The sequence below is a fragment of the Streptomyces sp. NBC_01465 genome, from assembly GCF_036227325.1.
Classification (GTDB): Bacteria; Actinomycetota; Actinomycetes; order Streptomycetales; family Streptomycetaceae; genus Streptomyces.
This window is the reverse complement of the sequence record NZ_CP109467.1, coordinates 4699190-4754006: the sequence shown is the minus strand read 5'-3', so window position 1 is coordinate 4754006 and position 54817 is coordinate 4699190. Positions and strand designations below refer to the sequence as shown.

Below are 54817 nucleotides of genomic sequence, written 5' to 3'. Positions count from 1 at the left end.
GCGGCCAGAAGGCCTTCGGCCTGAAGCCCGAATTCGCCCGCGACACCAAGGCGCTCGCCGCCAACCAGGGCCTCTACAACGGCTTCCTGGCCGCCGGCCTCATCTGGTCGCTCATCGCCTCGGACCCGGTCCGCTTCCAGACCCAGGTCTTCTTCCTGGCCTGCGTGATCGTCGCCGGACTGTACGGAGCCGCCACGGCCGGCAGGAAGATCCTCTACGTGCAGTTCCTGCCCGCCGCGGCCGCCCTCGCCCTGGTCCTGGCCGCACATTGACCCCGCCCTCGGCCACCGACCCCCGCGGCCTCCGCACCCGCGCCCGCCTGCGCGAGACCCTGCTCACCGCCTGCGAGGACCAGCCGCTGGAACAGGTGAGCGTCTCGGAAGTCGTACGGCGGGCGGGCGTCGGCCGGGCCACCTTCTACCTCCACTACGAGGACCTCCACGCCCTCGCCGTGGACGCCTGCGCCACGCTCGTACGGGACGCGATCGAAGCCCTGCACGCCTGGAAGACCCTGCCGGGCCCGGACCACCCGCCCGCCGAACTGACCTCCCTCTTCGCCTCCGTACGGAAGCGAGCCGGCATCTACCGCAGCCTGCTGCGCCCGGGCGGCGGCGGACCACTCGGCGAACTCCTGCACACCGAGCTGATGGAACGCAGCCTCCACGAACGCCGCACCAGACTCCCCGGCGGAACCGCCGACGAGGCCATCGCCTGCGCCGTCGCAGGAGCCTTCACCGGGGTCCTCGCGGCCTGGGTGCACGGCCAGGTCCCGGGCGAACCACCCCAACTGGCCGCACAGACATGGCGGTTGCTGGTCTCGCTCCACGCGGCCGGCTAACCCCCGAGCGCCCGCGCCAGATCCACGGCGGCCGCGATCCGCACCGCCACGCTCTCCGCGTACACCGCATCGGGCCGCTCGAAGGCGGCCCGCGACGACCCGCGCAGGAACGACACCGCACCCAACGTCAGCCCCCGACTGCGCAGCACCACACTCAACGCATGCACGGTCCCGGCCGGCCACAACCGATCAGCAGCCCAATCAGCATCCCCAGGCGCACAACTGGCCCGGACCGCCCCGATACGCTCCACGGCCTGCAGCGCCGGGTGCCCGGCCGCGTACCGCAGCGGAACCCCCGAGACGTTCGGAAGGGTCGGCCCGGGCTCCGGGGCCGGCGTCGCGGCCGCCCGTACGAGCTTCGTGCTCCCCACCGGAATCAGATCGATCAGCGCATGGTCGGCGAACCCGGCGAGCGCGTAATCCAGATACGAGGCCGCAGCCTCCATGGGGTCCTCGCACTCGGCGGCCGCATGCGAGGCCCGGTGCAACTGATTGGCCCGGAACCGCAGCCGGGCCGCCTCCTGCGCGGCCTCCTTGGACTCGGTGACGTCCTGAAAAAGCCACCCGACCCCCAGCGGCACAGGCTCCTCCGCCAACGGCGAGGCCAGCCGCAGAAACCCGCACCGCCAGCACCGCCGCCGCACCCCCTCGGCAGTCCGCAGCGTCACCCAGATCTCGGCGGGAGCAGGCAGAGCGCCCTCCGCCAGCACGTGATGAAGAGCCCCCTCCAGCTCATCCACGCCCTGCACGATCAACTCACCGAGCGGCCGCCCGAGCAGAGTGGACCGCCCGGCCGAAAGAGCGCGCGCAGCATGGGCGTTGACGACGGTGGGCCGCAGATCCACATCAACAAGCACGACACCCCAGGACGCGTCCTCGAACAACGCCTCGCTCAACGCGATGGCCCGCTCCAGATCGATCTGGGCATGCACCTCACTGAACGCGCAGTAGACCCCGGCCGGTTTCCCGTCGGCAGCACGCACCCCGGCGGACTGCATCCGTACGAGAACCCGCCCCCCGTCCTTCCGCAACAACGCGAACTCATGCACCTGCCGCCCCGGCAGCCCCATCACGGCCATGAGCCGCCCCTGCACCTCGTCGGCATCGGCGGTACGCACGGCCCACCCCGCGAACCCCCTTTGCCCGACGGCCTCTTCGGGCGACCAGCCGAGAATGCGCTCGGCCTCACGGTTCCAGTGGGTGATGACGCCATCGGCGTCGAAGGCGCAGAGCGCCGCGTCCATGCCGTCGAGCAGCGCGGCGAGAAGATCGCTGGTGGGCTGCTCGTGTTCGTGCTCGGGCTGCTCGATCCGGGAAGCACTCATCCTGACCCCCTGTGCAGGACGTGTCCGTCTACCCGATCATTCAACGCGAACGTGACCCAGCCCACATCGCCCTTTGCCAAATTAATTGGTTGTGGGACGGAGGAGGCGTGCCTAGTGTGGGCGTCACGTTCGAAAGGAGGTGATCCGAGAAGTGATTTCTTATCGGACCAGCGAGGTGGCTGCGGGCTGACGGCCCGTCGCGCACCACTGCACTTCGGTGCAGCGCCGACAACAGACCGTCGGCCGTAATACCACGCAGTCACCGACCCGCGGGTTCGCCGGTATCGTCCGTCCGGCTCCTCTTCCCGGGAAGAGGAAAAGAACCCGCGGGTTTCTGCATGTCCGGGGGCTGTTCAGGGGCAGAGACGCTCGACGCGCCACCCTTCGCCCTCGCTCACGTACCGCAGACGGTCGTGCAGGCGGTTCTCGTGGCCCTGCCAGAACTCCACCGCTTCGGGTACGACCCGGAAGCCGCCCCAGCCGTCCGGGACCGGGACCTCGCTGCCCTCGGGGTATTGGGCTTCCAACTCCTCGTAGCGTGACGTCAGTTCCTCGCGCGAACCGATCACCGTCGACTGCGCGCTCGCCCACGCCCCCAGCTGCGACCCGTGCGGCCTGCTGTGGAAGTACGCGGCCGTTTCCTCGCGCGGGATGCGCGATGCCGTGCCGGTGACGATGACCTGGCGGGCGATCTGGTGCCAGGGGAAGAGGAGGGAGAGGTGGGGGTTGGCGGTCAGTTCGCGGCCTTTGCGGGACGCGTAGTTGGTGAAGAAGACGAAGCCGGCCTCGTCGTACTTCTTCAGGAGGACCGTGCGGGAGGACGGGCGGCCGTCCGGCGTCGCCGTCGCGACGACCATCGCATTCGGTTCGTGGAGGCCGGCCGCGACCGACTCCTTGAACCAGCGCGCGAACTGGTCCATGGGGGTCCGGGACAGGTCCGTCTCCGCGAGGACGGTGGTGCGGTACTGCTCGCGCATGGCGGCGGGATCGAGATCGTTCGGCACGGGGTCATCCTGCCGCAGTCCCGTCAAAACCCGGCGTGTGCCGGATGTCACGCTTCCCCGCACCCGTCCGGAACCGCCAAACTCTGCGTCGGGCCACTGTGGCCTTCTGACGAAAGCGGTGGGGTGACCACCCGCCGCACGGGGCATGACCGGGGTGACCCCACACCCCGTACACCCCTTCCCATCTGTCTGTCGCACGCATCATGAGGAGCCGCCTGATGTCCGACTTCGTACCTGGCCTTGAAGGCGTCGTCGCCTTCGAGACGGAGATCGCCGAGCCCGACAAGGAGGGTGGCGCGCTCCGTTATCGGGGCGTCGACATCGAGGACCTGGTCGGTCACGTCTCCTTCGGCAATGTCTGGGGGCTGCTGGTCGACGGCGCGTTCAACCCCGGCCTGCCGCCCGCCGAGCCCTTCCCCATCCCCGTCCACTCCGGTGACATCCGCGTCGACGTGCAGTCCGCGCTCGCCATGCTCGCGCCCGTCTGGGGGCTGAAACCGCTCCTCGACATCGACGAGAAGACGGCCCGCGACAATCTGGCGCGGGCCGCTGTCATGGCTCTCTCGTACGTCGCCCAGTCGGCCCGCGGTCAGGGCCACCCGATGGTCCCGCAGCGCGAGATCGACAAGGCGCAGTCCGTCGTCGAGCGGTTCATGATCCGGTGGCGCGGCGAGCCCGACCCCAAGCACGTGCAGGCCGTCGACGCGTACTGGACGTCCGCCGCCGAGCACGGCATGAACGCCTCCACCTTCACCGCGCGCGTCATCGCCTCGACGGGTGCGGATGTGTCCGCCGCCCTGTCCGGTGCCGTCGGCGCCATGTCCGGCCCGCTGCACGGCGGTGCGCCCTCCCGCGTCCTCGGCATGATCGAGGAGATCGAGCGGACCGGGGACGCGACCGCGTACGTGAAGCAGGCCCTCGACAAGGGCGAGCGGCTCATGGGCTTCGGGCACCGTGTGTACCGCGCCGAAGACCCGCGGGCGCGCGTTCTCCGTCGTACGGCCAAGGAACTCGGCGCCCCGCGCTTCGAGGTCGCCGAGGCCCTGGAGAAGGCGGCGCTGGACGAGCTGCACGCGCGCCGGCCCGACCGGGTGCTGGCCACGAACGTGGAGTTCTGGGCGGCGATCGTGCTCGACTTCGCCGAGGTCCCGGCGCACATGTTCACGTCCATGTTCACGTGTGCGCGTACAGCTGGGTGGTCGGCGCACATCCTGGAGCAGAAGCGCACCGGGCGGCTCGTGCGGCCGTCCGCGCGGTACATCGGCCCGGGGTCGCGGGACCCGCGCGACATCGAGGGGTACGGCGACATCGCACACTAGAAGGGCTGGCCTTGACGTCGGCGTCAAGGTCTACGTTCGTACGTGACGACACAGAAGGGCGGGCACGGACCATGCGTATCGGAGAACTGGCCGACCGTGCGGGCATGACGACCCGCACGCTGCGCTACTACGAGTCGCGCGGTCTGCTGCCCGCCCGCCGTGGCACCAACGGTTACCGCGACTACGACGAGGAGGATCTGGCGCTGCTGGCCCAGATCCGTACCCTCCAGGACTTCGGTTTCGACCTGGAGGAGACCCGTCCGTTCGTCGAATGCCTGCGCTCGGGCCATCCCGAGGGCGACTCCTGCCCGGCCTCCCTGGAGGTCTACCGCAAGAAGCTCGCCGAGCTGGACGGGGTCATCGCCCGGCTGCAGGAGGTACGCGACCAGGTCGGCGCCCAACTGGTACGGGCGGAGGCCGCGGTCGCGCCGGAGCCCCGGTGCGAACTCGCCTCGTCGTCATCGCTCTCGTCCTCGTACGACGCCTGAAGGAGACGGCCCCATGCCGCAGACCACCTCGCAGCACTCTGTCCTGACGATCACCGACGCCGAATTCGACGCGGAGGTGCTGGCCTCCGACGTACCCGTCCTGGTCGACTTCACTGCCGCCTGGTGCGGTCCGTGCCGGATGATCGCGCCGGTGCTGGACCGGATCGCCGAGGAAGCGGGCGGCCGGCTGAAGATCGTGAAGCTGGACGTGGACACCAGCCCGGCGACTCCGGCCGCGTACGGGGTCCTCTCGATGCCGACCCTGATGGTCTTCCAGGGCGGCGAGCCGGTGAAGTCGCTGGTGGGGGCGCGTCCGCAGCGCAAGCTGGTCGAGGAGCTGTCGGACGTCGTCGAGCTCTGAGCGGAGCTCGGCTCAGCTCTCGTCCGGTTCCTTGAACACCACGGGCACCTTGTTGTCGACGACGACCCTGCCGAGCAGTTCGGCCAGCTTGTCGCGGTCGTCGTCGGCGAGCCCGGCGGACAACAGCTCGATGCGCCGGCAGGTGTCGGCGTAGAACTTCTCCGCCAGCACGGCGCCCTCGTCGGTGAGCGCGACCCGGACCGCGCGCCGGTCCTGGGGGTCGGGTTCGCGGCGGACGAGGCCGTGTTTGGCGGTGCGGTCGACGAGTCCGGTGAGGCTGGACTTGGCGAGGCCCAGCATGGTGCCGAGCTCGGTCATTCCGTACGGCTGCGGCATCAGGACGCAGAGCAACTGGCCCTGCTGGGGCGTGAGTCCGAAGCGCCGGCCCGATTCCGCGTACACGGCGTTCACCAGGAAAGAGGCGCGCACCAGTGCGGTGACGACGCCCATCCGCTCGCTCACGTTTTTCCCCATTCCGTCAGCGTACGGCAGAAGGTTTCGTACTACGAACTACTGCGCAGGGACTCCTCGACGAGGTGCGCCCACTGGGCGACGACCCGGTCGCGGCGGGCGGTGTCGTCGGTGAGGAGGTTGGCGAGGCCGAGGCCGCGGGCCATGTCGAGGAGGCCCTGGACGGTTTCGCGTACGCCGGGCGTCGACTCGTCCGCGTGGAGGAGTTCGACCGCGATGCGATGGGATTCGCGGCCGACCCTTGCTTCCAATTCGGTGACACGGGCGTGGAGTTGGGGTTCGTTCGACGCCGCGACCCAGAGGTGGAGTGCGGCGCGGAAGAGGGGGCCCGTGTAGAGGTCGACTATCGCCGCGACCACGGTGCGGCTGTCCTGGGAGGGCAGGGCGCGCAGGGCGGTGGAGCGCTCCTCGGCGACGTACTCGACCGCCGCGGTGAAGAGGTCCTCGCGGGTCGGGAAGTGGTGCTGGGCCGCGCCCCGGGAGACGCCCGCACGTTCCGCCACGACCGTCACCGTGGACCCCGACCAGCCGTGTTCGGCCAGGCAGGAGACCGCCGCCTCCAGGAGGCGGCGGCGGGTGGCGCGGCTGCGGTCCTGCTTCGGGGAGGTCACAACACCCATGCGGGGTCCCGTCGTTCGAGGAAGGCCGTCACGCCCTCGTGGGCGTCGGGTGAGGCGAAGAGGGACGCGGAGAGGGCGGTGAGGGCTTCGGTGTGGCGGTCGAAGTTCTCCAGGATGGTAGCCGTGACCAGGGATTTTGATGCGGTCAGGCCCTGGGGGGAGGCTCGGCGGAGGCCGGTGAGGACGGGTTCCAGGGCTGCGTCGACGTCGGGGGCCGATGTGGTGATGAGCCCGGTGCGGGCTGCTTCGTCGGCGTCGAAGCGTTCGCCGGTGAGGTAGTAGCGGGCGGCCGCGCGGGGGTCCATGCGCGGGAGGACGGGGAGGGAGATCACGGCGGGGGCGAGGCCGAGGCGGGACTCGGTGAAGGCGAAGGAGGCTTCGGGGCCCGCGACGGAGATGTCGCAGGCCGCGAGGAGGCCGAGGCCGCCGGCGCGGACGTGGCCGGTGACGCGGGCGACGACGGGCTTGGGGTGCTCGACGATCGTACGGAGGACACCGACGAAGGCCTCCGGGTCGAGGAGCGACTTGAGGTCGGCGCCCGCGCAGAAGGTGGTGCCGGTGTGGGTGAGGACGACGGCTCGGGTGTCGTCGTCCCCTTCCGCGGCCTTGAGCGCCTGGGTCAGTTCGGCGACCAGGGTGGTGGAGAGCGCGTTGCGGTTCTGCGGGGAGTCGAGCGTGAGGCGGGTGACCCCGCGCTCGGTTCCCGTACGTACAACTGTCATGCCTTGTCCCTGAGTTGGCGGCGGAGGATCTTGCCGGAGGCGGCGCGCGGGACGCCCCCGATGAACTCGACGCGGCGGATCTTCTTGTACGGGGCGACGCGTTCGGCCGTGTACGTCATCACGTCGTCGGCGGTGAGGTGCGCGCCGGGCTGGAGGACGACGTACGCCTTGGGGAGCTCGGTGCCCTCGTCGTCGTACACGCCGATGACCGCCGCGTCCGCGATCAGGGGGTGGGTGAGGAGGAGCGCTTCGAGTTCGGCGGGGGCGACTTGGTAGCCCTTGTACTTGATGAGTTCCTTGACGCGGTCGACGACGAACAGCCAGCCGTCGCCGTCGACGCGGCCGACGTCGCCCGTGTGGACCCACCCGTCGGCGTCGATCATGTCGGCGGTCTCGGAGGGCCGGTTGAGGTAGCCCTTCATGACCTGGGGGCCGCGGATCGCGACCTCGCCCTCCTCGCCGGGGGCGGCGTCCTTCGACGGGTCGTCGAGGGACAGGATGCGCATCTCGGTGGAGGGGACGAGTTTGCCGACGGCGCCGGGGGGCGGGTTCTGCGCGTCGAGCGGCACGATGTGCGTGCCGGGTGACAGTTCCGTCATTCCGTACGCCTGGCGGACCGGCGGGAGGTTCAGTCGCTGCGAACAGGCCGCTGCGAGCGCCGAGTCGAGGGGGGCTGCGGCGCTCACGATGTAGTCGAGCGAGGAGAGGTCGTACTGGGTGACGGCCGGGTGCTTGGCGAGGGCGAGGACGATCGGGGGCGCCACGTAGAGGCCGGTGATGCGGTGGCGCTCGATGGTGGCGAGGAACTGCTCCAGGTCGAAGCGCGGGAGGACGACGACGGTCGCGCCGCAGCGGAGGGGCGCGTTCATGAGGGCGGTGAGGCCGTAGATGTGGAAGAAGGGGAGGACGGCGAGGATGCGGTCGCCCGGGTTCATGGGGGCGAGGGGGCGCATCTGCTCCAGGTTGGTGGCGATGGAGGTGTGGGTGAGCATGACGCCCTTGGGGGTGCCCGTGGTGCCGGAGGAGTACGGGAGGGCGGCGATGTCGTTGGCCGGGTCGATCAGGACGTCGGGGACGGGGCCGTCGGAGGAGAGGTCCTCGGGGCGGTCGCAGACGAAGATCTCCTCGATGCCGCCGACCAACTCGGCTGCCCTGCGGGCTATTTCGAGGAGCGGCGAGATCGTCACGATCCAGCGGGCGGAGGAGTCGGCGAGCTGTTTCGCGAACTCCTCCGCCGTGGCGAGGGGATGGACCGTGGTGACCGAGGCGCCGGCGCGGGAGGCGGCGTAGAAGACGACGGGGTAGGCGATGGTGTTGGGGCTGTGCAGAGCCAGGACGTCGCCCTTGCGGACGCCCGCCTCGGCGAGGGCTGCGGCGGTGCGGCGGTGGGTGGCGTCGAGTTCGGCGTAGGTGAGGGTGATGCCGGTCGCGGCGTCGATGAGGGCGGGGGTGTCGCCGTACTCGTGGGCGCGGCCGAGGACCGCCTCGTGGATGGGCGCGTGGACGGGCGGGACATCTGCGTACTCGCTGCGGAACACCATGACAGCCCCTTTGCGCGGTGTGGGTGAGTAAGCGTCAGGATCGCGTCTGTCAGTACGACTTGGGGAGACCCAGGGACTGGTGGGAGATGAAGTTGAGGATCATCTCGCGGCTGACGGGGGCTATGCGGGCCACACGGGCGGCTGTGATGAGGGAGGCGAGCCCGTACTCGCGGGTGAGGCCGTTGCCGCCGAGGGTGTGGACGGACTGGTCGACGGCTTTGACGCAGGCTTCAGCGGCGGCGTACTTGGCCATGTTGGCGGCTTCGCCGGCGCCGAGGTCGTCGCCCGCGTCGTAGAGGGCGGCGGCCTTCTGCATCATCAGGCGGGCGAGTTCGAGCTCGATGTGGGCCTGGGCGAGGGGATGGGCGATGGCCTGGTGGGAGCCGATGGGCTCCTTCCAGACTTGGCGGGTCTGTGCGTAGGAGATGGCTTTGGTGAGGGCGTAGCGGCCCATGCCGATCGCGAAGGCGGCGGTCATGATGCGCTCGGGGTTGAGTCCGGCGAAGAGCTGGAGGAGGCCGGCGTCCTCGTCGCCGACGAGGGCTTCGGCGGGGAGGCGTACGTCGTCGAGGGTGAGCTCGAACTGCTTCTCGTGGGCGGCGAGTTCCATGTCGATTTGGGAGCGCTGGAATCCGGGGGCGTCGCGGGGGACGATGAAGAGGCAGGGCTTGAGGCGGCCGGTGCGGGAGTCTTCGGTGCGGCCGACGATGAGGGTGGCGTCGGCGATGTCGACGCCGGAGATGAAGACTTTGCGGCCGGTGAGGAGCCAGTCACCTGTTGAGGGGTCGCGGCGGGCTGTGGTGGTGATGCGGTGGGAGTTGGAGCCGGCGTCGGGTTCGGTGATGCCGAAGGCCATGGTGAGGGTGCCGTCGGCGAGGCCGGGGAGCCACTGCTGCTTCTGGTCGTCGGTGCCGAAGCGGGCGATGACGGTGCCGCAGATGGCGGGGGACACGACCATCATGAGGAGGGGGCAGCCTGCGGCGCCCAACTCTTCGAGGACGAGGGAGAGTTCGGCTATGCCACCGCCTCCGCCGCCGTACTCGGTGGGGAGGTTGACGCCGAGGTAGCCGAGCTTGGCGGCTTCGGACCAGAGGCCGGCGCGGTCGTAGTCGCGGGGAGTGCCGGAGCCGGCGTGGCGCTTGCCGAGGGCGGAGACGGCGGCGCGGAGGGCGGTGAGTTCGGGGGTTTCGAGGACGGTGCTCATGACTTCGGTTCCTCCTGTGCTTCCTGGGCTTCCTGTACGACGGCGAGCAGGGTGCCGACCTCGACCTGGAGGCCGGGGGTGGCGTGGAGCGCGGTGAGGGTGCCGGAGGCGGGGGCGGTGATCTTGTGCTCCATCTTCATGGCCTCCAGCCAGAGAAGCGGCTGACCTGCGGTGACGTGGTCTCCGACGGCGATGTCAATGGTGCGTACTACGGTTCCTGGCATGGGGGCGAGCAGGGACCCGGGGGCCTGCTGGGAGGCGGGGTCGGGGAAGCGGGAGAGGGGGGTGAGGGTGGTGGCGTTGACGTAGACGCGGTCGCTGCCGGGGTGGGTGGTGACGGTGAACGGGCGCTGGACGCCGTCGACTTCGAGGACGACGAGGGTGGGGGTGGCGCGTATGACCCGTACACCGTCGGCGGTGAGTCCGTCGCGGGTGTGGCGGTAGCGGACTTCGTGTTCGGTGCCGTCGGGCTCGGTGCGGTAGCGCTTGGTCTGCGGCTGGGAGTGCAGGTTGCGCCAGCCGCCGTGGGGGGAACGGCTGGTGCCGGCGTCGGCGAGGGCGGCGGCGAGGGGTGCGCAGGGATCGGGGACGGGGGTGGTGAGCGCGTGAAGGTGACGATCGAAGAAGCCGGTGTCGGGGGTGCCTGCCACGAACTCCGGGTGGCGCAGGGAGCGTACGAGCAGGTCGCGGTTGGTGACGGGCCCGTGGAGCGTGGCGCGTTCCAGGGCGGCGGCGAGCTTGCGGACGGCCTCGGCGCGGGTCGGGGCGTGGGCGACGACCTTGGCGAGCATGGTGTCGTAGTGGACGGAGACGGTGTCGCCGTCGGCGAATCCGGTGTCCAGGCGGATGCCGTCACCAGGTACGGCGATGCGGTGGAGGGTGCCGGTCTGGGGGGTCCAGGCGCGGGCGGGGTCCTCGGCGTAGAGGCGGGCCTCGACGGCGTGACCGTGGGGGGCGGGTGGGGTGTCGTCGAGCCAGTGGCCCTCGGCGATGCGGATCTGGAGGGCGACGAGGTCAAGGCCGAACACGGCCTCGGTGACGGGGTGTTCGACCTGGAGGCGGGTGTTCATCTCCAGGAAATGGGCGCGACCGTCGGAGGTGACGAGGAACTCGACGGTGCCCGCGCCGAGGTAGCCGGTGGCGCTGGCGGCCTGTACGGCCAGGGCGTGGAGGTCGTCGAGAAGGTTGTCCGGGAGCCCGGGGGCGGGGGCCTCCTCGATAACTTTCTGGTGGCGGCGCTGGAGGGAGCAGTCGCGGGTGCCGAGCGCCCAGACGGTGCCGTACGCGTCGGCCATGATCTGGACTTCGACGTGACGGCCGCCTTCGATGAAGGGCTCGACAAAGACTTCCCCGTCGCCGAAGGCGGAAGCGGCTTCGGCACGGGCGGCCTCCAACTCCTCCTTCAGCCGCCCGAGTTCCCGCACGACGCGCATGCCGCGCCCGCCGCCGCCGGCGGCGGCCTTGACGAGGACGGGCAGGTCGTCGGCGGTGACGTCGGTGAGGGGTTCGATCCCCATGAGCTGCTTGGCGCGGGTCTTGGAGGCCATGGCTTCGATGGCTGCGGGTGGCGGCCCGATCCATATCAGTCCGGCGTCGGTGACGGCGCGGGCGAAGTCGGCGTTCTCGGAGAGGAAGCCGTAGCCGGGGTGGACGGCGTCCGCGCCGGCGGCGAGGGCGGCTTTCACGACGAGGTCGGCGCGGAGATAGGTGTCGGCGGGGGTGGCGCCCGGGAGCCGTACGGCGGTGTCGGCGGTCCGGGTGTGGAGGGCGTCGGCGTCCGGGTCGGAGTGGACGGCGACGGTGGTGATGCCGAGGTCGCGGCAGGTGCGGGCGATACGGCAGGCGATCTCGCCGCGGTTGGCGATGAGCAGGGAGTTGATCACGTGGAGGCTCCTCACATCCGGAAGACGCCGAAGCCGCCGCGGGCGCCCTCGACCGGTGCGGTGTGGATGGCGGACAGGCACAGGCCGAGGACGGTGCGGGTGTCGCGGGGGTCGATGACTCCGTCGTCGTACAGCCGCCCGGAAAGGAACATGGGGAGGGACTCGGACTCGATCTGCTGCTCGACCATGGCGCGGAGGGCGGCGTCGGCCTCGTCGTCGTAGGGCTGCCCCTTGGCGATGGCGGAGGCGCGGGCGACGATCGAGAGGACTCCGGCGAGTTGCTGGGGCCCCATGACGGCGGACTTGGCGCTGGGCCAGGCGAAGAGGAAGCGGGGGTCGTAGGCGCGGCCGCACATGCCGTAGTGCCCGGCGCCGTAGGACGCGCCGAGGAGGACGGAGAGGTGCGGGACGCGGGAGTTGGAGACGGCGTTGATCATCATGGCGCCGTGTTTGATGATGCCGCCCTGCTCGTACTCCTTGCCGACCATGTAGCCGGTGGTGTTGTGGAGGAAGAGGAGGGGGATGTCGCGCTGGTTGGCGAGCTGGATGAACTGGGCGGCCTTCTGCGACTCGGCGGAGAAGAGGACGCCCTGGGCGTTGGCGAGGATGCCGACGGGATAGCCGTGGAGCTCGGCCCAGCCGGTGACGAGGCTGGTGCCGTAGAGGGGCTTGAACTCGTCGAAGTCGGAGGCGTCGACGATACGGGCGATGACCTCGCGGGGGTCGAAGGGGGTGCGGAGGTCGGAGGGGACGATGCCGAGGAGTTCGTCCTGGTCGTGCTTGGGAGGTGCGGGTATGACGTCCGGAGCGGGGTGCGCCTTGCGGTGGTTGAGGCGGGCGACGATGCGGCGGGCCTGGCGGACTGCGTCGTACTCGTCGAGGGCGAAGTAGTCGGCGAGCCCTGAGGTACGGGCGTGCATCTCGGCACCGCCGAGGGACTCGTCGTCGCTCTCCTCGCCGGTGGCCATCTTCACGAGGGGCGGGCCGCCGAGGAAGACCTTCGACTGCTCCTTGATCATGACGACGTGGTCGGACATGCCGGGGACGTAGGCGCCGCCGGCGGTGGAGTTGCCGAAGACGACGGCGACGGTGGGGATGCCGGCGGCGGAGAGCCGGGTGATGTCGCGGAAGAGAGCGCCGCCGGGGATGAAGATCTCCTTCTGGGAGGGGAGATCGGCGCCGCCGGACTCGACGAGGCTGATGGAGGGGAGGCGATTGGCGAGGGCGATCTCATGGGCCCGGAAGGCTTTTTTGAGGGTCCAGGGGTTGGAGGCGCCGCCGCGGACGGTGGGGTCGTTGGCGGTGATCATGCACTCGACGCCTTCGACGGTACCGATGCCGGTGACCATGGCGGCTCCGACGGCGTACTCGCTGCCCCAGGCGGCGAGCGGGGAGAGTTCGAGGAAGGGGGTGTCGGGGTCGAGGAGGAGCTCGATGCGCTCGCGGGCGAGGAGTTTGCCGCGGTCGTGGTGGCGGGTGGTGTATTTCTCGCCGCCGCCGGCGAGGGCTTTGGCGTGCTCGGCGTCGAGCTCGGTGAGCTTGGTGAGCATGGCGGCGCGGGCGGAGGTGTAGTCGGGGGAGGTGGGGTCGAGGGTGGTGGGGAGGGTGGTCATGGGGTGCGGTCTCCTCTGGGGAAAATCAGCCCGTCCGGGTTCTCGCCGCCCGGGCATTTCCAGCCCGTCCGGCGTTTGAGGACACGCGGCCGAAGGTCGCGTGCGGGGGCGCAGGGGGCGAAGCCCCCGCAAGCGGGGTCCGGGGCGCGCAGCCCCCGTTCGCCCCACCCGGGCATTTCCAGCCCGTCCGGCGATTGAGGACAAGCGGCCGAAGGTCGCTTACGGGGGGGCAGGGGCGAAGCCCCGCAAAGCGGGGCCCGGGGTGCGCAGCCCCCGTTCGCCCCACCCCTGGCAAGGGGGTCTGGGGGCGAAGCCCACAGTTTCGGGAAGGGGCGGGATCGGGGAACTGCCCCGCGCAGCGGCGGCGCAGACTCACCCCGCCCCCACCAGCGCAACCGGCACCTCAACGACCCGCGACCGCAACCACTCCCCCATCCCCTTCCCCTGAGGATCGAACCGCGCCTGCGAAGCGACCCCCTCCCCCAACAACCCCTCCACCACAAAGTTCAAGGCCCGCAGATTGGGCAGCACATGCCGCACAACCTTCAACCCGCCCACCTCCGGCAGCAGCTCACAGAACCGCTCCACGGTCAGCGAATGCACCAGCCACCCCCACTCCGCATCCCCCCGCACCCACACCCCCACATTCACGTCCCCGCCCTTGTCCCCGCTCCGAGCCCCGACGACAGTCCCGAGCGGCACCCGCCGGGTGGGCCCGTCCCCCACCCACTCCGGCAGCGCAGGCTCCTCAACGCCCTCCAGCCCCCGAGTCCGTACACCATCGGAGGGCACCAACACCCGCTCGCCATCAGGCAGTACGGCAACAGAAGCCACATCACCCCGCTCAACCCCCACCGCCGAGAAGACCCCGTAAGGAGCCCCCTTCCCCGGCGGAGCCGTCACATGGAACCCGGGGTAACTCCCCAGCGCGAGCTCGATCGCAGCCCCGCTCACCACCCGCCCCACGGCCTCCGCATCGGCATCCCGCACCACCAGCCGCAGCAGCGCACTGGCGCACTCCTCACTGTCGGCGTCGGCCCGATCGGTCCGTACGAGCTCCCACTTCACGTCCGCAGGCCCCTTGGAGCCGAAGGCGTCCTCGACCTGCGCCCGCACCAACTCCGCCTTGCGCTCCACCTCAAGCCCGGTCAGCACGAACACAACCTCGTTGCGCCACCCCCCGATCCGGGTGATCCCCGCCTTCAACTGAGGCGGCGGCGCCTCACCGCGCACCCCGGATATCCGGACCCGGTCGACCCCGTCGGCCTCCAGCCGCACGGTGTCGAGCCGAGCGGTCACGTCGGGCCCGGCGTACCGCGCGCCCCCGGTCTCGTACAGAAGCTGAGCGGTAACGGTCCCCACATCAACAACACCCCCCGTGCCGGGATGCTTGGTAATGACGCAAGAGCCGTCCCCATGCACCTCAGCCAGAGGAAACCCGGGCCGCCGCACGTCATGCCCAGCGAAGAACGAGTAATTCCCCCCAGTGGCCTGGGTCCCGCACTCCAGCACGTGCCCGGCGACAACAGCCCCCGCCAGCTGATCAAAATCCTCAGGTCCCCACCCGAAGTGCCAGGCAGCAGGCCCGCTCACCAGAGCCGCATCGGTCACACGCCCGGTGACGACCACCTCGGCGCCGCCCCGCAGACACGCAGCAATGCCGCCCCCGCCGAGATACGCGTTGGCGGTCAACGCCCCGTCCGGCAGTGCAAACTCATCGCCCTCAACCCACCCGACCCGCACAGGAACCCCGACCCGAGCACTCAACTCCCGTACCGCATCGGCGAGTCCAGTCGGATTGAGCCCGCCCGCGTTGGCGACGATCCGCACGCCCCGTTCCTGCGCGAGCCCGAGCCCTTCCTCCATCTGCCGCAGAAAGGTCTTGGCGTACCCGGTCCGGGGATCCTTCAGCCGGTCACGCCCCAGAATCAGCATGGTCAGCTCGGCGAGATAGTCCCCGGTGAGCACATCCAACGGCCCCCCGGTGAGCATCTCCTGCATGGCGTCGAAGCGATCCCCGTAGAACCCGGACGCGTTCCCGATCCGCAGCACCACAGCCCTACGCCCCCTGGGTCTTGGGCGCGCGCCCGGCCCCCGCGGGCCCGGCGAAGGCCTGCGCGATGTCGAGCCACTGGTCGGCGTCGGCGCCCTCGGCGCGCAGCGCCAGGTCATGGCGATGCGCGCGCTGGGTCACCAGCAGACAGAAATCAAGGGCGGGCCCACTCACCCGCTGGCCGGCCCCCTCAGGCCCGTAGGCCCACAACTCCCCGCCGGGCCCGACCAGTTCAACGCGAAACTCCTCCCCCGGCGCACTCAACCCCCGCACCCCAAAGGCAAAGTCCCGAGCCCGCACCCCGATCCGCGCCACATGCCGCAGCCGGGCGGTCGGCTCCCTCGGCACACCCACCGCATCGGCGATGTCCTGCCCGTGGGCCCAGGTCTCCATGAGCCGCCCGGTGGCCATGGAGGCGACACTCATCGGCGGCCCGTACCAGGGAAACCTCACCCCAACAGGAGCCTCTCGCAAGGCGACTTGAAGCTGCTCCCGCCCGTCACGCCACCATGACAGCAACTCACCGACCGGCAGCAGGGCCCCTGCCTCGGCCCCCTCGTCCACGAAGGACTCAGGCGCGGCAAGCGCCTTCTCGACCTCCCCCGCAAAGGCATCGGCGTCGGTCGCGGCCAGCAGCGAGGCGGCGTCGGTCCAGGCGAGATGGGCGATCTGGTGAGAGATGGTCCACCCGGCGGCAGGCGTGTCCAACGCCCAGTCCCGCTCGGTCAACCCGGCGACCAGCAGGTCGAGTTCGACCCCTTCGTCCCTCAGGTCATCAAGTACGGATACGGCTGCTGCATCGGACACGGTGCGCTCCCTCCGGCGGGCACGACGGCGTGCCCCGGAGCATGGCAGCGCCCACCAAAACAAGCAAGCGTGCTTGCATTATTTTTGAACGCACTGCCCCATCAGTCCAGAACGTCAGGCTCACGCTCACGCACGAGATCCCCAAGGATCTGGAAGTTATGACGCGCCATGTTCGCGTTCCCGAACTGCCGATGAGCCAGCCCGGCCTCCTCGTCGCTCATCCGCCGCGGACTCCCCGCCGCCTCGGCCAGCAACTGCATCTGGCATGCCCGGTCCATGGTCACGAACCACCACGCCGCCTCCGCCACGGACCGCCCCACGGTGAGCAGCCCGTGGTGGCGCAGGATGGCGCCCCGCCGGCTGCCCAGTCGATCCGCAATCCGTACGCCCTCCCCCTCCTCGACCACCAGCCCGCGGTACTCGTCGAACAGCACATGATCGTCGTAGAAGGCACAGGACTCCTGGACGATCGGCGCGAGGAGCTGGTCGAGCGAGGCGAAGGCCCGCCCGTGGATCGTGTGGGCGTGGGCCACGGCGACGACGTCGGGCCGGGCGCGGTGGATCGCGGAGTGGATCCAGAAGGCGGCCTTGTTCGTACGCCGCTCCCCCTCCACCACGTGGCCCGCCTCATCGATCAGCAGCAGATCGCTGACCCGGATGCGGGAGAAGTGGACGGCGTACGGATTCACCCAGAACCGCTCCGGGAACTCCGGGTCCCTGGCCGTCACATGCCCGGCGATGCCCTCGTCGTAGCCGTAGCGCCCGAAGATCCGCAGGGCGAGCGCGAGCTGACGCTTGCGCTCCAGGCGCTCGGCCTCGAACGAGCCTGCAGCGATGGGCAGTTCAGGAAGATCGAGCCCGACCTCATCGGCCTCCGGCGTCACAGCCACGGTGATCGAGCCCCCTCTGCGTACGGCGACCAGCGCCCCCACACTCGGCCCGCCGCACACCCGCGGCAAGGCCCCCGAGCCGGTACGCGACCGCTTCAGGACCAGCCCTCGAGCCGGGCGGCGGTACGACGCGAGACCGACCCCCTACCCCTCACCCGTAATGCGCGATCCACACCAATTCGGGTGAAAAGCTCCCCGGAACCGCATGCCCTCCCCCGAAGCCAGCCAGGTTTCCCTTCGGACCGCAGATCGCGGGCCACACCCAACGAAAGGACGCGCCAGTGCATTTGAGACGTCTCGGAACGGTCCTGGGCGCAGCCGCGCTCGCCCTGCTGACGCTCCCCGCCGACGCGCACGCCGCAGGAATCGCCTGCGGCGGAAGCACGTCGACCGGCCGCCTGGCCCTCAGCGGCTGCATCAGCGCCCAGCGGGGAAGCCTCGGCCCCTTCCCCACGCGGGACATTTCGGCGTACATCCAGCTGCACAACACCGGCCCCAGGGCTTTCAACGTCAATTACGAGGCGTACGCGAGCGCCGACAAGGGCCGCAGCTGGACCCGAGTGGGCATGGGCCGCACCCTGGTAGCGGCGCACCAGACGCTCGGCCCCATCGAAGTGGGTTCAACGACGCGGGTGTGCGCGCCCCACAGGGTCGATATCCGCGTACACGCCCAGGTCGTCGGAGGCCCCTGGAGCAACTGGTCGTCGGCGGCCACGAGCCAGTGCCAGACCTGATCCGGCCCTGAACGGCGGGCGGGGGACGCCGGCCCCTTCACGGCCCGGCGTCCCTCGCCAACGCCAGCCCGTCGATCGCGGCCGGCGAGAGCATGGAGCTCCGCAGGCCGGCCATGTCCATCCACGCAACAGCCGAAGTGGAATCGTCAGCCTTGACGACGGCGGGCGCCCCGGCCCTGAGCCGAACCCGGTAGAAGAGCCCGACCAACTGCCAGCTGACACCGAGCCGATGAGCGGAGTACGCCCGCGACTCCACGAGCCGGGCCTCCTCCACCTCGAGCCCGGTCTCCTCCATCAGCTCCCGCTCCAGCGCCTCGTACGGCTGCTCGCCGGGGTCGATGCCACCGCCGGGCAGATGCCAGAGCCCGGGCTCGAACACCGGTGAGCTGTCCGCGAGTCGGGTGAGCAGGATCTGCTCACCCACTACGGCAACGGCGTACGCCGACACGCGCAACCGCATGCTCAGAGCATGGTGATCGGTCGCATGGCCAGGCCTTCGGTACCGGCCCATCCGTTCACGCGTGCCGCCTTGTCGTACGAGACGGACTTGAGCTTGCCGGGCAGGTCGAAGATGAGGGTGCCGCCCCACTCGGTGCCGTCGTGGGCGACCAGAGTCGCGGTGAACCGGTCCGACTGGTCGTACTCCGCCTCGCCACCTTCGTCGTTGCCGAAGATGTACAGACCGGCGTACGCCTTGCCGCCTCCTTCGACGATGACGGGTTCGGAGTCCGGCTCTCCGAGCGTCTCGACGATGTCAGCGGTGTTGCCGGCCCCGAGCCGCAGGATCGGCGCATCGTTGAGGGCGCACCGCGTCCGCAGGCCGTTGGTGACGGTGAGCAGGAAGTGCCGGGGAGTCTCGCCCGCCGCGTCCTGGAGCTCGACGTCGGTGGTGAGGTCGATGGACCTGCAGTCCGGGGTGCCGGAGCCGGTGCCGCTGCCCGTAGGGCCGCCGTCCTGACCGGAACCGGTGCTGGAGTCGCCAGAGGGCTCGGCGCTCTTCGACGGCTTCGCGGCGGACGACGCGGACTTGGAGGGCGCGGCGGCCGCGCTGTCCCCGTCGGAAGGATCGCAAGCGGTGGCTGCCAGCAGGGCTGCCACCACGGCCGCTCCCGTGAAGGTGGCGCGGAGGCCTCGACGTACTGGACCGACCCTGACTGTCTGCGTGTTCATGGTGTGCTCTCTCCCCCGAAGCCGGTCCTCACGGACCGGACACTGTTCACGACACGGTTATTCTGACCGTACTGATCAGTAAGTTCACACGTGATCCAGGTCTGTTACCCGACGCGCATGAACCGTCTACCGTCGCGTGACCAGAGCAAATCCACCCGGACCGGGCGCGGGGCTGCCGCTACTTCGACGGCAGGTGCTCCAGGGGCGGGCGACGGGGTCGCGCGGTCTCCCTGACTACAGCGGGCTGTACGACGGCGAGCAGGAGGCCGGCGAGGGCCATCGCGGTCCACAGGGCGCCGGGGCCGGCCCGTTCGAGGAGTTGCGTGCCTACGAGCGGGGCGGCGATCCCGGCGAGGCCCCAACTGGTGCCGAAAACGGCGAGATAGCGGCCAGTGCCGCCGGGCGGCGCGAGGGCGGCGACGACGGCGTAGGCGCGGCCGACGAGGAGGAGGTCGCCCGCGCTCCAGACCACCGTGGACGCGAGGAAGGCGGGCAGGGTGTGCGCGAGGGCGTATCCGGAGAGGCCCAGCGCGAGCAGGAGGTAGCCGGCGGCGAGGGCGATCGGGGCGGGGAGCGCGGAGAGCCGCTGCCAGCGCATCAGAGGCTGACCGGCGGTGATGGTGAGCGCGGACGCGGTGAAGAGGATCCCGGCGTCGGTGGGACGGAGGCCTCGGGCGCCCAGGGTGAGGGGGAGCGTGATCATGATCTGGAGGTAGACGACGGCGAACAGGGTGCCAGCGGCGAGCATGCGGAGCAGGGCGGGGTCGCGCCACGGGGCGAGGCGGACGGCCTCGCGATCGATGCCCACCGCTGCACCCCGGTGATCGGCGGGAAGCACGAGCTGCACGGTGAGGGCGCAGAGCAGACACGTAACGGCGTCGGCGACGAACAACCAGCGCAGATCCCAGCGCCCCAGCCCACTCGCAAGAAGCCCCGCACCCATCCCGGCTACGGCGAGCGCGGCGTTCAACAGGCTGTAGGCGCGGACCTGTTGGTCCGGGGCGACGACGTCGGCGATCATTGCCTGGCTAGGAGGCTCATAAATCTCGAAGACAAGCCCGAGCAGAACGGCCCACCCAACGACTGCCGCAAGACTCCCCGCGGCGGCGAGCCCAGCCTGGGCCACGGCGCACCCGACCAGCCCCACCACGATGGTGCGACGCCGCCCGATCCGGTCGGCCAGCCGCCCTCCGGCAAGGCGGGAGGGAATCGTAGCGAGCCCGAAGCCGGCACTGACGCCTCCCGCAACAGCGGGACTGGCCCCGAACCGCGTCGTGATGAGCACGGCGAGGAACGAAATCGAGAACGCCCCCAGCCGATTCACGGCCCGCGCCACGACGAGCAGCCGCACGGCACGCGGCAGTCCCCTATCCACACATCCCCCTCAACGTCACCGACGAATCGAGTATCGTCGGTGACGGAGGAACGCTAGAAGACAAGGGAGTGACCAGTCAAGTGATGTTCGATGGTCACGTAGTGGCGCTGCTGAATGCATCGGTCTCACTCGTGAACGCCCTGACCGACGGCGCCCGACAGGGCCGCCCGTACACCGCGCCCCAGGGCGACGAGCTCCCCGCAGCGGTACACGACGCACTGCCGCCGACCCCGGCCCGCACGAAGGTCGAGCCGCACCACGCGACCTACCTCGCACACACGGCACAGCAGATGAGGTCGGTGTTCGACGCGGCCGACAGCGGCCGCACGGACAAGGCCGCCGAGTTCGTCAACGCCCTGCTGCGCACGACGGGAGCCCGCCCCCAACTGGACCAAGTCGAGGGCGAACCCTGGCAGGTCCACTTCCACGGCTCCGAAGACACGCTCTCCGTAGGCTGGAGCGCAGGCTGCGCCACGGCCCTCGCCCTGGCGATCGGCAGCAATCTCGCGGGCCGCCTGGGGGTGTGCACGGCACCGCAGTGCGACCGCGTCTACGTGGACAACTCCCGCAACGCGGTACGCCACTTCTGCTCGGACGCGTGCCGCAGCCGGGTCAAGGCGGCGGCTTTCCGCGCCCGCAAGGCGGCAGAGTCCTGAGCGCTGGTCCGACGCTTACTGTTCGCCGAGCTCGATCGTGAAGTCCACGACGGTGGTGTCGCCCCGCCGGACGATGGGGTGGGCGACCTCGACGACACGGCCGGTGTCGGCCAAGTGGCGTCGGGTGTAGCGCAGTACGGGAACTCCCGTGCCGATCCTGAGCGTGGCAGCCTCGGCGTCCGTAGGCATGGCGCAGGTGAACGACTCGGTGATGCGGGTGACGTTGATCCCGAGGCTCGCCATCTGAGCACGGGTTCCGCCCGGCCAGGGCTCGTGGATCGGATCGGCCACAGGGGTTCCGGCAACGTCGGACCAACGGACGTAGCTCGTGCTCATCTGGGTCGGTTCGTCGTTGTCGTAGAACACGAAGTGCCTGGCCAGGAGCCGCTCGCCGATCTCGCTCTCGAAGAGGGCGGCCAGTTCCGCATCGGCACGGACCTTCTCGAAGCGCTTGTCGAGCCGGTACTCGGACCAGCCGATGTCCTGATCCCGCGTGTACGGCGTGGACTTGGAGCCCGGAGCGGCGCGGTAACGATCCGCCGCCATGCGGTGCACGGGAGGCCTCGCGCGCACTCGGGTGCCCGCGCGCGCCCTCGTCTCGATCATCCCCTCGTTGCGCAGCAGCCGGAGCGCGTTGCGGATGGTGGCTTCGGAGACCCGGTACTCCTCGCACAGCGCGGGGAGGATCGGGAGCTGATCGCCCGGCGCGAACTCGCCTGAGGTGATGCGACGCCGCAGGTCAGCAGCGATTCGCAGGTATTCGGGCTGAGCCACCGGTGCACCACCGTTCTGTTCGATCGCCTCAATCTGACTACACATACTCTCCCTCTCGGCTTGACGTGCGCCAACTCCATCACCATTCTGAATACAGAAATCGAGAATCTGACGTCAGATATCTCACGGCTGGGGACGGCATGCTCGAGACGGGGCACACGTGGCACAGGTGTTTCAAGGGAGCGCCCGAAGAAGCGCGCAACCTCAGGCGGTGGGTCGGCGAGCGGCTCAGACACACCGACGCCCAGACCGTCGCCCACGAGCTGTTCGTCGCTGTACTCGGATCCAAGCCAGTAGCCATCGACGCGACGCTCTCCACGTCGGGCGATCGCGTCCGCATCTCAGTCGGCGGGGAATCGGAGCTGTCCCCGCTCCAGACACACGGGCCAGGCGCCGTGATCGTGCGGGCCCTCAGCACCGCAACGGGCATCCGGACGGACGGCTGTGCCCTATGGGCCGAAATGCGATGCCACCCGAACAGTCAGGGACAGAAAGCGAGTTGAAGTGATGCTGGCCTTCCTCATCCGCGTGCTCGACAACATCTGCACCTTCGTGTCCCCGCGCGGCCGTCATCGGGCAGGCGACTGGTGGCCCTTGCCAGACACGGCCCACCTGGCCCCGACCTCTCTCGCGGACCGCAGCCCGTACGCCACCGACTCGCCGCTCGACGGACGCGCCACCGCAATGGTCCGCCCTTACACCCTTTCCCGAGAACAGCGCGAACGACGAAGGGAGTTGTGGCTCGCCACGTACGGCATCGACGTCGGCCCCCGCCGCATCCACGGCAAGCAGGTGACCGCATGACACCGGCACGCGCACGCCGCCTGCCCTGGACGGGCCCCGAGGGGAAGCCCTGCTACGTCGTCGGCGACGGGACAGGTCCGCTCTCCCACGTCGCCGACCAGATCGAAGCCGTACAGCTAGGTCTCGCACGCCATCTGCTCACTCACGCTCTGGAGACCCTCGACGACCCCAAGGCCGAATACGCAGACCTACGGACCCTGGCCACCCAGCTCGCGGAAGCCCTCCACGACGCACTGCTCGTCGCCGACAGCCGCGGCACCCGCCTGTACCCCTGAACCCTCGCGACCGGCACTCCGGCCACAACTACGCTGGCTGACGCCCGAGGAGGACATGGTGAACACAATCACGGAACGCCCCAACGAAGAACTGATCCCCCGCCCCGACCGCACCCCCGACGCGCTGAGGGAGGCGCTGGCGATCATCGCGCCCACACGGATTCCAGAGATGGAGCGGGAGAAGGACAAGGCCCTCACCGAGGCGGTACGGCAGAGCAGTGTGGGTCCACTGCAGGGATTCCTCCTGCACTGGGCCGCCATGATCGAGATCGAGCGTCTACCTGCGACAGCGCGGCGATTCCACCGGGCCGAGCACCTTGCCCAGGTCTCTGCTGATCCCGAGACCTCCCGCCGGAACGTCAGGGAGTCCGGGGACATTCTCCGCACGGCGTACAGAGACCTGAACGCCTGAACGGATACGGGAGTACCACCTCGCCTCATCCGAACCGAGCCCCTCTACCCTCGGCCGCATGAGTCCCGTATCCCCTGGCACCGAGGTCAACCCCCGTCACCACGGACAGGCCCAACTCGTCGTCATTCAGCCGCCGTTCACGGCATCGCTCCCTCCCATCGAGCCCCCATCCGTCGCCGATCACGACCCGGCCGCCGCCAGGGCCGCCGTGCTGGCTCTGACCACCGTCGCGGCCGTCCGGCACGAGGATGCGCCCTCCCGGCTGAACCATCCCGGGAGTCCCGGCGACCGGGAAGAGCTGGACTACGTGTATGCCGCCGCCTGGGGTTCCACCGTGAAGATCAGCGATCCTGCGCTCCTTGAGGACGGGGTCATCACCAGTGCGCTGGAGGATGAGTTCGAGGTACAGAAGAAGCTTCATCCCGACGCCCGGATCGTCGCCGTCTGCGAGCGCGACTTCGGTGCCTCCTATACGAAGATCCTGGTTGCCGTTCCCGGCGTTCCCGATCTGACCGTCGAGGGCTGGGACGAGTTGGAGTTCTTCGGAGATCTGGACGCCACGCTCGCCGCCCTGGGCGCCGGTTCGTACGACTTCAGCCCCGACGGGTACTTCGACCAGCACCGCTTCCTCCACACCCTCACCGACGGCGCCCTCACCGTCTACGGGCACGAGGCGCGCTTCGAGTCCGTCTTCCTCGTCGACCGGAGCGCGTCCGGCGACGACAGCATCTGCGAGGTCTGGTTCCCCTGAACCTGGAAGGGTGGGCGGCTAGTTGAGTCGCCGCCCACCCCCGCCCGTCAGTACTTCGTCGTGACCGTCACCCCACTGAAGCCCGTCTGCGCATAGAGGCTGATGTAGCGGTATCCGGCCGTGCTGTTGGTGACCGTCAGGCTCTCCTTGTTGTCCGCGTTCGTCGAGCGCTGCGTGTACGCCCCAGTCGTCGCCCACGCGTCCGCGTTGTAGTAGAGGTCCGCGTTCCCCGTGCCACCCGTCGTCGTGACGTTCAGCGTCACCGTCCCCGCCGGCAGGTAGAGGTACAGGTAGTCGTAGTTCCCCGCCGTCGCCGACCGGCCCGAGCGCGAGCAGTTCTGCGCCATCACCCGCGCATCCGGATCCGTGCACGCCGGTGCTGTCGGGTCGCCGCCCGTGCTCTCGCAGGCGCCGGCCGCGCACGCGTCCAGCCAGGTGTTGAAGTCGGCGTCGTAGCGCGTGCCGATGCCCGTGTTGTAGACCGCGTACCCACCCGCGTAGTCACCCGTGCGGAACTTCGCGAGCATGTTCTGGACGTCGGCCGGGTGCTTCTCGACCATGTAGCGCGTCGCCAGGTATCCCCACGGATAGACCCTGGTCTGGCTGGAGTTCTCGTACGTGCTGTTCCACAGCGTGCTCAGCGCGTATGTGTGCCGACCCGCCTCCGCGATCGCCTCCGTGTCGGGGATCCCGCGGTAGCTGTACGAGACGTACTCCGCCAGGCCCTCGACCCACCAGATGTCCGGGACCGCCTGCCCGGCAGTGAAGTCGCCGTGCATGTCGTAGCGGCCGTCCAGATAGTGCGTGTACTCGTGGTTGAGGTTCCAAATGTCCCCGGGGAAGCCGTCGTTGACGCTCTTCACGTACGACAGGAACCGCGCCTGGCTGGTCGGGTCCGACGGGTCGCCCTCCAGATATTCGCCGCCGTTGTTGGTGCTGTTCCCGAAGATCCAGCCGGAGTACGTCTGGTAGTCCTTCGGGCTGGCGAACGTCACGATCTGGATGTTCGTGTTGTGGTCGTCGGCGACAGGACCGCTGTCCTTGACGACACCGTGGAAGTACGCGTCCTGCCCCTTGAGGCTGGTGCAGGCGGCGGACAGCGCGGCGTCGGTCAGGGACTGGGCGCGGAAGGTGTGGTCGGCGTCGCACGCGTACGTGATCGGCAGTGCGGCTGCGGTGAGTTGGCCGATGAAGTCGCACGTGCCGTAGTACGCGCACTGTGCCTTGTCGTAGCCGTCGGTCATGCCCGCGACCCCGACCCACAGCGGCGCGCTCGCACCGGTGATCGCCGAGACGCCGAGCAGCCCCTTCGCGAGGGGGCGCACCTTGGCCTGGAGCGCGGGTGTGTCGAGGAAGCGGGCCATCTCGGTGCCGGCGTTGGAGGCCAGGTAGAACCAGCTGTCGTTCAGCTTGTCCCGGTGGTTCATCACGAACGTGCTCAGCGTGTCGATGATGCTCGGGTCGGCGGTCACCGCCGTGATGAACGCCGGGTTCCAGTGGCCCCGGAAGAGCGGGGTGAACACGTCGTTGACGGCCGCGTCCATGCTCCAGTAGGCGTCGTAGGAGCTGTTGTACGCGTTGAGGACCTTCTTGTACGTGTTCAGGTAGCGCGCCTGCTCATTGGCGCTGTCCGTGAGGATGAGGACTTCGCCCAGGACATCGCCGTGCGCCGAACTGACGTCCCCGAAGTGCGAGGACGCCACGAAGGTGTCGAGCGCGCCCTCGGTGGCGGTGGCCAGGGGCTGGCCGTAGGCGCCGACGTCGGATGCGTTGTAGGACTGCACGTAGTACCCGGCGCGCAGGAACAGCACGAGCTGCCACACGCCGGTGGAGTTGTCACCGGGATAGGTCCGCGCCACGTCCTGGAAGGCGTTGGCGACGGTGACCATCTGCGCCTCGCGGAACGCGTCACGCGCGTTGGTGCCGGTGAGGGCGAAGAGCGTGTTGATGCAGTCCATGGTGGACGCCTTGACGAACGCGACGAGCTCGGCCCCGCTCCGGCTGCCGAAGTCGGCCGGGGTGCAGGACGCCGCCGCGAGGCCGGTGACCTTCTTTGCCTTCTGCTCCGACACCGGGCGCTGCGGCGGGAGTTGATCACTCTTCAGCGGGTGGCGCCTGGCGTCGGAGCGGTCGGTCACATCGGCGCCCGACCCCGTGGGCGGCGGGACCGCCTGGGCGCGGGGCGCGGACTGCGCGGCCGCCGCAGGTGCTGCCGCGGCGCTGCTCGGCCGGCCCAGCAAGGCGATGCCCAGACAGAGCACCAGGCCAAGTATCAGTAATCCGGGGAGAGTTCGTCTCTTCTCTGGCGTGTTCACGTGCCGCCTCCCAGCGGTCTTGATGCCGCGCTCCGTTGCGCGGCGTGGGGGGTACCGCAGGCCGGACCGCACGCGCTTGGCATGCGCACGATCGGCCGCCAGTACAATGGCACATGTCACATAGCCTTGAAAGAGGCTGCGGGTAAACCCGGGGCAATGACCCGGCGCCCCCCTCAGACCGCGAAGAGCAGCGCGGCGTTGATCAGCATCACGGCCGCCGTCGCCGCGTGGATCCCGTACGCCACCGCCTTCGTGCCCCCATTGCGGAGCACGATCATCGTGTCGCCGACCGGGGCCAGCGCCACCACCAGCATGAACCAGGCCTCCGCGTGCGCTCCGGCGAGGGCGAGCAGGGCCAGGCCGAGGATGCCGTAGGTGCCGTCGCGTACGCCCTTGATGGTGAGGTACGCGCGGTCGCCGTTCTCCTTCGCCGGGACTCCGTAGCCCGCGGCCGCCGCCATGGGCTGCGCCAGGAAGCGGATGCCTATCCAGACGACCATCAGGTTGAGGGCGATCGCCAGGCCGTACGCGATGGGGGTGAGCATGATTTTCTCCCGAGTCCGTAGTTTTTCTAGCACCGCTAGGAACAAGCTCGACGCTAGCAGAGCGTCGACAGATTGGCTAGCGCTGCTAGAATTCCGGGCATGACCACACAGACGCGCCGCGAGCGCGAGCGGGCAGAGCGGGAGCAGCTGATCGTCACGACGGCACGGGAGCTGGCCGAGACGGAGGGGTGGGACGCGGTGACGACCCGGCGGCTCGCCGCCGAGATCGAGTACAGCCAGCCCGTCCTCTACAGCCACTTCAAGGGCAAGGGCGCGATCATGGCGGCGGTCGTCGTGCAGGGGTGCGGCGAGCTCGCCGAGGAGTTGCGCGCGGCGCGGATCGGGGCGGAGGGGGCGAAGGAGGCGGTCTCCGGTGTGGCGACTGCGTACACCGCGTTCGCCGAGCGGCGGCCCGCGCTCTACGACGCGATCTTCACGCTCCCCACCGAGCTGCCGTTCGCCACCCCCGAGGCGCCGGCCTCGCTGCATGCCGCCTTCGCCGAGCTCCGCGAGACCGTGCGGCCGCTCGCCGGGGAGGGCGAACTGCCCGTACTCACCGAGACCTACTGGAGCTCACTGCACGGGCTCGTCACGCTGATGCGCAGCGGCCGGCTCCGGCGCGAGGATCACGCGGTGCGGCTGGCGCTGCTCATCCGGCGGTTCTGGAACGGGTGAGCGCCGGGGCCGGCAGCTGTCCCGCGACGATCGCCGCGAGTGCGAGCCCGAAGCCCACGAGCTGGACCGGGCCGAGGGTCTGGCCGAGTACGACGGCGCCGAGCACCGCGGCGACCAGGGGTGACAGCAGGACGAGTACGGCGACCGAGGTGACGGGCAGTGTGGTGATGCCGCGGAACCACAGGACGTACGAGATCAGTCCGCCGACCAGGGCCATCCAGAGGTAGCCGAGGGCTGCGGACCCGTCGATGGGCGGCGGGGCCCCTTCGGCCAGGAACGTGAGGGGCAGCAGGAACAGGCCCCCCGCAGTGAGCTGCCAGCCGGCGAACGCGGTGGGGCCGGCCCCGGGCGGCCGGCCCCAGCGTTTGGTGAGTGTGATGCCGAGTGCCATGGACGCCGCGCTGCCGAGCGCCGCGAGGATCCCGACGTGGTCGAAGGCCGCGCTCGGCCCGATCACCACCAGGGCGACGCCGGCCATGCCGACCAGCCCCCAGGCGAGGCGCCAGACGGACAGCGCCTCGCGCAGGACCGCCACCGCGAGGAGGGCGATGAGGAGCGGCTGGGCTGCCGCGAGGGTGGCGGCCACGCCGCCCGGCAGGCGTTCGGCCGCGAGGAACAGCAGCGGGAAAGGCAGGCCGATGTTCAGCACGCCGAGCGCCGCGGCCCTCCCCCACCAGCCTCCTCGCGGCAGCGTCCGGGTGAGCGCGAGCGCGATCAGGCCGCCGGGCAGCGCGCGCAGAAGTCCCGCGAACAGCGGGTGCCCGGCGGGGAGAAGCTCGGTGGTGACGATGTACGTCGTGCCCCACGCGGCGGGGGTGAGCGCCGTCAGCATGGTCCGTCGCAGATGCCCTTGAGGGGCGCCGCCGACGGTCCCCGCTGGGGCTCTCTGTAGGGGTGGACTGGTCATATTCGCAGTCTCGTCCGGCCGCGATCGATGAGTCCAACACATGCTTGTCACCTCATCGATCGCGAATGAAGATGGATCGATGGAGCTCCAGCAGATGCGCTACGTCCTCGCCGTCGCCGAAACCAACAGCTTCACCCGGGCCGCCGAGCGCTGCCTCGTCGTCCAGTCCGCACTCAGCCATCAAGTCGCCCGGCTGGAGAAGGAGTTGGGCGCACGGCTCTTCGAACGCACCAGCCGCCGGGTACGTCTGACGCCCGCCGGTGAGGCGTTCCTCCCGCTCGCCCGTCAGTGCCTGGACGCCGCCGAGCGCGCGGCCGCCGAGGTGGCGGCGACGGTCGGGGAGGTACGCGGACGACTTGCCGTGGGGCTCATCCCCAGCGTCGCCGCCGTCGACATCCCGGGCGCCCTGCGCGACTTCCACCGGCAGTACCCGGACGTGCGCATCAGCCTGCGCGTGGGCGCGAGCGAGGAACTCGCCGAGCAGGTCAGGGACGGGGCGCTCGACCTGGCCTTCCTCGGGCTGCCGACCACCGCGCGCCCCGAAGGCGTAGAAGCCCGTGAACTCGCCCGGGACCGGCTCGTCGCGGTGGTCGCCCCGGACCACCCCCTCGTCAAGGGACCGGCCGTGGACCTGCGCAGACTCTCCTCCGAAGTCTTCGTCGACCTTCCGGCGAAGACAGCCGGACGCATCCAGTCCGACCAGGCCTTCGCGGCCGCGGGTCTCGGCCGCGACGTCGCCTTCGAGGTCACCAACGCGGACTTCCTGGCCCGGCTGGTCGGGCAGGGCCTGGGTATCGCCCTGCTGCCCTCCGGCTACGCGGCCCAGCTGAGCGGTGTCACCGCCGTCGACGTCACCGATGCGCCGGCCCGCGTCGAGTACCTCATCTGGAGCCGGGCCGGCCGCACGCCCGCGGCGACCGCGTTCCTCGACCTCCTGCGTGCCGGTGGCGCTACTTGCCCGTGACCTGCGACCGCACCGCGCCCATGCTCGCCACGATGACGAGCGAGATCGCGAGCGCGTCCACCGCCGACAGCGCCTGGTGCAGCACGAGGAAGCCCGCCAGCGCGGCGATCGCCGGCTCCAGGCTCATCAGGACCGCGAACACCGAGTTCGGCAGGCGCCGCAGCGCGAGCATTTCCAGCGTGTACGGAAGGACGGACGACATCAGCGCCACCGCCGCGCCCAGCAGGATCGTGCTCGGCACCAGCAGCTTCGCGCCCGCGTCCGCGATCCCCAGCGGCAGCATGAGGACCGCCGCGACGCCCATCGCGAGGGCGAGGCCGTCGGCGCGGGGGAAGCGGGCTCCGGTGCGGGCGCTGAAGACGATGTACGCCGCCCACATCGCGCCCGCGCCCAGCGCGAACGCCGCCCCGACCGGGTCGAGCCCGCCGAAGCCGCCGCCGCTCAGCAGCGCCACTCCGCACAGGGCGATCCCCGCCCAGAGCACGCTCGACAGGCGGCGCGAGGCGAAGACGGAGAGGGCGAGGGGGCCGAGGACTTCGAGGGTGACGGCCGCGCCCAGCGGGATGCGGTCCGCGGCCTGGTAGAAGAGGCCGTTCATGGCGGCCATCGCGACGCCGAAGATCAGGACCGTGCCCCAGTCGGCGCGCGAGAGGCCGCGCACCTTGGGGCGGCAGACCACGAGCAGCACCGCCGCCGCGACGAGCAGCCGCAGCGAGACCACGCCCAGCGCACCGACCCGCGGCATCAGCCACACCGCGACCGCTGCCCCGAACTGCACCGAGATGCCGCCCGCAAGCACCAGACCGACCGGGCCGAAGCGTGCACGGGCACTCGTCGCCGGAGCGGTGGCAGGGGCGACGGAGACGACCTGGGCGGCGTCGGCGGGGGCGATCGGGTCCATCCCTACAGGGTAAGGGTCCATCGGCCATGCTCCCGCTTACAGTCCATCTGCCAAGATCTCCGCCAGGTGACGCCCGCGCACCCCGCCGAGCTGCTCCAGCTGCGTACGGCAGGAGAAGCCGTCGGCCAGCACCGCCGCCCTCTCGTCGGCGTCCCGTACAGAGGGGAGCAGCTGTTCCTCCGCGCAGGCCACGGAGACGTCGTAGTGGCCGCGTTCGAAGCCGAAGTTCCCGGCGAGACCGCAGCAGCCGCCGCTCAGCTCGCCGGTCAGGCCCGCTCGCTCGCGCAGCCGGCGCTCGGCCGCGTCACCGAGGACCGCGTGCTGGTGGCAGTGGGTCTGGCCGACGACCGGGCGGTCGATGCGCGGCGGCTGCCAGTCGGGGGCGTACCGCTCCAGGGCCTGCGCGAAGGTCAGCACCCGGTCGGCCAGCTGCCGTGCGCGCGGGTCGTCGGAGAGGAGTTCGGGGAGGTCGGTGGTGAGGGCGGCGGCGCAGCTCGGTTCGAGGACGACGACGGGCATGCCGTCGGTGAACACCGGCTCCATCATGTCGAGCGTGCGGCGCATCACGGTGCGGGCGCGGTCGAGCTGGCCGGTGGAGACGTAGGTGAGTCCGCAGCAGACCGCGGCGCGGCGGGGCCTGCGCCGCGCCCGTACAGTCTCGTCGCCTCGTTCGATGGCCTCCTCCATTTCGGCGAGCCTGATCGGCGGCTCGAATTCCGGGGGCAGCAGCGCTGTGATCCCGGCCGCTTCGAGGACCCGTACGGCCGCCTTCCCGACTGCTGGGTCGAGGTGATTGGTGAAGGTGTCGGGCCAGAGGAGAACCTGGGGGCCGCCCCCGCCCGTCCGTTCCCGGCCGGCCATCGCGTCCTTGATGAACCCCTTCCACCACCAGTGCGAGAAGGTCTCGCGGGCCAGCCGGGGCAGCGCGCGCTGCGGGGCGATCCCGGCCGCGCGCTTGACGGGCGCGACGAGGAAGCGGACCTTCGCGGCCGCGTTCAGGAGGGGTGCGAGCCGCAGCCGGGACGCGAGGCGCAGCCACTCCGGCAGCCGTCCCATCGCGTAGTGCGAGGCCGGGCGCCTGCGCCCTTCGTAGTGGTGGTGCAGGAACTCCGCCTTGTACGTGGCCATGTCCACGCCCACCGGGCAGTCGCTCCTGCACCCCTTGCAGGAGAGGCAGAGGTCGAGCGCGTCGCGCACCTCCTCCGACTGCCAGCCGTCCTTCACCACCTCGCCGGCGAGCATCTCGTGCAGCAGCCTCGCCCGGCCCCGGGTGGAGTGCTGCTCCTCGCCGGTGGCCCGGAAGGACGGGCACATGACACCTGACCCCGAACTCACCTCCGTACTGCGGCACTTGGCGACCCCCACGCACCGGCGCACCGCCGCCGAGAAGTCCCCGCCGTCGTGCGGGTAGCCGAAGGCGACCGGGACCGGCTCGCGCGGCAGGACGTCGAAGCGGAGGTTCTCGTCGAGGCGGTGCGGGCGGGCGAGCATGCCGGGGTTCATGCCGCCGTCCGGGTCCCAGGCGTCCTTGAACTGGCCGAAGACACCGACTAGTTCGTCCCCGTACATCTTCGGCAGCAGTTCGGCCCGCGCCTGCCCGTCCCCGTGCTCGCCGGAGAGCGAGCCGCCGTGCGCCACGACGAGGTCCGCCAGCTCCTCCGAGAAGCGGCGGAAGCCCTGTACCCCCTTCTTGCTCATCAGGTCGAAGTCGATCCGGACATGGATGCAGCCGTCCCCGAAGTGCCCGTACGGCGCCCCGCGCAGCCCGTGCTCCCCCAACAGCCCGCGGAAGTCCCGCAGATACGCCCCCAGCCGAGCGGGCGGCACCGCGCAGTCCTCCCACCCCGGCCATGCCTCGGTCCCGTCGGGCATCCGGGTCGCCGTCCCGCTCGCGTCCTCCCGTACGCGCCACAGCGCCCGCTGCCCCGCCGGATCCCAGACCACCGTCCCGTCCACGGCGTCCGCGCCCCGCACCAACTCCTCGGCCCTCGCCCGCGCTTCCGCCTCCCCGTCCCCTCCCATCTCCACGAACAGCCACGCCCCGCCCCGCGGCAGCCCCACCGCGTCCCCGACGAGGTCCGCCGCCATGCCCTCCACGGTAAGCGGCCCCACTGACAACAGCCCGGCCGCCGCCTCCGCCGCCGCGCTCTCGTCCGCGTACCCGAGCACGGCGAGCGCCCGCGCCCGCGGCGCCTCCACCAGCCGTACGGTCGCCTCCGTCACCACACCCAGCGTGCCCTCGCTGCCGCAGAAGGCCCGCGCCAGGTCCACCCCGTTCTCCGGCAGCAGCGCATCGACCGCGTAGCCCGAGATCCGCCGCGGCAGCCCCTGCGGATAGCCCGTCCGAAGCAGCGCCAAGTTCCGCTCCACCAGCGGCCGCAGACCAGCCGGGGCCTCGCCCCACCCCTGCCCCAGCCGCCACTCCTGTCCCCCGTACCCCAGCACCCTCAGCGACCGCACACTGTCGGCGGTCGTCCCCCACGCCACCGAGTGCGCCCCGCACGAGTTGTTGCCGATCATCCCGCCGAGCGTGCACCGGCTGTGCGTGGACGGATCGGGCCCGAAGGTCAGTCCGTACGCCCCCGCCGCCGCCCGCAGTTCGTCGAGTACGACACCGGGCTGGACGACCGCCGTACGCGCCTCCGCGTCCACCTCGACCACCGTCCGCATATGGCGCGTGAAGTCGAGGACAACGCCCACCCCGGTCGCCTGACCGGCGATCGAAGTCCCGCCCCCGCGCGGAACCACCGGGACCCCCGCCTCCCGGCAGACGGCGAGCGTCGCGGCGACGTCGTCCGCATCGCGGGGCGCGACCACACCCAGCGGCACGCGCCGGTAGTTGGAGGCGTCCATCGTCATCAGCGCGCGGGCGGCCGATCCGAAGTCGATCTCGCCCCGTACGGCCCGCCGGAGCTTTTCCTCGAGTTCGAGTCCCATCACACCAGGATGCACCTGGGCGAAATGTGCACCGGTATCAACAATCTCCACACCAAGAACTCCCCAAAGTGATCACTAACTCTCCTATAGTTGCCTGGCGTTGTGCAGGAATCGTCGCTTCCCTTTCACCCGGTCCGTCCCGCCTGTCCCATCCGTCCATGAGGACTCCGATTGATGACCGCCACACTCGTCTGGTGCCTGGGCTCCCTCGCCGTGCTGCTCTGCGCCGCCGTCGCCGTCGCGGCGCACGCCCGTCGCACCGCGCGCGGGCTCCGCTTCCGCATATCCGAACTGACCGTGGCAGCGGACCGGTTCGGCGTCCGTGAGGCCGAGCTGAAGGCCGAGACCGCCCGCGCCGAGGCCGCGACCGCGCGCGCCGAGTCGCAGCGCGCCGCCGCGCTCTCCGCGGCCGCCAACGCCGCCGGCCGTATGCAGGCCCTGGCCACCGGCATGCTCGCCGACCTGCGCGAGATGGAGCACCGCCACTCCGACGAGGACGTCCTCGGCGACCTCCTCCACCTCGACCACCGCACCGCCCAGGCGGGCCGCCTCGCCGACTCGATCGCGGTCCTCACCGGGGCGCGGTCCGGGCGGCGTTGGGCAAAGCCGATCGTCATGGAGTCGATCCTGCGCGGCGCGATGGGCCGCATCTCGGGCTACCAGCGAGTGCGCCTCCACTCCACCAGCGAGATCGCCGTCGCCGGCCACGCGGCCGAGGGCGTCATGCACGCCCTCGCCGAACTCCTCGACAACGCTGCCAACTTCTCGCCGCCCACCGCCGAGGTCCACGTGTACGTCGAGGAGGTCCCGGCCGGGGTCATCCTCACCGTCGAGGACAGCGGCCTGGTGATGAACGAGGTCCAACTCCGCCGCGCGGAGAAGGCGGTGGCCACCGACACCACCCGCCAGATCGACCTCGCGGGCCTCTCCGGTACGCGCCTCGGCCTCGCGGTCGTGGGCCGCCTCGCCCGCAAGCACGGCCTGACCGTCTCCTTCCGCCCCTCGGCGCGCGGCGGCACGGGCGTCCTGATGCTGCTCCCCCAGGACCTGATCACGCGCCGCCCGGCGACCCCGGAGACGGCCGCACCGGCTCCCGTACGGGAAACAACGCGGCCCGAGCCCACCCCCGTACTGGCAGAAGTCCCTGAAGCGCACGAGCTGACCCCCACGGAGGCCGACACCTCCGGCGCCTCCGACCTGTCCGACCTGTCCGACCTCGGCGGCCTCCCCCGCCGCCGCCGCGGCGCCACCATGGCCGCCGCCCACCCCGACCTGGCAGCGACCCCGGCCGTCCCCCGGCCCCGTAGCTCCGACTCCGAATCCTCCACCACCGCAGCGGCCCGCTTCAGCACCTTCCGCCAGGCCGTACGGCCAAGCACCGCGCCCCCCAAGACCCCCTCGCGACCGGAAGGCACAGGCACACCCGAATGACCACCACCACCGACGAGAAGCTCAACTGGCTGCTGGAGAGCCTCCTGGAGCGCACCCCCGGTGCCCGCCACGCCCTCGTCCTCTCCCGTGACGGCCTCAAGCTCTGCCGCACCCCCGAACTCTCCGTCGACCAGGCCGACCAGCTGGCCGCCATCTCCGCCGGAATCCAGTCCCTCTCCCACGGCGCCTCCGTCGAGTTCGGCGACGGCACCGGCGGGGTGCGGACCGCGATGGCCGAGTTCTACGGCGGCATCCTCCTCATCGTCGAAGCGGGCGACGGCGCCCATCTCGCCGTCGTCACCGACGAGTCCGCCGACGTGGGCCTCATCGGCCACAACATGAGCGAACTCGTCGAGCAGCTCGGCGACCATCTCGCCGCCGAGCCACGCAAATGACTCCGCCCCGCCCAGGACGCGACGACAGCCCGGACCGGCTCTACACCGTCACCGGCGGCCGCAGCCGGTCCAACGCCGTCGACACCTTCGACCTCGTCACGCTGATCGTCGGCGAGTGCGACCCGGTGCCCGGCATGCAGTCGGAGCACGTCACGATCCTCCGTCTCTGCGCCCGCCCCACCGCCGTCGTGGAGATCGCCGCCCATCTCCAACTGCCGGTATCCATCACCCGGATCCTGCTCGCCGACCTGCTCGACACGGGCCGGATCAGCGCCCGCCACCCGCGCACAGCCCGCGCCGCGGACCGGCTCCCCGACCCCGACATCCTGGAACAGGTGCTCGTTGGACTCCGCAACCTCTGAACGAGGAAACACAGAGGCCCTCTCCGCGACGGCCGACAACGGTCTCAAGATCGTGATCGTCGGCGGCTTCGGCGTGGGCAAGACGACGATGGTCCGCTCGGTCAGCGAGATCCGCCCCCTCAACACCGAGGAGACGATGACCGAGGCGGGCCGTCCGGTCGACGACACCTCGGCCGTACGGACCAAGACCGCGACGACCGTCGCCTTCGACTTCGGCCGCATCACGATCGACGAACGGACGGTGCTGTACCTCTTCGGTGCGCCGGGCCAGGAACGCTTCTGGTTCCTCTGGGACCGCCTGTTCGCCGGCACGCTGGGCGCGGTGGTCCTGGTCGACACGCGCCGGCTGGCGGACTCCTGGTACGCGATCGACCGCCTGGAGCACCACGGGACGCCGTTCATCGTGGCGTGCAACGACTTCGGCGGCGCGATCCACACACCGGAGCAGCTGCGGGCGGCGCTGGACCTGTCGCCGGACGTGCCGCTGGTGGACTGCGACGCGCGTGACCGGACGTCGTCGAAGTACGTGCTGATCGCGTTGCTGCAGCATTTGCATGCGCTGGCGGCGGCAGAACGGACTCCTACGTAGCCGGTGGACGGGGTCCGGGACGCGGCCCCGCCCGGTACGCGGCCTTCGGCCACGTGTCCTCAATCTCCCCCAAGCTCTCGGCTTCGCTCGAGCAGGGGGGACCCCCTCGACGGGCTTGATTTTGCCGGTGTCGCATCTGAACGGACCGCAAGCGGCCATTGAGGAACCCCCACCCGCGCCAGCCACCTCCGCGAGAGCGGCGCCGGCTTAGGCGCAAGGGGAGCGGCGGTAGCCGCGGGTCCGGGGGCGGAGCCCCCGGGCGGGGGCCGCCCGCGCCCCGGTCCACTCCGTGGCGGCTCCGTCTCACCCCCCGGACCCCCTCGCACTCCCCCCGCCCCAGGGAGCTACGCTCCCCCCGTGGCTGATCTCCAGATTCCCGCTGACATCAAGCCCGCCGACGGCCGTTTCGGCGCGGGCCCCTCCAAGGTGCGTACGGAGGCGCTGGACGCCCTGGCCGCCACCGGCACCTCTCTCCTCGGCACGTCCCACCGCCAGGCCCCGGTCAAGAACCTGGTCGGCGCGGTGCGCGAAGGCGTGCGCGACCTCTTCTCCCTCCCCGAGGGGTACGAGGTCATCCTCGGCAACGGCGGCTCCACGGCCTTCTGGGACGTGGCGACGCACGGGCTGATCACGACGAAGTCCCAGCACCTCAACTTCGGCGAGTTCTCCTCCAAGTTCGCCAAGGCCTCCAAGCTCGCCCCGTGGCTCGAGACCCCCTCCGTGATCGCCTCCGACCCGGGCACCCACCCGGACCCGCAGGCCGAAGCGGGCGTGGACGTCTACGCGCTCACGCACAACGAGACCTCGACCGGTGTCGCCGCGCCCATCAAGCGCGTCGCAGGCGCCGACGACGGTGCCCTCGTCCTCGTGGACGCCACCTCCGGCGCAGGCGGCCTCCCGGTCGACATCGCCGAGACCGACGTCTACTACTTCGCCCCGCAGAAGTCCTTCGCCTCCGACGGCGGCCTGTGGATCGGCGTCTTCTCCCCGGCGGCCCTCGACCGGGCAGCGTCCATCCACGCCTCCGGCCGCCACATCCCGGAGTTCTTCAGCCTCCCGACGGCGATCGACAACTCCCTCAAGAACCAGACGTACAACACCCCCGCCCTCGCCACCCTGTTCCTCCTCAACGAACAGCTCACCTGGATGAACTCCCAGGGCGGCCTGGACTTCACGACCTCCCGCACCGCCGACTCCTCCTCGCGCCTCTACACCTGGGCCGAGAAGTCGTCGTACGCGACGCCGTTCGTCACCGACCCGGCCAAGCGCTCGCAGGTCATCGGCACGATCGACTTCGACGACTCGATCGACGCGGCCGCCATCGCCAAGGCGCTGCGCGCCAACGGCATCGTGGACACCGAGCCGTACCGCAAGCTGGGCCGCAACCAGCTGCGCGTGGCGATGTTCCCGGCGATCGACCCGGCGGACGTCGAGGCCCTGACGGCCTGCATCGACTACGTGATCGAGAAGCTCTAGCAGTTACGCACCACAACGGCGGCCCCCGGCGCACAGCACCCCGCGCCGGGGGCCGCCGTTTCATGCCCGTACGACGACCAACCGCTCCACGGCCGGCGCATAGAGATCGACGAGATGCTCGATCTCGGCCTTCTCCGTGGCCCCGGTGTCGCGGTGCAGACTCATCGCGGCACCGAGCCCCAGCAGCAGCCCCACGATCAGCTCGGCCCGCAACTCCCGTTCGTCCCCGTCGAGTTGGGTCACGAGCCGGGCGGTGACCTGCTCGCGGAAGCGCTCCTTCAGCACGGAGCGTTCGTCCTGGTTGCCGAGCGAGAAGACGACGCGCAGCAGCAGGTCGATGCCGTGTTCTCGGCGGGTGCGCACCAGAGTCCGCACCATGTGCCGTCCGAGCTCGTCCAGCGGCGCGTCGAAGAGCTCATCGGCGGCGGGCCCGAAATCGGTCACCGTGTCGAAGAGCTGCTCCTTCGTACCGAAGCGCTTCACGATCAGCGAGGCGCTGACCCCCGCGTCGGCGGCGATGCCCCGCATGGTCACCTCGGCGTACGGCCGCAGGGTGAAGGCCCGGCGGGCGGCGCGCAGAATCGCGTCGCGCCCCGTTCCGGCAGCCGCCTCGGCGTCAGCGGTCATGCACCCTCCTGGGCCAGCGCTTTGGGTCCTCGTGCTCCGACCGTACCCGTGACGGGTGCGGTCCTGCCCGGCGTGACCAGGGCCACGACGAGCGCGGCGAGGGCGGCGCCCCCGGCGATGAGGAACACCAGGAGGTACGCGTGGAGGGTGGGCGCGGTCCGCCCGCCGACCTGGAAGGTGACATTGGCGAGTACGGCGGCGACGACGGCGCTGCAGAAGGCCTGCCCGACGGACCGCATCAGGGTGTTGAGGCCGTTGGCGGCCCCGGTCTCACTGGCCGGTACGGCGCGGAGGATCAGGGAGGGAAGCGCCGAATACGCGAGGGCGGTCCCCGACGACACCACGGTCGCGCCCACGATGATCATCAACAGGCTGTGGCTGGTGAAGAACCGCAGTACGTACCCGAGGACCATCACCACGGCGGCGACCGCCAGGGTCACCTTGGGCCCGCGGGCGACGGAGAGCCGCGCCGAGAGCGGCGAGAGCGCGACCATCGTGATGCCGCCGGGCAGCAGGCAGAGGCCGCTGACCACGATGGAGGCCCCGAGCCCGTAGCCGGTGTCCTTGGGCTCCTGCACCATCTGGCCGGTGACGAGGGAGTTGGCGTAGAAAGCGAACCCGATGAGAAGCGCGGCCACATTGGCACCGAGCACGGCGGGCCTGGCCGAGACCCGCAGATCGACCATGGGCGAGGAGACCCGCATCTCGTAGAAGCCCCACACGACCCCGATCACGACGGCGGCGGCGAACAGCCCGACGACCCGCGCGGACCCCCATCCCCACTCACCGCCCTGCGTGACGGCGAGCAGCAGCGCGACCAGCGCCGCGCTGAGCCCGAGCGCTCCCAGCACGTCGAACTTCCCGCGCGCCCGCAGCGGCGACTCCGGTACGAAGACCAGCACCAGGATCACGTCGAGCAGCCCGAGCCCGGCGGAGGCCCAGAACATGGTGTGCCAGTCGGAGTGCTCGATGACCAGCGCGGCGATCGGCAGCCCAACAGCCGCCCCGATCCCCAGAGTTGAGCTCATCAGCGCGACGGACGACAGGACACGAGCGGGCGGGAGTTCGTCGCGCATGATGCTGATGCCGAGCGGTACGACGGCGAGTGCGGCGCCCTGGAAAGCGCGGCCCGTGATCAGCACCCCGATGTCCGAGCTGATGGCACAGAGCACGGACCCGACGACGAGCACCCCAAGGGCCGCAACCAGCACACGCCGCTTCCCGTACATGTCGCCGACGCGCCCCAGCACGGGCGTGCACACGGCCCCGGTGAGCAGGGTCACGGTGACGAGCCAGCTCGCGGCGGAGGGGGTGGCTCCGGTGAGGGCCGGGATATGCGGCAGCAACGGCACGACGAGGGTCTGCATCACAGCAACAACAACCCCGCAGAAGGCGAGAACGCCCACCATCGCACGGGGGTGCGGCGCCTCGGCGGCCTCGTCTGCGGGCTCGGGTATCGCGGGTGGCATGGCTCTCCGGGGGGTCTCTGGCTGCGCACGACAGGGGGTGCACAGACGTTCACCCCCAGGGTAAACGCTTGTGCACCCCTGCCATCACCCCCTAGACGGCGGCCGGAAGCCCGTACCGCACACCGGTCAGCTCCTCGGACAGCCCCCAGAGCCGCCGCCCGGTCGCGGGATCGGCGGCGGCGTCGGACGGGCTCACCCGCTTGGGGGCGCCGCGCAGTTCGCCCATGCCGCCGGGCCCGATGAACTCCCCGCCTTCCGCGGACGGGTCGGTCGCCGCGTACAACTGCGGCAGCGCCCCCTGCTCCGCGGACTGGGCGAGCGGGATGAGGAGCCGCCCGAACAGCAGCTTCACGAGACCGCGCGGCCCGCTCGTCTGCAGACCGGTGGCGGCGTACCCCGGGTGGGCGAGCAGACTGCGCACCGGGCTGCCGGCCGCGGTGAGCCGCCGGTGGAGCTCCAGGCCGAAGACCGCGTTGGCGAGCTTGGACTGGTTGTAGAACTTCATGGGCGCGTACGAGGCTTCCCCGGAGAGGTCGTCGAAAAAGATCCGCCCCTGCCGGTGATTGGTCGAACTCACCGTCACGACACGGGGGTTGTCACCTTCGGCCAGCATCCCGAGCAGCAGCCCGGTGAGGGCGAAGTGCCCCAGATGATTCGTGGCGAACTGCAGCTCGTGCCCCTGCGGGCTGAGCGTGCGGGGCGGGGCCATGACCCCGGCGTTGTTGATCAGCACGTCCAGGTGCGGATGGTCGGAGCGGAGCTGCGCGGCAAAATCCCGCACGGAGCCCAGATCCGCGAGATCAAGCGCCCGCACCTCAAGCAGCTCACCCGGCACCCCTGCAGCGGTGATCGCATCGGCCGCCCGCCGCCCTTTCGCCTCGTCCCGTACGGCAAGGATCACGCGCCCGCCCCGGAGGGAGAGGGCCCGCGCGGTGGCGAGGCCGAGCCCGCTGCCGGCTCCGGTGACGACGAACACGCGCCCGGTCTGGTCCGGTATCTGTGATGTCATACGACACACGCTGCCCCTCATGACACTCGGTGTCAAGCAGGAACCCAGGTGCCACAGACGGCATGCCGGTACGATGTGGGAGTGACCGCGCACCCCGAGACGCCCGCAACCACGCCCATGACCATGGCCGAACGCAAACGCCGCCTCGTCTCCGACGAACTGACCGAGGCGGCGCTGCAGTTGCTGGCCCTGAAGGGCTTCGACGGGGTCACCGTCGACGAGATCGTGAACGCCGCCGGTGTCTCCAAGCGGACATTCTTCCGCTACTTCGCGTCCAAGGAGGACGTGGTCGTCCAGTTCCTGGCCGACATGGGCGTCGGCATGCGTACGGAACTGACGGCCCGCCCCGCCGCCGAGCGCCCCTCAGAGGCGCTGCTGCACACGGTCAGGGTCCCGGTCGCCGCCTGCGCGGGCCACTCCGAGCGGATGCTGCGGGTGGTCCAGCTCATCCTGCGCACCCCCGCACTGCGCGCCCGCTTCCTGGAACGCCAGGCCCAGTGGCGCGACGACCTGGCCACGGAACTGACCGCCCGCCTGTCCCTGGACCCCACGAGTCTCTACCCCCAACTGGCAGCAGGGGCAGCCCTGACGGCGTTCGACGCGGTGCTGCAACGCTGGAGCAACAGCGATGCGAAGGAGGACCCCATGGCCCTCCTGACCGAAGCCTTCACACTCCTGGCCCCGTCACTGGACGGCATCACCGCCCACTGACGTCCATCCGCCACCGCACTTCCCCGTCCTGCGACTCCGAGGTCGGCACGAGCCCAACTGCCTTGGCGACAGCACCCGACGCCAGGTTCTCCGGATCGATGTGCGCGACGATCTCCCGCACCCCGTCCTCCAGAACCAGCGACCGCACCAACTCCCCCGCAGCCTCGGCGGCGATCCCCCGCCGCCGCCAGGGCTCCCCGACAACCCAGGCGACCTCAGCGGTCCCGCCCCCCAGAGTGGCCTGCACAAACCCCACGAGCTGCCCCTCCCCCCGCAACCGAATCACCCAGTTCGACCAGGTCACCCCGGGCTCGGGCGACCCGTGGATCTGCCGCAGGTAACGAGCCCGCAGCGCCTCCACCGGCAGCTCCGGGTCGTCCAGCACCGCAGCCATCTCCTCGGCGAACTTCAGCTTCAGCGGCAGCAGTTCGAGCCTCTCGGTGTCCAGGTGGTACGGCGCGCCCGCATCCGTCATGTCGTACTCGTCGACATCCAGTTCCGCCCCGGTCGCCGCGAGGAAGTCCAGTACGTCCCGCTCCAGGTGCCAGCCGAAGATGTTGGCCCCGGACGCGGCGTGCTCCTCGTCGTCGTTGAAGTAGCGCACGACCTGCAGCACGGCAGACACGGACTCCCCCAGCTCCGCGATCCGCCCCGCGTACGGCGCCAGCCGCTCCACCACCCGGTCGATCTGCTGGTCGACGGTCAGAGCGGGCTCGCGGCAGACCACCTTCCACCGGTGGTGGCCCGTCTGCCGCGACACCCGCGTCTCATCGGGCTCGACGCCCACGAACGCCGTGATCTCGGCGGCCGTGATGCTGTCGCTGATCAACGCGAAATAGACGTACTGGCGAAGTGACATCCGGCGAGAATACGCACGGAACCAGGGGATGACAGAACCCTTTTCCGGTGCATGTATGGAAGGCATGACAAGCCCAGCGAGCCCCGCGCTCGCCCCCCTCACCAAGCAGTACGCCGTCCTCCTCACCACCCACAAGCGCGACGGCACCAGCGTCGGGACCCCCGTCTCCATCGCCGTCGACGGGGATCACGCCTACATCCGTACCTACGCCAAATCCGGCAAGGCCAAGCGGATGCGGAACTTCCCCGAGGTGGAGATCGCGCCCTCCACCCTCCGTGGCTCACCCACCGGGCCCGCCTTCAAGGCGCAGGTGCGGCTGCTCGACGCGGGCAGTGACGAGTGCAAGCGCGCCGCCCGCCTCCTCCGGCGCAAGCACCCCGTCATGCACGGCATCGGCGTGCCGATCGCGCACCGCATCCAGCGCGACAAAACCCTCCACTACGAGGTGCGGGCCCTCGGCGAGTAACGAGTGAGCTCCGCTACGGGTAGTCGGAGAAGTACAGCAGCGTCACGATCAGCAGCAGGCCCAGCAGCGCCGGCCAGTACAGGAGCTTCGGGAGGCGGTTGCCCGCCCACTCCACCGGGCGGACCTCGCGGCGTGCCGTCAGCAGGACCGCGTTGACGGAGACGCCCAGGATCACCGCGTACATGACGTACGCGAAGCACTCCAGATAGGTGAGCATCCCGCCGCCCGTGGCGCTGCGCACCTGCGTCTGGTCGACCACGATCACCAGCAGCGTCGACATCGTGAAGGTGATCGCGCCCCACGTCGAGAAGCCGAACGCCGAGCGGCGGTCGTCGTCCGCCTTCGTGTAGAGGAAGAGCGCCAGGAAGGAGATCACCGCGACGATCAGAGACCGGATCAGGCTGTCGATCATCGGGCCGACCCAGGCGCGCTTCGTCCCGATGTTGAAGTAGAGGTCGGACCACACGCCCGGGTTGGCGTACGCCGCCGCGTTGGAGCCCAGCGTGGAGGTGTGCGCGTGCTGCACATAGCTCCAGGTGGAGAAGTACGGCCGCCAGTCCGCGTGCACCAGGTCCGGGCTGATCCCGTACATCTTGCTGTCCCGCCAGGGCGGGTACGAGCTGAAGTCCGGCACCAGCGACGTCTGCTGCGTGTTGTCCTTCGTCCAGAGCTGCAGCCAGACGTTCTGCCGGTCCAGGGGGTAGTGCCGGTAGTCGAAGGACTGGCGCAGCTTGGCCTGGAAGTACCAGCCGACCGTCTCCGAACCGTCGCCGTGCTTGTACGTGTACGCGTCCGTGAGGCTGTAGGAGTTCTCCGCCTCCGGGAAGATCACCCCGCGCGCGGCCGCCGGCACATCGGCGGTGAAGCGCTGCCAGACGTACCCGGATACATCAACCTCGTTGGCCCCGCCGAACTTCATCTGCTGGACCATCACCCCGGTGGGAATGCGCCGCTTCCCGTCCGAGTGATGGGTGTCCTGATACGCCCCCGCCGCCTCCGCCGACCCGACCCGCTGCCCCTCGATCGGCTCGGCCCCGTTGTCGGAGCTGACCATCGCCCAGGTGACACCGACCCCGGCCGCCAGGACCACCGACGCCAGCACTGACGCCGCCACCGTGCGGTGGTGGGTGAGGGTGAAGGGGCGGACGATCGCGAAGCCCGCCGTGATGAGGACGGCGGCCGCGGTGATGACCACCGCCCACCAGCGGTGGAGCGTCCCCGGCTGGGTGTCGGCCGCGTACCAGAACAGTGCCAGCACCAGGCAGACGGCAGAGACGGCGAGTACCGCCAGATTGATGCGCTCGAGTCGGCGCTGCGTTTCCCTCTCCACCCGTCAAGGCAATCCCGCCCCCGGGCGGTCTGCCACCCGGGCGCCGCCGACTCAGTTACGCCGGAACATCCGCCGCAGCCCCAGGAAGCCGAGCAGCACGGCGACCAGGACCCCCACCCCGAGCACGGTCGTCGAGTTCCCCTTGCCGTCGCCGCCGCTCGCCGACGACGAACTCCCGTCCTTGGACGGCTCCTTGGACCCGTTTCCCGGATCCTTCGGATGGTCCACCCCCACCCGTACGACGTCGCTGTCCGCCCCCTCCGAGCCGAACATCAGCGCCGATCCGTCCGCCGTGTACGTCACCGACTCGGCCTGTCCCTGCCACGGCGCGTCCACGTCGTGCTTCTCGCCCAGGCCGCCGTCGCCACCGTGCGCGGCCGGCTTCCAGTCGTACTCCGCCGCGCTGAAGTAGCCGCGCAGCGCGAGATACGACCCGTCCGGCGAGAACGCGCCGTCGGTCACCCACCCCACGTCGTCGATGCGGCGGAAGACGTTCGTGCCGGAGGAGGAGAGCTTCGCGGGGCCGATGTAGAGCCCGCCCCCGTCCTCCTTCTTCGACGCGATGTAGACCCGCCCCGTCTTGGGCTGCACCATCATCGCCTCCGCGTTGCGCGGCCCGTCGGCGTACTTCACGACGTACTGCGTGGCCTGGACGGTCTCGTCCTTCAGCTGCTTCGGCTCGGGGAAGCGGTAGATCCACACATGATCCCAAGTCCCGTCGAGGTTGTCCCCGATGTCCCCGACATAGATGTCCCCGTCAGGCCCGATCGAGATCGCCTCGACGTCGCGCGGAGCGCCCACGCCCTTCATCGTGACGGTGGCGACCGTCTGACCGGTCTTCGAGTCGACGGCGTAGATGTACGGGCCGTCGTCGCTGTCGTTGTGCGTCCAGTAGATCCCCGGGTGCTGCCGGCTCGCCGCCAGACCGCTGGACTCCTTGATCCGCGAGTCCTTGATCGTGAAGCCGCCGTCGTCGGCAGAGCCGCTCCCCGCCCCACCCACGACGAGCGCCACGGCGCTGCCCGCAACCGCCCAACCCCGCCACCGCTGATACGCACGCATGCCCCCCAGCCTGCCAGGGTGTCCGGCCTCACACGCAGCCGCCTCTGAAGATCGTCCATGATGAGCGGATGCTCAGGTTCATGTGTGTAGGCGACTCGATGACCATAGGGAGCGCCGGCGAACACACCTGGCGTTACCGCCTGTGGCAGCACCTGCACACCACGCTCCCCACCCCCTCCACCCTGGTCGGCCCGCGCACGGCCCTCCACGAGGACGCGACGTCGTACGCCGCCCCGGACTTCCCCCGGTCCCACCTGGCCGGCTGGGGCGAGGGCTGGCTGCACATGGCGCCGGTGATCGGCGAGACGGTGCGGACGACCCGGGCGGACGTGCTCCTCGTCTCCCTCGGCCTGATCGACCTCGGCTTCTACACCGACAGCGACCAGACCGCCGCCAACGCCCGCCTCTTCCTCACCGAGGCCCGCGCGGCGAACCCGCACGTCCGCGCCGTGATCCTCCCGGTGATCCCGAACATCCGCGCCGAGACGGACGCCCCCTTCGCCGCCGAGGTCGCCCGCTTCAACATGCTCCTCGCCAAGCTGGTCGCCGACCTGGACAGCCCCGCGTCCCCGCTCCTCCTGGCCTCGCACCCGCCCTCGTACGACATCCACCAGGACACCTACGACGGCACCCACCCCAACGCCTCGGGCGAGCACAGACTCGCGGCCGCCTTCGCCGACGCGCTGCACCAGGCGTGGGAGGTGGGCGGCCCGTACAACCTCCTGCCCCAGCCCGAAGGGGCTTGATTAGAGCGCGCTTCAAGGCGTTGGCTTGGACCTCATGAAGTACACACAGCTGGGACGCACCGGACTCAAGGTCAGCCGACTCGTCCTCGGGACGATGAACTTCGGTCCGCTGACCGACGAGGCCGACAGCCACGCCATCATGGACTCCGCGCTCGCCGCAGGGGTCAACTACTTCGACACCGCCAACGTCTACGGCTGGGGCGAGGACAAGGGCCGCACCGAGGAGATCATCGGCAGCTGGTTCGCGCAGGGCGGCGAGCGCCGCGACAAGACGGTCCTGGCCACCAAGGTGTACGGGAACATGGCCGCCGACGGCGACGCCTGGCCCAACCACGACAAGCTCTCCGCGGTGAACATCCGCCGCGCCGTCGAGGCCTCCCTCAAGCGCCTGCAGACGGACTACATCGACATCTACCAGTTCCACCACATCGACCGCTCGACGCCGTTCGACGAGATCTGGCAGGCGATCGACGTCCTGATCCAGCAGGGCAAGATCCTCTACGCGGGCTCGTCGAACTTCCCCGGGTACAAGATCGCCCAGGCGAACGAGGCGGCCGCCCGCCGCGGCAGCGTCGGCCTGGTCAGCGAGCAGTGCCTCTACAACCTCGCGGAGCGCCGCGCGGAGATGGAGGTCATCCCGGCCGCGCAGGAGTACGGCCTCGGGGTCATCCCGTGGTCGCCGCTGCAGGGCGGACTGCTCGGCGGCGTGATCAAGAAGGAGACCGCGGGCGGACGCCGGGCGTCGGGCCGCGCGGCGGAAACCCTCGCCGACCCGGTCAAGCGCGCGCAGATCCAGGCGTACGAGGACCTCCTGGAGAAGCACGGCATCGAGCCCGGCGAGGCCGCCCTGGCCTGGCTGCTGACCCGTCCCGGGGTCACGGGCCCGATCGTCGGCCCGCGTACGCAGGAGCAGCTCGACTCCGCCCTGCGCGCGGTCGAGCTGGAGCTGTCGGAGGACGTCCTGTCCGCCCTGGACGAGATCTTCCCGGGCCCGGGCCCGTCCCCCGAGGCCTTCGCCTGGTAGCAGCGCTGCGGGCGGCCGCCGTCGGGGTCAGTTTCCGACGGCGGCCGCCACGGCGACGACGACGAACATCAGCACGAGCACACCGGCCATGATCCGGTTCCTGGTTTTGGGGTCCACACCGTCGAGCCTAACCGGCTCGCCCGAGCGGCCATGCCCCGACCGTCTTGTACCGGGGCTGCTCACCGCTCCGTACGAGCGCGAGTTCCGCCACGGTCCAGGGCGCGGACGCGAACCCGGCCAGGGCGTCCGCGTACGGCCGGAGGGCGGTGCCGCCCGGGCTGCGGGCGAGGGTGAGATGGGGGACGTACGGGTGCTCCTTCTCGACGGCCACCCCCGCCGCGCGGGCCGCCGCCCGCACCCCCTTCGCGAGCTGCTCCAGCGCCTCCACCTCCCCGGCCGCACCCGCCCACAGCGCCCGGTCGCCGAAGTGGCCGCCCCCGGAGACCGCCAGGCGGAAGGGGTCGTGGTCGCGTGCGGTCTCCCCGAGCCGCTCCTCCAGGCCGGGGATCAGATACGCCTCGACCTCGCCCAGGAAGGCGAGCGTGAAGTGCCAGCCCGCGCGCTCGGTCCAGCGCAGATCCGTCGCATCCGCCAGGGGCTCCAACTGGTCCACGGCCGCGCCGAGTTCGCGTACGGCTGGGTCAGGAGGGAGTACTGCGGCGAAGAGTCTCATGTGACTAGTCTCTCCGCATGGAGATCAGGAGGGGCGGGGCCGACGACATCCCCGCGATACTTGCCATGCTGGACGGCGCGATCGAGTGGCTGGTCGCCGAGGGGCGGACCGGCCAGTGGGGCACCAAGCCCTGGTCGTCGCTGCCGAAGGCCGTCGAGAAGGTGCACCGTTACGTCGCCGAGGGCGCACCCTGGATCGCCGAGATCGACGGCGTCCCCGCGGGCACGCTGACCCTGACCGAGGGGCCTGGCCCGGAGATCGCCCCCGCCGGCGAACCCGAGCGCTACGTCCATCTGCTCGTCATCGACCGGCGGTTCGCGGGCCGGGGCGTCGGCAGCGAACTGCTGAAGCACGCCGCCGACGAGACCCGCCGCGCGGGCGTCTCCCTGCTGCGGGTGGACTGCTACGCGGGCAGCGAGGGCCGCCTGGTCGACTACTACGTCCGCAACGGCTTCTCCCCGACCGAGACGTTCTCGGCCGGGGAGTGGCAGGGCCAGGTGCTGGCCCAGAGGGTCTAGCGCAAACGACTACGCGGCCGTGGCCAGCTGCTCCCGCGGTACGAACGCGAGGTGCTGCCGGCCCTTCCGCAGGTCCACCTTGAGCCGCAGATTCGCCGCACGCGCCAGCATCAGCCCGACGCCGACCGCGGCCACCGCGCAGATGATGCCGCCGAGCGCGAAGCTGACCCGGACCCCGTAGGTGTCGGTGAGCCAGCCGAAGAGCGGGCCGCCCAGCGGCGTACCGCCGGTGAAGACCATCATGAACAGGGCCATCACCCGGCCCCGCATCTCGGGGTCGGTGCCCATCTGGATCGTCGAGTTGGCGGTGACGTTGACCGTCAGGCCGAGGATCCCGATCGGGACGAGCAGCAGGACGAACAGCCACAGAGTCGGCGCCATCGACGCCGCCACCTGCAGCACACCGAAGGCGATCGCGGCCCCGGCGAGCACGCGCAGCCGCGACGTTCCGCGACGGGCGGCCAGCAGGGCTCCGACCAGGGAGCCGATCGCCATCAGCGTGTTGAAGAAGCCGTACATCCCCGAGCCGCCATGGAACGTGTCGTTGGCGAAGGCGGAGAGCCAGATCGGGAAGTTGAAGCCGAAGGTGCCGATGAAGCCGACCAGGACGATCGGCCAGATCAGTTCGGGGTGCTTGGAGACGTAGTTGAGGCCCTCGCGCAGTTGCCCCTTGCCGCGCGCCCTGCGCGGTGCGGGGTGGAACTCGGAGGTGCGCATCAGCATCAGGCCGGTGAGCGGGGCGATGAAGGAGAGTCCGTTGGCGAGGAAGGCCCAGCCGGGTCCGACGGCGGCCGTCATGACACCCGCGACGGCGGGGCCGATGAGGCGGGCGGACTGGAAGTTCGCCGAGTTCAGCGAGACCGCGTTGCGGATCTGGTCGGGGCCGACCATCTCGGAGACGAAGGACTGGCGGGAGGGGTTGTCGACGACGGTGACGAGTCCGGTGAAGAAGGCCGTGGCGTACACGTGCCAGACCTCGACGTTGCCGGAGAGGGTCATCACGGCGAGGAAGAGGCCGCCGAGGCCCATCGCGCTCTGGGTGGTGAGGAGCAGCTTCCGCTTGGGGAAGCGGTCCGCGATCACGCCGCCGTAGAGGCCGAAGAGAAGCATCGGGAGGAACTGCATCGCGGTCGTGATGCCGACCGCTGCGGACGAGCCCGTCAGCGACAGGACCAGCCAGTCCTGGGTGATGCGGGCCATCCAGGTACCGGTGTTGGAGACCACGGCACCGGTCGCGAAGAGGCGGTAGTTACGGATCTTCAGCGAGCTGAACATGGAGCTCTTGGCGGGGGTGTCTGTCGGTGCGGGTGCGGAGTCTGCTCCGGGTCCCGTACTCAATCTTGGTCGCCTCCATGGCGGTTGGCAGAGTTACAGATGGGCGAGCTTCTCCAGTACGGGGGCGGCGGCGAACAGCTTCGACCACTCGTCCTCGTCCAGGCCGTCGGCGAGCTCGGCCAGCCAGGCGTTCCGCTTGCGGCGGCTCTCGACGAGCATCGCCTCGGCCGCTTCGGTCTGGCTGACCACCTTCTGGCGGCGGTCGTCGGGGTGCGGCTCCAGCCTGACCAGGCCCTTGGCCTCGAGCAGCGCCACGATGCGGGTCATCGACGGCGGCTGGACGTGTTCCTTGCGGGCCAGCTCGCCCGGGGTGGCGCTGCCGCAGCGCGCGAGGGTGCCGAGCACCGACATTTCGGTAGGACTCAGCGACTCGTCGACGCGCTGGTGCTTCAGGCGCCGGCTCAGCCGCATGACGGCGGAGCGCAGGGAGTCCACGGCGGCGGCTTTGTCGCCGGGCGTAAGGTCAGGCATAGTCGTTAGAGTAACTCATTACCCTAACTAAAGACCACTCTGAAACCGTATAGCTGGTCACGTCACTCAAATGAGTGAGTCCGAAGCGGAAAGTCACACAACGGGCGCCCCCGCCCCGCGACCCTGTTCTGCATGGGATCGGAAGTGCTCAGCCTGCGGATAGACGGTGAGCTCCTCGACCGCCTCAAGGGGCATGCCACCAAACGCGGAATGAGCGTCCAGGACTATGTGGTCCGGACGCTCATTCGCGACGACTTCGACGAGCGGTTCAAGACCGCGGTCGACGAGACAGAGAAGTTCTACGGCCTGGCGTGACCTACGTGAGGTTCAGCGCCGGCATCAGGTAGTAGAAGGCGAAGACCGCCGCCACCAGATACATCGCCACCGGAACGGTGCGACCGCGTCCCACCACGAGGCGCAGTACGCAGAAGGCGATGAAGCCCATGCCGATGCCGTTCGTGATCGAGTACGTGAACGGCATCAGCACCATCGTCAGGAACGCCGGCATCGCGATGGTCCAGTCGCTCCAGTCGATCTCCTTGATGGAGCCCGACAGGATCAGGAAGCCCACCGCGACCAGCGCCGGGGTGGCCGCCTGTGCGGGGACCATCGTGGCGAGCGGCGTGAGGAACAGCGCGACGGCGAAGAGACCGCCGGTGATGATGTTGGCGAATCCCGTACGGGCGCCCTCACCGACACCGGCGGTGGACTCCACGAAGCAGGTGTTGGCCGAGGCCGAGCCGATGCCGCCCGCGGCGACGGCGATGCCGTCGACGAAGAGCACCTTGTTGACGCCCGGCAGGTTGCCGTCCTTGTCCAGCAGCTTGGCCTCGTCGCTGACACCGAGGATGGTGCCCATCGCGTCGAAGAAGCTCGACAGCAGCACGGTGAAGACGAAGAGGATGCCGGTCAGTACGCCGACCTTGGAGAAGCCGCCGAACAGGCTGACCTGGCCGAGCAGTCCGAAGTCCGGGGTCGCGACCGGGTTGCCGGGCCACTCGGGGACGGTGAGGCCCCAGTTGAGGGCCGGGATGTCGGCGATCGCGTTGATGATCAGCGCGAGGACGGTCATCGAGACGATGGCGATCAGGATCGCGCCCGGCACCTTGCGCACCAGCAGGGCGAGGGTGAGGAGCACCCCGATGATGAAGATCAGGACCGGCCAGCCGTTGAGGTGACCGTCGGAGCCCAGCTGCAGCGGGACCGTGGTGTGCGCGGCGTCCGGGATGCGGGAGACGAAGCCCGAGTCGACCAGGCCGATCAGCATGATGAAGAGGCCGATGCCGATCGCGATGCCCTTGCGCAGTCCGAGCGGCACGGCGTTCATGACACGCTCTCGCAGACCCGTGGCGACCAGGAGCATCACGACGAGGCCCGCGAGGACGACCATGCCCATCGCGTCCGGCCAGCTCATCCGCGGGGCGAGCTGGAGGGCGACGACGGAGTTGACGCCGAGGCCGGCGGCGAGCGCGATCGGGACGTTGCCGATGACGCCCATGAGGAGCGTGGTGAAGGCCGCCATCAGCACGGTGGCGGTGACCAGCTGCCCGTGGTCGAGCTGGTGGCCGTACATGTCCTTCGCGCTGCCCAGGATGATCGGGTTCAGCACGACGATGTAGGCCATCGCGAAGAAGGTGGCGAGCCCGCCCCGGATCTCACGGGCGACGGTCGAACCGCGCTCGCTGATCTTGAAGTAGCGGTCGAGGGCGTTCTTCGGCTGCTCGCCCGGGGAGGGCGGCTGCTTGGCGTCGACCGAAGCCGTGGCCGAGGGGGACATGCGCAAGACCTCAGTTGTCATAGGGCGATAGGAATGGGCCCGATTTGGACGTTCAAACGAACGGAACCAGCCATTCACGAGCCGTTTCAGTATGAATACATAAGGGGAAGATCGCTATCTCCGCGCGTAGACCCTTGGGCCACCTGGGCCGACGGCGCTTATGTACGGCCCGCCTACACTGAGCGCATGGCGAAGTGGACTGCAACGCATGAGGCACCGGAGCCCCTGGAGGGGCCCGTCGTTGCCACCGTCACCGGCGGCACGATCCTCTGGTTCGTCCTCTTCCTCGTCCAGATCCCGTTCTACGGCTGGTTCGACGACCACGGAAAGCTCTGGTGGGTCTGGACCTGCCTGGCCGGCGGCGGCCTCGGCCTCATCGGCATCTGGTACGTACGCGGCCGCGACGCCGCCCTCAAGCGGCACGCGGCGGAGAAGGCGGCCGCCGACGTACTGCCTGCGGACGATTCGGGTCCTGCTCAGGTCTGAGCTTGCCGCTCCTCGACAGGTGAAGGGTCCCTTCCGCGCTTAACGTCGGATCCATGACCCATGGGCCAGACATCGACGCCGGGGCCGAGCTCGATCCGGTACACCCCGTCGCACCGCCGGAGCACGAACACGCGTCGGGCCGGGCGCAGGGGCTGAGCACCGCCGAGGTCGCGGAGCATGTCGCACGGGGCGAGGTCAACGACGTCCCCGTGCGCTCCAGCCGGTCCCTGTCCGAGATCGTCCGCGCCAACGTCTTCACCCGCTTCAACGCCATCATCGGCGTGCTCTGGGTGATCATGCTCTTCGTCGCGCCGATCCAGGACGGCCTGTTCGGCTTCGTCATCATCGCCAACACCGGCATCGGCATCATCCAGGAGCTGCGCGCCAAGAAGACCCTGGACTCCCTCGCCGTGGTCGGCGAGGCGAAGCCGACGGTACGGCGCGACGGGCGGTCCGCGGAGATCTCCACCTCCGAGATCGTCCTCGGCGACCTCATCGAACTGGGGCCCGGCGACAAGGTGGTGGTCGACGGCGAGACCGTCGAGGCCGACGGCCTGGAGGTCGACGAGTCGCTGCTGACAGGCGAGGCCGACCCGGTGCACAAGAAGCCCGGCGACCCCATGATGTCGGGCAGCTTCGTGGTCGCGGGCGGCGGCGCGTTCACGGCGACGAAGGTCGGGCGCGAGGCGTACGCGGCCCAATTGGCCGAGGAGGCAAGCCGGTTCACGCTGGTCCACTCCGAGCTGCGTACCGGTATCTCCACGATCCTCAAGTACGTGACGTGGATGATGATCCCCACCGCGATCGGGCTCATCATCAGCCAGCTCGTCCACGACAAGCACAACTTCAAGGACTCCATCGCGCGCACGGTCGGCGGCATCGTCCCGATGATCCCCGAGGGGCTCGTCCTCCTCACCTCGGTGGCCTTCGCGATCGGCGTCATCCGCCTCGGCCGCAAGCAGTGCCTCGTCCAGGAGCTGCCCGCGATCGAGGGGCTGGCCCGGGTCGACATCGTCTGCCTCGACAAGACCGGCACCCTCACCGAGGGCGGCATGGACGTCACCGAGGTGCGGATGCTGGGCGGCGCGGACGAGGGTTACGTACGGAAGGTCCTCGGCGCCCTCGGCGAGTCCGACCCGCGGCCCAACGCCAGCCTCCAGGCCATCATCGACGCCTACCCCGACGCGGAGGAGTGGCGCTGCACGGAGTCGCTGCCGTTCTCCTCGGCCCGCAAGTACAGCGGGGCCGCGTTCAGCGAGGGCAACGGCGAGAACTCGACCTGGCTCCTCGGCGCACCCGACGTCCTGCTGCCGCCCGCGGACGCGGCGCTGGAAGCGGTCGACGAGCTCAACCGGCAGGGGCTGCGGGTGCTGCTGCTCGCGCGGGCCGTCGTGGAACTGGACGACGCGCAGCCGGCCGCCGGTGCCGTCCCGACCGCCCTGGTCGTCCTGGAGCAGCGGCTGCGGCCCGACGCGGCCGACACGCTCGCCTACTTCGCCGAACAGAACGTCCAGGCGAAGGTCATCTCCGGCGACAACGCGGTGTCGGTCGGCGCGGTGGCCGCCAAGCTCGGCCTGCCGGGCGCCGAGAACACCATCGACGCACGCCAACTGCCCACCGACCGGGACGAGATGGCGAAGGTCCTGGAGGCCAACTCGGTCTTCGGGCGCGTCACCCCGCAGCAGAAGCGCGACATGGTCGCCGCCATGCAGTCCAAAGGCCACAACGTCGCGATGACCGGCGACGGCGTGAACGACGTCCTGGCCCTGAAGGACGCCGACATCGGCGTCTCCATGGGCTCGGGCTCGGAGGCGACCCGGGCGGTCGCCCAGATCGTGCTCCTCAACAACAGCTTCGCGACGCTTCCGTCGGTGGTCGCCGAGGGCCGCAGGGTCATCGGGAACATCACCCGGGTCGCGACGCTCTTCCTCGTCAAGACCGTCTACTCGGTGCTGCTCGCGGTCCTGGTGGTCTGCTTCCAGGTCGACTACCCGTTCCTGCCACGGCACTTGACGCTGCTGTCGACCCTGACGATCGGCGTCCCGGCCTTCTTCCTGGCGCTCGCCCCCAACAAGGAACGCGCGAAACCGCACTTCGTGCACCGGGTCATGAAGTACTCGATCCCGGGCGGCGTCATCGCGGCGGTCGCCACGTTCGTCACGTACATGTGGGCGCGCCACGTCTACACGGGACCCGGCTCCCTGGACGCCGAGACGAGCGCGGCGACGCTGACGCTCTTCCTGGTCTCGATGTGGGTGCTGGTGATCATCGCCCGCCCGTACACCTGGTGGCGCATCTGCCTGGTCCTGGCGATGGGCGCGGGGTTCCTGCTGGTGCTGACCGTTCCGTGGCTGCAGGACTTCTTCGCGCTGAAGCTGGTGGGCGTCACCATGCCGTGGACGGCGGTCGCGATCGCGGCGGTCGCGTCGGTGGGACTCGAGTTCGCGTGGCGGTGGGTCGGCCGGCGCTTCCCTGACTGACCGCCCGGCTGGGGTCAGCGCACCGGGAAGCCGAAGACGTACCCCTGCTGCTTGAGCTCGGGGAGGATCCGGCGCAGCGCCTCGACGGTCTGGGAGCGCTCGCCGCCCGCGTCGTGGAAGAGGATCGTGGGCCCCTCGTGGAGCTCGCGCTCGACGGTCGCGACGATGGCGTCCGCACCGGGCCGCT

At 70.1% G+C, this 54817-nt stretch carries 59 protein-coding genes (2 of these 59 cut by a window edge); 27 read left to right on the top strand and 32 right to left on the bottom strand.

All coding sequences use genetic code 11. From position 1 onward, the window contains the following. A protein-coding gene (locus OG707_RS22515) for a DUF1304 domain-containing protein (protein ID WP_329127917.1) crosses the window boundary here: on the top strand, positions 1-272 show its 3' portion. The gene continues 91 nt to the left of window position 1, outside the view; only the last 272 of its 363 coding nucleotides appear in the window; the start codon falls outside the window, past its left edge; its stop codon occupies positions 270-272. Further along, entirely contained in the window at positions 269-838 is a 570-nt protein-coding gene (locus OG707_RS22510; RefSeq protein ID WP_329121068.1) for a TetR/AcrR family transcriptional regulator, read from the top strand. Before OG707_RS22515 ends, OG707_RS22510 begins: the two co-directional genes overlap by 4 nt. Here OG707_RS22510 and OG707_RS22505 read toward each other — a convergent pair. Further along, positions 835-2163 carry a PAS domain-containing protein gene (locus OG707_RS22505; protein WP_329121067.1) on the bottom strand — a complete coding sequence of 443 codons (1329 nt, stop codon included), beginning with the start codon at positions 2161-2163 and terminating at the stop codon, positions 835-837. The genes OG707_RS22510 and OG707_RS22505 overlap by 4 nt on opposite strands. 353 nt (positions 2164-2516) lie before the next feature. Next, positions 2517-3140: a pyridoxamine 5'-phosphate oxidase gene (pdxH, locus tag OG707_RS22500; RefSeq protein WP_329127915.1), complete on the bottom strand. Its 624-nt coding sequence runs from the start codon at positions 3138-3140 to the stop codon at positions 2517-2519. Positions 3141-3385: 245 nt separating this feature from the next. On the opposite strand from pdxH, the gene OG707_RS22495 reads away from it, so the two are divergent. The 3 genes from OG707_RS22495 to trxA all read left to right on the top strand — a co-directional run bounded on the left by OG707_RS22495 (position 3386) and on the right by trxA (position 5335). Next, entirely contained in the window at positions 3386-4486 is a 1101-nt protein-coding gene (locus OG707_RS22495; RefSeq protein ID WP_329121064.1) for a citrate synthase 2, read from the top strand. A 71-nt stretch (positions 4487-4557) separates the two neighbouring features. Beyond that, positions 4558-4974 carry a MerR family transcriptional regulator gene (locus tag OG707_RS22490; RefSeq protein WP_329121062.1) on the top strand — a complete coding sequence of 139 codons (417 nt, stop codon included), beginning with the start codon at positions 4558-4560 and terminating at the stop codon, positions 4972-4974. Positions 4975-4987: 13 nt separating this feature from the next. Beyond that, the gene (gene trxA, locus OG707_RS22485) at positions 4988-5335 is read left to right on the top strand and encodes a thioredoxin (protein ID WP_329121060.1); all 348 of its coding nucleotides are present in this window, start codon (positions 4988-4990) and stop codon (positions 5333-5335) included. Between the two features lie 12 nt (positions 5336-5347). Here the strand turns inward: trxA and OG707_RS22480 are convergent, their stop codons facing one another. The 10 genes from OG707_RS22480 to OG707_RS22435 form a co-directional block, all read right to left on the bottom strand. Further along, positions 5348-5785: a MarR family winged helix-turn-helix transcriptional regulator gene (locus OG707_RS22480; RefSeq protein ID WP_329127913.1), complete on the bottom strand. Its 438-nt coding sequence runs from the start codon at positions 5783-5785 to the stop codon at positions 5348-5350. 53 nt (positions 5786-5838) lie between these two features. Beyond that, positions 5839-6426: a TetR/AcrR family transcriptional regulator gene (locus tag OG707_RS22475; protein ID WP_329121058.1), complete on the bottom strand. Its 588-nt coding sequence runs from the start codon at positions 6424-6426 to the stop codon at positions 5839-5841. Further along, positions 6414-7148, bottom strand: a complete 735-nt coding sequence (locus OG707_RS22470; protein ID WP_329121056.1) for an enoyl-CoA hydratase family protein — start codon at positions 7146-7148, stop codon at positions 6414-6416. Before OG707_RS22470 ends, OG707_RS22475 begins: the two co-directional genes overlap by 13 nt. Then, a complete protein-coding gene (locus OG707_RS22465) occupies positions 7145-8689 on the bottom strand; it encodes a 4-coumarate--CoA ligase family protein (RefSeq protein WP_329121054.1) in 1545 nt (514 codons plus the stop codon). Before OG707_RS22465 ends, OG707_RS22470 begins: the two co-directional genes overlap by 4 nt. 49 nt (positions 8690-8738) lie before the next feature. Next, positions 8739-9893: an acyl-CoA dehydrogenase family protein gene (locus tag OG707_RS22460; RefSeq protein ID WP_329121052.1), complete on the bottom strand. Its 1155-nt coding sequence runs from the start codon at positions 9891-9893 to the stop codon at positions 8739-8741. Then, positions 9890-11776: an acetyl/propionyl/methylcrotonyl-CoA carboxylase subunit alpha gene (locus OG707_RS22455; protein WP_329121050.1), complete on the bottom strand. Its 1887-nt coding sequence runs from the start codon at positions 11774-11776 to the stop codon at positions 9890-9892. Before OG707_RS22455 ends, OG707_RS22460 begins: the two co-directional genes overlap by 4 nt. A gap of 11 nt (positions 11777-11787) precedes the next feature. Next, positions 11788-13389 carry an acyl-CoA carboxylase subunit beta gene (locus tag OG707_RS22450; RefSeq protein WP_329121047.1) on the bottom strand — a complete coding sequence of 534 codons (1602 nt, stop codon included), beginning with the start codon at positions 13387-13389 and terminating at the stop codon, positions 11788-11790. Between the two features lie 372 nt (positions 13390-13761). Next, positions 13762-15444, bottom strand: coding sequence for an acyclic terpene utilization AtuA family protein (locus OG707_RS22445; protein ID WP_329121045.1), 1683 nt, complete (start codon positions 15442-15444; stop codon positions 13762-13764). A 4-nt stretch (positions 15445-15448) separates the two neighbouring features. Further along, entirely contained in the window at positions 15449-16249 is an 801-nt protein-coding gene (locus tag OG707_RS22440; protein WP_329121043.1) for a TIGR03084 family metal-binding protein, read from the bottom strand. A 101-nt stretch (positions 16250-16350) separates the two neighbouring features. Further along, positions 16351-17139 carry a class II aldolase/adducin family protein gene (locus OG707_RS22435; protein ID WP_329121040.1) on the bottom strand — a complete coding sequence of 263 codons (789 nt, stop codon included), beginning with the start codon at positions 17137-17139 and terminating at the stop codon, positions 16351-16353. A gap of 287 nt (positions 17140-17426) precedes the next feature. Between OG707_RS22435 and OG707_RS22430 the strand changes: the two genes are divergently transcribed. After that, positions 17427-17873, top strand: coding sequence for a hypothetical protein (locus tag OG707_RS22430; protein WP_329121038.1), 447 nt, complete (start codon positions 17427-17429; stop codon positions 17871-17873). A 37-nt stretch (positions 17874-17910) separates the two neighbouring features. On the opposite strand, the gene OG707_RS22425 is transcribed toward OG707_RS22430, so the two are convergent. The 3 genes from OG707_RS22425 to OG707_RS22415 form a co-directional block, all read right to left on the bottom strand. Then, positions 17911-18333 (bottom strand): NUDIX hydrolase, encoded by a 423-nt coding sequence (locus tag OG707_RS22425; protein ID WP_329121036.1) that lies wholly within the window; start codon positions 18331-18333, stop codon positions 17911-17913. Between the two features lie 2 nt (positions 18334-18335). Continuing rightward, the gene (locus tag OG707_RS22420) at positions 18336-19043 is read right to left on the bottom strand and encodes a DUF4232 domain-containing protein (RefSeq protein WP_329121034.1); all 708 of its coding nucleotides are present in this window, start codon (positions 19041-19043) and stop codon (positions 18336-18338) included. Positions 19044-19221: 178 nt separating this feature from the next. Then, positions 19222-20418: an MFS transporter gene (locus OG707_RS22415; RefSeq protein ID WP_329121032.1), complete on the bottom strand. Its 1197-nt coding sequence runs from the start codon at positions 20416-20418 to the stop codon at positions 19222-19224. Positions 20419-20519: 101 nt separating this feature from the next. Here OG707_RS22415 and OG707_RS22410 point away from each other — a divergent pair, with 101 nt between their 5' ends. Continuing rightward, entirely contained in the window at positions 20520-21074 is a 555-nt protein-coding gene (locus OG707_RS22410) for a CGNR zinc finger domain-containing protein (protein WP_329121031.1), read from the top strand. 15 nt (positions 21075-21089) lie between these two features. Here OG707_RS22410 and OG707_RS22405 read toward each other — a convergent pair whose 3' ends face one another. Next, complete coding sequence (locus OG707_RS22405) at positions 21090-21848, bottom strand: GntR family transcriptional regulator (protein ID WP_329121030.1); 759 nt, start codon at positions 21846-21848, stop codon at positions 21090-21092. A gap of 140 nt (positions 21849-21988) precedes the next feature. Here OG707_RS22405 and OG707_RS22400 point away from each other — a divergent pair, with 140 nt between their 5' ends. From OG707_RS22400 to OG707_RS22380, 5 genes are read left to right on the top strand one after another with little or no spacing between them, the layout of a single operon-like run. Continuing rightward, positions 21989-22351: a hypothetical protein gene (locus OG707_RS22400; protein ID WP_329121028.1), complete on the top strand. Its 363-nt coding sequence runs from the start codon at positions 21989-21991 to the stop codon at positions 22349-22351. A 4-nt stretch (positions 22352-22355) separates the two neighbouring features. Then, on the top strand, positions 22356-22652 hold the full coding sequence (locus OG707_RS22395) for a hypothetical protein (protein WP_329121027.1): 297 nt from the start codon (positions 22356-22358) through the stop codon (positions 22650-22652). Continuing rightward, on the top strand, positions 22649-22927 hold the full coding sequence (locus OG707_RS22390) for a hypothetical protein (RefSeq protein WP_329121025.1): 279 nt from the start codon (positions 22649-22651) through the stop codon (positions 22925-22927). Before OG707_RS22395 ends, OG707_RS22390 begins: the two co-directional genes overlap by 4 nt. A 55-nt stretch (positions 22928-22982) precedes the next feature. After that, a complete protein-coding gene (locus tag OG707_RS22385; RefSeq protein WP_329121023.1) occupies positions 22983-23339 on the top strand; it encodes a DUF6247 family protein in 357 nt (118 codons plus the stop codon). A 58-nt stretch (positions 23340-23397) separates the two neighbouring features. Then, the gene (locus OG707_RS22380) at positions 23398-24090 is read left to right on the top strand and encodes a DUF6333 family protein (protein WP_329121021.1); all 693 of its coding nucleotides are present in this window, start codon (positions 23398-23400) and stop codon (positions 24088-24090) included. A gap of 47 nt (positions 24091-24137) precedes the next feature. Here the strand turns inward: OG707_RS22380 and OG707_RS22375 are convergent, their stop codons facing one another. Further along, positions 24138-26351 (bottom strand): M9 family metallopeptidase, encoded by a 2214-nt coding sequence (locus OG707_RS22375; RefSeq protein ID WP_329121019.1) that lies wholly within the window; start codon positions 26349-26351, stop codon positions 24138-24140. Positions 26352-26578: 227 nt separating this feature from the next. After that, positions 26579-26950: a DUF4267 domain-containing protein gene (locus tag OG707_RS22370; RefSeq protein WP_329121017.1), complete on the bottom strand. Its 372-nt coding sequence runs from the start codon at positions 26948-26950 to the stop codon at positions 26579-26581. A 99-nt stretch (positions 26951-27049) separates the two neighbouring features. Between OG707_RS22370 and OG707_RS22365 the strand changes: the two genes are divergently transcribed. Further along, a complete protein-coding gene (locus tag OG707_RS22365; RefSeq protein ID WP_329121015.1) occupies positions 27050-27625 on the top strand; it encodes a TetR/AcrR family transcriptional regulator in 576 nt (191 codons plus the stop codon). On the opposite strand, the gene OG707_RS22360 is transcribed toward OG707_RS22365, so the two are convergent. Beyond that, the gene (locus OG707_RS22360; RefSeq protein WP_329121013.1) at positions 27600-28532 is read right to left on the bottom strand and encodes an EamA family transporter; all 933 of its coding nucleotides are present in this window, start codon (positions 28530-28532) and stop codon (positions 27600-27602) included. The genes OG707_RS22365 and OG707_RS22360 overlap by 26 nt on opposite strands. Positions 28533-28611: 79 nt before the next feature. Between OG707_RS22360 and OG707_RS22355 the strand changes: the two genes are divergently transcribed. Then, positions 28612-29496, top strand: a complete 885-nt coding sequence (locus tag OG707_RS22355; protein ID WP_329121011.1) for a LysR family transcriptional regulator — start codon at positions 28612-28614, stop codon at positions 29494-29496. Here OG707_RS22355 and OG707_RS22350 read toward each other — a convergent pair. Then, positions 29483-30397 (bottom strand): EamA family transporter, encoded by a 915-nt coding sequence (locus tag OG707_RS22350; RefSeq protein WP_329121009.1) that lies wholly within the window; start codon positions 30395-30397, stop codon positions 29483-29485. The two genes, OG707_RS22355 and OG707_RS22350, sit on opposite strands and share 14 nt — an antisense overlap. 36 nt (positions 30398-30433) lie before the next feature. Next, positions 30434-33334 (bottom strand): FAD-binding and (Fe-S)-binding domain-containing protein, encoded by a 2901-nt coding sequence (locus tag OG707_RS22345; RefSeq protein WP_329121008.1) that lies wholly within the window; start codon positions 33332-33334, stop codon positions 30434-30436. 174 nt (positions 33335-33508) lie between these two features. On the opposite strand from OG707_RS22345, the gene OG707_RS22340 reads away from it, so the two are divergent. From OG707_RS22340 to serC, 5 genes are all read left to right on the top strand, one after another. Next, positions 33509-34765, top strand: a complete 1257-nt coding sequence (locus OG707_RS22340; RefSeq protein ID WP_329121007.1) for an ATP-binding protein — start codon at positions 33509-33511, stop codon at positions 34763-34765. Next, positions 34762-35160 (top strand): roadblock/LC7 domain-containing protein, encoded by a 399-nt coding sequence (locus tag OG707_RS22335; protein ID WP_329121005.1) that lies wholly within the window; start codon positions 34762-34764, stop codon positions 35158-35160. The genes OG707_RS22340 and OG707_RS22335 overlap by 4 nt, the downstream gene beginning before the upstream one ends. After that, positions 35157-35522 (top strand): DUF742 domain-containing protein, encoded by a 366-nt coding sequence (locus OG707_RS22330; protein ID WP_329121003.1) that lies wholly within the window; start codon positions 35157-35159, stop codon positions 35520-35522. Before OG707_RS22335 ends, OG707_RS22330 begins: the two co-directional genes overlap by 4 nt. Beyond that, positions 35503-36111 (top strand): GTP-binding protein, encoded by a 609-nt coding sequence (locus tag OG707_RS22325; protein WP_329121001.1) that lies wholly within the window; start codon positions 35503-35505, stop codon positions 36109-36111. The genes OG707_RS22330 and OG707_RS22325 overlap by 20 nt, the downstream gene beginning before the upstream one ends. A gap of 357 nt (positions 36112-36468) precedes the next feature. Continuing rightward, a complete protein-coding gene (gene serC, locus OG707_RS22320; protein ID WP_329120999.1) occupies positions 36469-37587 on the top strand; it encodes a phosphoserine transaminase in 1119 nt (372 codons plus the stop codon). Between the two features lie 60 nt (positions 37588-37647). Here serC and OG707_RS22315 read toward each other — a convergent pair whose 3' ends face one another. The 3 genes from OG707_RS22315 to OG707_RS22305 all read right to left on the bottom strand — a co-directional run bounded on the left by OG707_RS22315 (position 37648) and on the right by OG707_RS22305 (position 40692). Beyond that, on the bottom strand, positions 37648-38214 hold the full coding sequence (locus OG707_RS22315) for a TetR/AcrR family transcriptional regulator (protein WP_329120997.1): 567 nt from the start codon (positions 38212-38214) through the stop codon (positions 37648-37650). Next, entirely contained in the window at positions 38211-39683 is a 1473-nt protein-coding gene (locus OG707_RS22310) for an MFS transporter (protein ID WP_329120994.1), read from the bottom strand. Before OG707_RS22310 ends, OG707_RS22315 begins: the two co-directional genes overlap by 4 nt. A 91-nt stretch (positions 39684-39774) precedes the next feature. Continuing rightward, positions 39775-40692, bottom strand: a complete 918-nt coding sequence (locus tag OG707_RS22305) for an oxidoreductase (RefSeq protein ID WP_329120992.1) — start codon at positions 40690-40692, stop codon at positions 39775-39777. Positions 40693-40809: 117 nt separating this feature from the next. On the opposite strand from OG707_RS22305, the gene OG707_RS22300 reads away from it, so the two are divergent. Further along, positions 40810-41403 carry an acyl-CoA-like ligand-binding transcription factor gene (locus OG707_RS22300; RefSeq protein WP_329127912.1) on the top strand — a complete coding sequence of 198 codons (594 nt, stop codon included), beginning with the start codon at positions 40810-40812 and terminating at the stop codon, positions 41401-41403. On the opposite strand, the gene OG707_RS22295 is transcribed toward OG707_RS22300, so the two are convergent. After that, a complete protein-coding gene (locus OG707_RS22295) occupies positions 41390-42262 on the bottom strand; it encodes a GNAT family N-acetyltransferase (protein ID WP_329120989.1) in 873 nt (290 codons plus the stop codon). The genes OG707_RS22300 and OG707_RS22295 overlap by 14 nt on opposite strands. 64 nt (positions 42263-42326) lie before the next feature. Here OG707_RS22295 and OG707_RS22290 point away from each other — a divergent pair, with 64 nt between their 5' ends. After that, complete coding sequence (locus OG707_RS22290; protein ID WP_329120987.1) at positions 42327-42728, top strand: PPOX class F420-dependent oxidoreductase; 402 nt, start codon at positions 42327-42329, stop codon at positions 42726-42728. Between the two features lie 13 nt (positions 42729-42741). Here OG707_RS22290 and OG707_RS22285 read toward each other — a convergent pair whose 3' ends face one another. Both OG707_RS22285 and OG707_RS22280 read right to left on the bottom strand, forming a co-directional pair. Next, on the bottom strand, positions 42742-44058 hold the full coding sequence (locus tag OG707_RS22285) for a hypothetical protein (RefSeq protein WP_329120985.1): 1317 nt from the start codon (positions 44056-44058) through the stop codon (positions 42742-42744). A 51-nt stretch (positions 44059-44109) separates the two neighbouring features. Beyond that, positions 44110-45120 (bottom strand): WD40 repeat domain-containing protein, encoded by a 1011-nt coding sequence (locus tag OG707_RS22280; RefSeq protein WP_329120983.1) that lies wholly within the window; start codon positions 45118-45120, stop codon positions 44110-44112. Positions 45121-45188: 68 nt separating this feature from the next. Here OG707_RS22280 and OG707_RS22275 point away from each other — a divergent pair, with 68 nt between their 5' ends. Further along, positions 45189-45866: a GDSL-type esterase/lipase family protein gene (locus OG707_RS22275; protein WP_329120981.1), complete on the top strand. Its 678-nt coding sequence runs from the start codon at positions 45189-45191 to the stop codon at positions 45864-45866. A gap of 34 nt (positions 45867-45900) precedes the next feature. Further along, on the top strand, positions 45901-46890 hold the full coding sequence (locus tag OG707_RS22270) for an aldo/keto reductase (protein WP_329120979.1): 990 nt from the start codon (positions 45901-45903) through the stop codon (positions 46888-46890). A gap of 127 nt (positions 46891-47017) precedes the next feature. Here OG707_RS22270 and thpR read toward each other — a convergent pair whose 3' ends face one another. Further along, positions 47018-47563: an RNA 2',3'-cyclic phosphodiesterase gene (thpR, locus tag OG707_RS22265; RefSeq protein ID WP_329120978.1), complete on the bottom strand. Its 546-nt coding sequence runs from the start codon at positions 47561-47563 to the stop codon at positions 47018-47020. A gap of 17 nt (positions 47564-47580) precedes the next feature. On the opposite strand from thpR, the gene OG707_RS22260 reads away from it, so the two are divergent. Next, a complete protein-coding gene (locus OG707_RS22260) occupies positions 47581-48081 on the top strand; it encodes a GNAT family N-acetyltransferase (protein ID WP_329120977.1) in 501 nt (166 codons plus the stop codon). 9 nt (positions 48082-48090) lie between these two features. On the opposite strand, the gene OG707_RS22255 is transcribed toward OG707_RS22260, so the two are convergent. After that, positions 48091-49419, bottom strand: coding sequence for an MFS transporter (locus OG707_RS22255; protein WP_329120976.1), 1329 nt, complete (start codon positions 49417-49419; stop codon positions 48091-48093). Positions 49420-49449: 30 nt separating this feature from the next. Beyond that, a complete protein-coding gene (locus tag OG707_RS22250; RefSeq protein WP_329120974.1) occupies positions 49450-49887 on the bottom strand; it encodes a MarR family winged helix-turn-helix transcriptional regulator in 438 nt (145 codons plus the stop codon). A 132-nt stretch (positions 49888-50019) separates the two neighbouring features. On the opposite strand from OG707_RS22250, the gene OG707_RS22245 reads away from it, so the two are divergent. Further along, positions 50020-50202 (top strand): ribbon-helix-helix protein, CopG family, encoded by a 183-nt coding sequence (locus tag OG707_RS22245; protein ID WP_329120972.1) that lies wholly within the window; start codon positions 50020-50022, stop codon positions 50200-50202. Between the two features lies 1 nt (position 50203). Here the strand turns inward: OG707_RS22245 and OG707_RS22240 are convergent, their stop codons facing one another. Then, positions 50204-51664 (bottom strand): NCS2 family permease, encoded by a 1461-nt coding sequence (locus OG707_RS22240; protein ID WP_329120970.1) that lies wholly within the window; start codon positions 51662-51664, stop codon positions 50204-50206. 186 nt (positions 51665-51850) lie between these two features. Between OG707_RS22240 and OG707_RS22235 the strand changes: the two genes are divergently transcribed. After that, a complete protein-coding gene (locus tag OG707_RS22235; RefSeq protein WP_329120968.1) occupies positions 51851-52150 on the top strand; it encodes a DUF2530 domain-containing protein in 300 nt (99 codons plus the stop codon). 53 nt (positions 52151-52203) lie between these two features. After that, positions 52204-54630: a cation-translocating P-type ATPase gene (locus tag OG707_RS22230; protein ID WP_329120966.1), complete on the top strand. Its 2427-nt coding sequence runs from the start codon at positions 52204-52206 to the stop codon at positions 54628-54630. A 14-nt stretch (positions 54631-54644) separates the two neighbouring features. Here OG707_RS22230 and OG707_RS22225 read toward each other — a convergent pair whose 3' ends face one another. Next, positions 54645-54817, bottom strand: partial view of a polysaccharide deacetylase family protein gene (locus OG707_RS22225; RefSeq protein WP_329120965.1) — the end only. Its footprint extends 583 nt past the window's final position; 173 of the gene's 756 nt are visible here — the last part of the coding sequence; its start codon lies off the right edge, out of view — the gene reads right to left on this strand; its stop codon occupies positions 54645-54647.

Bases quoted from the DNA above. Each gene is read 5' to 3' on its own strand.
- OG707_RS22505 (WP_329121067.1), bottom strand. From the start codon at position 2,163: ATGAGTGCTTCCCGGATCGAGCAGCCCGAGCACGAACACGAGCAGCCC.
- pdxH (WP_329127915.1), bottom strand. From the start codon at position 3,140: ATGCGCGAGCAGTACCGCACCACCGTCCTCGCGGAGACGGACCTGTCC.
- OG707_RS22495 (WP_329121064.1), top strand. From the start codon at position 3,386: ATGTCCGACTTCGTACCTGGCCTTGAAGGCGTCGTCGCCTTCGAGACG.
- OG707_RS22490 (WP_329121062.1), top strand. From the start codon at position 4,558: ATGCGTATCGGAGAACTGGCCGACCGTGCGGGCATGACGACCCGCACG.
- trxA (WP_329121060.1), top strand. From the start codon at position 4,988: ATGCCGCAGACCACCTCGCAGCACTCTGTCCTGACGATCACCGACGCC.
- OG707_RS22480 (WP_329127913.1), bottom strand. From the start codon at position 5,785: ATGGGCGTCGTCACCGCACTGGTGCGCGCCTCTTTCCTGGTGAACGCC.
- OG707_RS22475 (WP_329121058.1), bottom strand. From the start codon at position 6,426: ATGGGTGTTGTGACCTCCCCGAAGCAGGACCGCAGCCGCGCCACCCGC.
- OG707_RS22470 (WP_329121056.1), bottom strand. From the start codon at position 7,148: ATGACAGTTGTACGTACGGGAACCGAGCGCGGGGTCACCCGCCTCACG.
- OG707_RS22465 (WP_329121054.1), bottom strand. From the start codon at position 8,689: ATGGTGTTCCGCAGCGAGTACGCAGATGTCCCGCCCGTCCACGCGCCC.
- OG707_RS22460 (WP_329121052.1), bottom strand. From the start codon at position 9,893: ATGAGCACCGTCCTCGAAACCCCCGAACTCACCGCCCTCCGCGCCGCC.
- OG707_RS22450 (WP_329121047.1), bottom strand. From the start codon at position 13,389: ATGACCACCCTCCCCACCACCCTCGACCCCACCTCCCCCGACTACACC.
- OG707_RS22425 (WP_329121036.1), bottom strand. From the start codon at position 18,333: ATGCGGTTGCGCGTGTCGGCGTACGCCGTTGCCGTAGTGGGTGAGCAG.
- OG707_RS22420 (WP_329121034.1), bottom strand. From the start codon at position 19,043: ATGAACACGCAGACAGTCAGGGTCGGTCCAGTACGTCGAGGCCTCCGC.
- OG707_RS22400 (WP_329121028.1), top strand. From the start codon at position 21,989: ATGCTCGAGACGGGGCACACGTGGCACAGGTGTTTCAAGGGAGCGCCC.
- OG707_RS22395 (WP_329121027.1), top strand. From the start codon at position 22,356: ATGCTGGCCTTCCTCATCCGCGTGCTCGACAACATCTGCACCTTCGTG.
- OG707_RS22390 (WP_329121025.1), top strand. From the start codon at position 22,649: ATGACACCGGCACGCGCACGCCGCCTGCCCTGGACGGGCCCCGAGGGG.
- OG707_RS22385 (WP_329121023.1), top strand. From the start codon at position 22,983: ATGGTGAACACAATCACGGAACGCCCCAACGAAGAACTGATCCCCCGC.
- OG707_RS22380 (WP_329121021.1), top strand. From the start codon at position 23,398: ATGAGTCCCGTATCCCCTGGCACCGAGGTCAACCCCCGTCACCACGGA.
- OG707_RS22370 (WP_329121017.1), bottom strand. From the start codon at position 26,950: ATGCTCACCCCCATCGCGTACGGCCTGGCGATCGCCCTCAACCTGATG.
- OG707_RS22365 (WP_329121015.1), top strand. From the start codon at position 27,050: ATGACCACACAGACGCGCCGCGAGCGCGAGCGGGCAGAGCGGGAGCAG.
- OG707_RS22360 (WP_329121013.1), bottom strand. From the start codon at position 28,532: ATGACCAGTCCACCCCTACAGAGAGCCCCAGCGGGGACCGTCGGCGGC.
- OG707_RS22355 (WP_329121011.1), top strand. From the start codon at position 28,612: ATGGAGCTCCAGCAGATGCGCTACGTCCTCGCCGTCGCCGAAACCAAC.
- OG707_RS22350 (WP_329121009.1), bottom strand. From the start codon at position 30,397: ATGGACCCGATCGCCCCCGCCGACGCCGCCCAGGTCGTCTCCGTCGCC.
- OG707_RS22345 (WP_329121008.1), bottom strand. From the start codon at position 33,334: ATGGGACTCGAACTCGAGGAAAAGCTCCGGCGGGCCGTACGGGGCGAG.
- OG707_RS22340 (WP_329121007.1), top strand. From the start codon at position 33,509: ATGACCGCCACACTCGTCTGGTGCCTGGGCTCCCTCGCCGTGCTGCTC.
- OG707_RS22335 (WP_329121005.1), top strand. From the start codon at position 34,762: ATGACCACCACCACCGACGAGAAGCTCAACTGGCTGCTGGAGAGCCTC.
- OG707_RS22330 (WP_329121003.1), top strand. From the start codon at position 35,157: ATGACTCCGCCCCGCCCAGGACGCGACGACAGCCCGGACCGGCTCTAC.
- OG707_RS22315 (WP_329120997.1), bottom strand. From the start codon at position 38,214: ATGACCGCTGACGCCGAGGCGGCTGCCGGAACGGGGCGCGACGCGATT.
- OG707_RS22310 (WP_329120994.1), bottom strand. From the start codon at position 39,683: ATGCCACCCGCGATACCCGAGCCCGCAGACGAGGCCGCCGAGGCGCCG.
- OG707_RS22305 (WP_329120992.1), bottom strand. From the start codon at position 40,692: ATGACATCACAGATACCGGACCAGACCGGGCGCGTGTTCGTCGTCACC.
- OG707_RS22300 (WP_329127912.1), top strand. From the start codon at position 40,810: ATGACCATGGCCGAACGCAAACGCCGCCTCGTCTCCGACGAACTGACC.
- OG707_RS22295 (WP_329120989.1), bottom strand. From the start codon at position 42,262: ATGTCACTTCGCCAGTACGTCTATTTCGCGTTGATCAGCGACAGCATC.
- OG707_RS22290 (WP_329120987.1), top strand. From the start codon at position 42,327: ATGACAAGCCCAGCGAGCCCCGCGCTCGCCCCCCTCACCAAGCAGTAC.
- OG707_RS22280 (WP_329120983.1), bottom strand. From the start codon at position 45,120: ATGCGTGCGTATCAGCGGTGGCGGGGTTGGGCGGTTGCGGGCAGCGCC.
- OG707_RS22275 (WP_329120981.1), top strand. From the start codon at position 45,189: ATGCTCAGGTTCATGTGTGTAGGCGACTCGATGACCATAGGGAGCGCC.
- OG707_RS22270 (WP_329120979.1), top strand. From the start codon at position 45,901: ATGAAGTACACACAGCTGGGACGCACCGGACTCAAGGTCAGCCGACTC.
- thpR (WP_329120978.1), bottom strand. From the start codon at position 47,563: ATGAGACTCTTCGCCGCAGTACTCCCTCCTGACCCAGCCGTACGCGAA.
- OG707_RS22260 (WP_329120977.1), top strand. From the start codon at position 47,581: ATGGAGATCAGGAGGGGCGGGGCCGACGACATCCCCGCGATACTTGCC.
- OG707_RS22250 (WP_329120974.1), bottom strand. From the start codon at position 49,887: ATGCCTGACCTTACGCCCGGCGACAAAGCCGCCGCCGTGGACTCCCTG.
- OG707_RS22245 (WP_329120972.1), top strand. From the start codon at position 50,020: ATGGGATCGGAAGTGCTCAGCCTGCGGATAGACGGTGAGCTCCTCGAC.
- OG707_RS22240 (WP_329120970.1), bottom strand. From the start codon at position 51,664: ATGTCCCCCTCGGCCACGGCTTCGGTCGACGCCAAGCAGCCGCCCTCC.
- OG707_RS22235 (WP_329120968.1), top strand. From the start codon at position 51,851: ATGGCGAAGTGGACTGCAACGCATGAGGCACCGGAGCCCCTGGAGGGG.
- OG707_RS22230 (WP_329120966.1), top strand. From the start codon at position 52,204: ATGACCCATGGGCCAGACATCGACGCCGGGGCCGAGCTCGATCCGGTA.